This is a genomic window from Pseudonocardia humida (assembly GCF_023898865.1).
GTDB lineage: Bacteria > Actinomycetota > Actinomycetes > Mycobacteriales > Pseudonocardiaceae > Pseudonocardia > Pseudonocardia humida.
This window is the reverse complement of record NZ_JAGSOV010000019.1, coordinates 1-54048: the sequence shown is the minus strand read 5'-3', so window position 1 is coordinate 54048 and position 54048 is coordinate 1. Positions and strand designations below refer to the sequence as shown.

60 protein-coding genes and 1 riboswitch (1 of these 61 only partly in view) are annotated in these 54048 nt (G+C 75.7%); of the genes, 31 read left to right on the top strand and 29 right to left on the bottom strand.

What is annotated here, in order from left to right; translation table 11 throughout:
- A protein-coding gene (locus KDL28_RS08795) for an O-methyltransferase (protein WP_252436886.1) crosses the window boundary here: on the top strand, positions 1-206 show its 3' portion. The gene continues 385 nt to the left of window position 1, outside the view; only the last 206 of its 591 coding nucleotides appear in the window; the start codon falls outside the window, past its left edge; it ends in the stop codon at positions 204-206.
- Here KDL28_RS08795 and KDL28_RS08790 read toward each other — a convergent pair.
- The 4 genes from KDL28_RS08790 to KDL28_RS41390 form a co-directional block, all read right to left on the bottom strand.
- Entirely contained in the window at positions 199-522 is a 324-nt protein-coding gene (locus KDL28_RS08790) for a DUF3140 domain-containing protein (protein ID WP_252436885.1), read from the bottom strand. The two genes, KDL28_RS08795 and KDL28_RS08790, sit on opposite strands and share 8 nt — an antisense overlap.
- A 49-nt stretch (positions 523-571) precedes the next feature.
- The gene (locus tag KDL28_RS08785; protein ID WP_252436884.1) at positions 572-1633 is read right to left on the bottom strand and encodes a TIGR03617 family F420-dependent LLM class oxidoreductase; all 1062 of its coding nucleotides are present in this window, start codon (positions 1631-1633) and stop codon (positions 572-574) included.
- Positions 1634-1705: 72 nt separating this feature from the next.
- Entirely contained in the window at positions 1706-1924 is a 219-nt protein-coding gene (locus tag KDL28_RS41395) for a RidA family protein (protein ID WP_308215963.1), read from the bottom strand.
- 14 nt (positions 1925-1938) lie between these two features.
- On the bottom strand, positions 1939-2127 hold the full coding sequence (locus KDL28_RS41390) for a hypothetical protein (protein WP_308215962.1): 189 nt from the start codon (positions 2125-2127) through the stop codon (positions 1939-1941).
- Between the two features lie 70 nt (positions 2128-2197).
- Here KDL28_RS41390 and KDL28_RS08775 point away from each other — a divergent pair, with 70 nt between their 5' ends.
- On the top strand, positions 2198-2815 hold the full coding sequence (locus tag KDL28_RS08775) for a TetR/AcrR family transcriptional regulator (RefSeq protein ID WP_252436883.1): 618 nt from the start codon (positions 2198-2200) through the stop codon (positions 2813-2815).
- Positions 2816-2942: 127 nt separating this feature from the next.
- A complete protein-coding gene (locus tag KDL28_RS08770) occupies positions 2943-3701 on the top strand; it encodes an SDR family NAD(P)-dependent oxidoreductase (RefSeq protein WP_252436880.1) in 759 nt (252 codons plus the stop codon).
- A 91-nt stretch (positions 3702-3792) separates the two neighbouring features.
- On the opposite strand, the gene KDL28_RS08765 is transcribed toward KDL28_RS08770, so the two are convergent.
- A complete protein-coding gene (locus KDL28_RS08765) occupies positions 3793-4614 on the bottom strand; it encodes an MBL fold metallo-hydrolase (protein WP_252436879.1) in 822 nt (273 codons plus the stop codon).
- Between the two features lie 49 nt (positions 4615-4663).
- Positions 4664-4921 carry a DUF7218 family protein gene (locus tag KDL28_RS08760; protein ID WP_252436878.1) on the bottom strand — a complete coding sequence of 86 codons (258 nt, stop codon included), beginning with the start codon at positions 4919-4921 and terminating at the stop codon, positions 4664-4666.
- Between the two features lie 104 nt (positions 4922-5025).
- Here KDL28_RS08760 and KDL28_RS08755 point away from each other — a divergent pair, with 104 nt between their 5' ends.
- Both KDL28_RS08755 and KDL28_RS08750 read left to right on the top strand, forming a co-directional pair.
- On the top strand, positions 5026-5553 hold the full coding sequence (locus tag KDL28_RS08755; protein ID WP_252436876.1) for a hypothetical protein: 528 nt from the start codon (positions 5026-5028) through the stop codon (positions 5551-5553).
- A complete protein-coding gene (locus tag KDL28_RS08750; protein ID WP_252436870.1) occupies positions 5553-6035 on the top strand; it encodes a DUF421 domain-containing protein in 483 nt (160 codons plus the stop codon). Before KDL28_RS08755 ends, KDL28_RS08750 begins: the two co-directional genes overlap by 1 nt.
- Before the next feature lie 4 nt (positions 6036-6039).
- Here the strand turns inward: KDL28_RS08750 and KDL28_RS08745 are convergent, their stop codons facing one another.
- Complete coding sequence (locus KDL28_RS08745; RefSeq protein ID WP_252436868.1) at positions 6040-6627, bottom strand: CGNR zinc finger domain-containing protein; 588 nt, start codon at positions 6625-6627, stop codon at positions 6040-6042.
- Between the two features lie 69 nt (positions 6628-6696).
- Here KDL28_RS08745 and KDL28_RS08740 point away from each other — a divergent pair, with 69 nt between their 5' ends.
- Positions 6697-7443: a class I SAM-dependent methyltransferase gene (locus tag KDL28_RS08740; RefSeq protein WP_252436867.1), complete on the top strand. Its 747-nt coding sequence runs from the start codon at positions 6697-6699 to the stop codon at positions 7441-7443.
- A gap of 368 nt (positions 7444-7811) precedes the next feature.
- On the opposite strand, the gene KDL28_RS08735 is transcribed toward KDL28_RS08740, so the two are convergent.
- Positions 7812-8228 (bottom strand): VOC family protein, encoded by a 417-nt coding sequence (locus KDL28_RS08735; RefSeq protein WP_252436865.1) that lies wholly within the window; start codon positions 8226-8228, stop codon positions 7812-7814.
- Positions 8225-8743, bottom strand: a complete 519-nt coding sequence (locus tag KDL28_RS08730) for a pyridoxamine 5'-phosphate oxidase family protein (RefSeq protein ID WP_252436864.1) — start codon at positions 8741-8743, stop codon at positions 8225-8227. Before KDL28_RS08730 ends, KDL28_RS08735 begins: the two co-directional genes overlap by 4 nt.
- Positions 8744-8924: 181 nt before the next feature.
- On the opposite strand from KDL28_RS08730, the gene KDL28_RS08725 reads away from it, so the two are divergent.
- The 7 genes from KDL28_RS08725 (at position 8925) to KDL28_RS08695 (ending at position 17136) form a co-directional block, all read left to right on the top strand.
- On the top strand, positions 8925-10262 hold the full coding sequence (locus KDL28_RS08725; protein WP_252436862.1) for a purine-cytosine permease family protein: 1338 nt from the start codon (positions 8925-8927) through the stop codon (positions 10260-10262).
- A 5-nt stretch (positions 10263-10267) separates the two neighbouring features.
- Positions 10268-11836, top strand: coding sequence for a hydantoinase/oxoprolinase N-terminal domain-containing protein (locus tag KDL28_RS08720; protein WP_252436861.1), 1569 nt, complete (start codon positions 10268-10270; stop codon positions 11834-11836).
- Positions 11833-12918, top strand: coding sequence for an S-methyl thiohydantoin desulfurase family protein (locus KDL28_RS08715; RefSeq protein WP_252436860.1), 1086 nt, complete (start codon positions 11833-11835; stop codon positions 12916-12918). The genes KDL28_RS08720 and KDL28_RS08715 overlap by 4 nt, the downstream gene beginning before the upstream one ends.
- The gene (locus KDL28_RS08710; RefSeq protein ID WP_252436859.1) at positions 12915-14051 is read left to right on the top strand and encodes an S-methyl thiohydantoin desulfurase family protein; all 1137 of its coding nucleotides are present in this window, start codon (positions 12915-12917) and stop codon (positions 14049-14051) included. Before KDL28_RS08715 ends, KDL28_RS08710 begins: the two co-directional genes overlap by 4 nt.
- Before the next feature lie 18 nt (positions 14052-14069).
- Positions 14070-15110 carry a DUF917 domain-containing protein gene (locus KDL28_RS08705; protein ID WP_252436858.1) on the top strand — a complete coding sequence of 347 codons (1041 nt, stop codon included), beginning with the start codon at positions 14070-14072 and terminating at the stop codon, positions 15108-15110.
- Entirely contained in the window at positions 15107-16570 is a 1464-nt protein-coding gene (locus KDL28_RS08700; RefSeq protein WP_252436857.1) for a PucR family transcriptional regulator, read from the top strand. Before KDL28_RS08705 ends, KDL28_RS08700 begins: the two co-directional genes overlap by 4 nt.
- 152 nt (positions 16571-16722) lie before the next feature.
- A complete protein-coding gene (locus tag KDL28_RS08695) occupies positions 16723-17136 on the top strand; it encodes a DUF805 domain-containing protein (RefSeq protein WP_252436856.1) in 414 nt (137 codons plus the stop codon).
- A 39-nt stretch (positions 17137-17175) separates the two neighbouring features.
- Here the strand turns inward: KDL28_RS08695 and KDL28_RS08690 are convergent, their stop codons facing one another.
- Together KDL28_RS08690 and KDL28_RS08685 are read right to left on the bottom strand one after the other, a co-directional pair.
- Positions 17176-17490 carry a hypothetical protein gene (locus KDL28_RS08690; RefSeq protein ID WP_252436855.1) on the bottom strand — a complete coding sequence of 105 codons (315 nt, stop codon included), beginning with the start codon at positions 17488-17490 and terminating at the stop codon, positions 17176-17178.
- Between the two features lie 131 nt (positions 17491-17621).
- Positions 17622-19286 (bottom strand): glycoside hydrolase family 13 protein, encoded by a 1665-nt coding sequence (locus KDL28_RS08685; RefSeq protein WP_252436956.1) that lies wholly within the window; start codon positions 19284-19286, stop codon positions 17622-17624.
- A 162-nt stretch (positions 19287-19448) separates the two neighbouring features.
- Here KDL28_RS08685 and KDL28_RS08680 point away from each other — a divergent pair, with 162 nt between their 5' ends.
- The 4 genes from KDL28_RS08680 to KDL28_RS08665 are packed head-to-tail and all read left to right on the top strand — an operon-like array spanning position 19449 to position 25496.
- On the top strand, positions 19449-20279 hold the full coding sequence (locus KDL28_RS08680; RefSeq protein ID WP_252436854.1) for a DUF427 domain-containing protein: 831 nt from the start codon (positions 19449-19451) through the stop codon (positions 20277-20279).
- A gap of 13 nt (positions 20280-20292) precedes the next feature.
- Complete coding sequence (locus tag KDL28_RS08675; RefSeq protein ID WP_252436853.1) at positions 20293-23205, top strand: ATP-binding protein; 2913 nt, start codon at positions 20293-20295, stop codon at positions 23203-23205.
- Between the two features lie 39 nt (positions 23206-23244).
- Positions 23245-24117 carry an NmrA family NAD(P)-binding protein gene (locus KDL28_RS08670; protein ID WP_252436852.1) on the top strand — a complete coding sequence of 291 codons (873 nt, stop codon included), beginning with the start codon at positions 23245-23247 and terminating at the stop codon, positions 24115-24117.
- A complete protein-coding gene (locus KDL28_RS08665; RefSeq protein ID WP_252436851.1) occupies positions 24117-25496 on the top strand; it encodes an FAD-binding oxidoreductase in 1380 nt (459 codons plus the stop codon). Before KDL28_RS08670 ends, KDL28_RS08665 begins: the two co-directional genes overlap by 1 nt.
- A gap of 28 nt (positions 25497-25524) precedes the next feature.
- On the opposite strand, the gene KDL28_RS08660 is transcribed toward KDL28_RS08665, so the two are convergent.
- From KDL28_RS08660 to KDL28_RS08645, 4 genes are all read right to left on the bottom strand, one after another.
- On the bottom strand, positions 25525-25731 hold the full coding sequence (locus KDL28_RS08660) for a hypothetical protein (protein ID WP_252436850.1): 207 nt from the start codon (positions 25729-25731) through the stop codon (positions 25525-25527).
- On the bottom strand, positions 25728-26201 hold the full coding sequence (locus tag KDL28_RS08655; RefSeq protein ID WP_252436849.1) for a protein kinase family protein: 474 nt from the start codon (positions 26199-26201) through the stop codon (positions 25728-25730). The genes KDL28_RS08660 and KDL28_RS08655 overlap by 4 nt, the downstream gene beginning before the upstream one ends.
- 195 nt (positions 26202-26396) lie before the next feature.
- Positions 26397-26732: a YnfA family protein gene (locus tag KDL28_RS08650; RefSeq protein WP_252436848.1), complete on the bottom strand. Its 336-nt coding sequence runs from the start codon at positions 26730-26732 to the stop codon at positions 26397-26399.
- An 18-nt stretch (positions 26733-26750) separates the two neighbouring features.
- On the bottom strand, positions 26751-27344 hold the full coding sequence (locus KDL28_RS08645) for a TetR/AcrR family transcriptional regulator (protein WP_252436847.1): 594 nt from the start codon (positions 27342-27344) through the stop codon (positions 26751-26753).
- Positions 27345-27419: 75 nt separating this feature from the next.
- Between KDL28_RS08645 and KDL28_RS08640 the strand changes: the two genes are divergently transcribed.
- Together KDL28_RS08640 and KDL28_RS08635 are read left to right on the top strand one after the other, a co-directional pair.
- On the top strand, positions 27420-28487 hold the full coding sequence (locus tag KDL28_RS08640; RefSeq protein WP_252436846.1) for a saccharopine dehydrogenase NADP-binding domain-containing protein: 1068 nt from the start codon (positions 27420-27422) through the stop codon (positions 28485-28487).
- A gap of 5 nt (positions 28488-28492) precedes the next feature.
- Positions 28493-29377 (top strand): NmrA family NAD(P)-binding protein, encoded by an 885-nt coding sequence (locus KDL28_RS08635; RefSeq protein WP_252436845.1) that lies wholly within the window; start codon positions 28493-28495, stop codon positions 29375-29377.
- Here KDL28_RS08635 and KDL28_RS08630 read toward each other — a convergent pair.
- From KDL28_RS08630 to KDL28_RS08615, 4 genes are all read right to left on the bottom strand, one after another.
- The gene (locus tag KDL28_RS08630; protein ID WP_252436844.1) at positions 29362-29988 is read right to left on the bottom strand and encodes a maleylpyruvate isomerase family mycothiol-dependent enzyme; all 627 of its coding nucleotides are present in this window, start codon (positions 29986-29988) and stop codon (positions 29362-29364) included. The two genes, KDL28_RS08635 and KDL28_RS08630, sit on opposite strands and share 16 nt — an antisense overlap.
- Before the next feature lie 93 nt (positions 29989-30081).
- Positions 30082-30801, bottom strand: a complete 720-nt coding sequence (locus tag KDL28_RS08625) for an RluA family pseudouridine synthase (protein WP_372496924.1) — start codon at positions 30799-30801, stop codon at positions 30082-30084.
- Positions 30802-30875: 74 nt separating this feature from the next.
- Positions 30876-31208, bottom strand: coding sequence for a MerR family transcriptional regulator (locus KDL28_RS08620; RefSeq protein ID WP_252436954.1), 333 nt, complete (start codon positions 31206-31208; stop codon positions 30876-30878).
- A gap of 153 nt (positions 31209-31361) precedes the next feature.
- Positions 31362-31802 (bottom strand): Hsp20/alpha crystallin family protein, encoded by a 441-nt coding sequence (locus tag KDL28_RS08615; RefSeq protein WP_252436843.1) that lies wholly within the window; start codon positions 31800-31802, stop codon positions 31362-31364.
- Between the two features lie 286 nt (positions 31803-32088).
- On the opposite strand from KDL28_RS08615, the gene KDL28_RS08610 reads away from it, so the two are divergent.
- On the top strand, positions 32089-32574 hold the full coding sequence (locus KDL28_RS08610; RefSeq protein WP_252436842.1) for a hemerythrin domain-containing protein: 486 nt from the start codon (positions 32089-32091) through the stop codon (positions 32572-32574).
- 166 nt (positions 32575-32740) lie between these two features.
- Here KDL28_RS08610 and KDL28_RS08605 read toward each other — a convergent pair whose 3' ends face one another.
- From KDL28_RS08605 to KDL28_RS08595, 3 genes are all read right to left on the bottom strand, one after another.
- On the bottom strand, positions 32741-33964 hold the full coding sequence (locus tag KDL28_RS08605; protein WP_252436841.1) for an excalibur calcium-binding domain-containing protein: 1224 nt from the start codon (positions 33962-33964) through the stop codon (positions 32741-32743).
- A 91-nt stretch (positions 33965-34055) separates the two neighbouring features.
- Positions 34056-34838, bottom strand: a complete 783-nt coding sequence (locus KDL28_RS08600; RefSeq protein ID WP_252436840.1) for an SDR family NAD(P)-dependent oxidoreductase — start codon at positions 34836-34838, stop codon at positions 34056-34058.
- Between the two features lie 43 nt (positions 34839-34881).
- Entirely contained in the window at positions 34882-35679 is a 798-nt protein-coding gene (locus tag KDL28_RS08595) for an SGNH/GDSL hydrolase family protein (RefSeq protein ID WP_252436839.1), read from the bottom strand.
- A gap of 189 nt (positions 35680-35868) precedes the next feature.
- Here KDL28_RS08595 and KDL28_RS08590 point away from each other — a divergent pair, with 189 nt between their 5' ends.
- From KDL28_RS08590 to KDL28_RS08565, 6 genes are all read left to right on the top strand, one after another.
- Complete coding sequence (locus tag KDL28_RS08590; RefSeq protein ID WP_252436838.1) at positions 35869-36552, top strand: DUF3159 domain-containing protein; 684 nt, start codon at positions 35869-35871, stop codon at positions 36550-36552.
- Between the two features lie 396 nt (positions 36553-36948).
- Positions 36949-37839 (top strand): hypothetical protein, encoded by an 891-nt coding sequence (locus tag KDL28_RS08585; RefSeq protein ID WP_252436837.1) that lies wholly within the window; start codon positions 36949-36951, stop codon positions 37837-37839.
- A 124-nt stretch (positions 37840-37963) separates the two neighbouring features.
- Entirely contained in the window at positions 37964-38662 is a 699-nt protein-coding gene (gene thiE / locus KDL28_RS08580; protein ID WP_252436836.1) for a thiamine phosphate synthase, read from the top strand.
- Positions 38663-38671: 9 nt separating this feature from the next.
- Positions 38672-38780: riboswitch (TPP riboswitch) on the top strand.
- Positions 38775-39908, top strand: coding sequence for a glycine oxidase ThiO (thiO, locus tag KDL28_RS08575; RefSeq protein WP_252436953.1), 1134 nt, complete (start codon positions 38775-38777; stop codon positions 39906-39908). (Overlaps the previous riboswitch by 6 nt.)
- A gap of 20 nt (positions 39909-39928) precedes the next feature.
- Complete coding sequence (gene thiS, locus KDL28_RS08570) at positions 39929-40129, top strand: sulfur carrier protein ThiS (RefSeq protein ID WP_252436835.1); 201 nt, start codon at positions 39929-39931, stop codon at positions 40127-40129.
- Positions 40130-40131: 2 nt separating this feature from the next.
- Positions 40132-40896: a thiazole synthase gene (locus tag KDL28_RS08565; protein WP_252436834.1), complete on the top strand. Its 765-nt coding sequence runs from the start codon at positions 40132-40134 to the stop codon at positions 40894-40896.
- A 78-nt stretch (positions 40897-40974) separates the two neighbouring features.
- On the opposite strand, the gene KDL28_RS08560 is transcribed toward KDL28_RS08565, so the two are convergent.
- From KDL28_RS08560 to KDL28_RS08550, 3 genes are all read right to left on the bottom strand, one after another.
- Positions 40975-42522 carry an MDR family MFS transporter gene (locus tag KDL28_RS08560; RefSeq protein WP_252436833.1) on the bottom strand — a complete coding sequence of 516 codons (1548 nt, stop codon included), beginning with the start codon at positions 42520-42522 and terminating at the stop codon, positions 40975-40977.
- Positions 42519-43061 carry a MarR family winged helix-turn-helix transcriptional regulator gene (locus tag KDL28_RS08555; protein ID WP_252436832.1) on the bottom strand — a complete coding sequence of 181 codons (543 nt, stop codon included), beginning with the start codon at positions 43059-43061 and terminating at the stop codon, positions 42519-42521. The genes KDL28_RS08560 and KDL28_RS08555 overlap by 4 nt, the downstream gene beginning before the upstream one ends.
- A 76-nt stretch (positions 43062-43137) precedes the next feature.
- Complete coding sequence (locus KDL28_RS08550) at positions 43138-43680, bottom strand: gamma carbonic anhydrase family protein (protein WP_252436831.1); 543 nt, start codon at positions 43678-43680, stop codon at positions 43138-43140.
- Between the two features lie 113 nt (positions 43681-43793).
- Here KDL28_RS08550 and KDL28_RS08545 point away from each other — a divergent pair, with 113 nt between their 5' ends.
- A complete protein-coding gene (locus KDL28_RS08545; protein WP_252436830.1) occupies positions 43794-44681 on the top strand; it encodes a Gmad2 immunoglobulin-like domain-containing protein in 888 nt (295 codons plus the stop codon).
- 133 nt (positions 44682-44814) lie between these two features.
- Here the strand turns inward: KDL28_RS08545 and KDL28_RS08540 are convergent, their stop codons facing one another.
- A complete protein-coding gene (locus KDL28_RS08540) occupies positions 44815-45426 on the bottom strand; it encodes a hypothetical protein (protein ID WP_252436829.1) in 612 nt (203 codons plus the stop codon).
- Between the two features lie 271 nt (positions 45427-45697).
- Here KDL28_RS08540 and KDL28_RS08535 point away from each other — a divergent pair, with 271 nt between their 5' ends.
- From KDL28_RS08535 to KDL28_RS08525, 3 genes are all read left to right on the top strand, one after another.
- Entirely contained in the window at positions 45698-46906 is a 1209-nt protein-coding gene (locus KDL28_RS08535) for a sensor histidine kinase (RefSeq protein WP_252436828.1), read from the top strand.
- Positions 46903-47571 (top strand): response regulator, encoded by a 669-nt coding sequence (locus KDL28_RS08530; RefSeq protein ID WP_252436827.1) that lies wholly within the window; start codon positions 46903-46905, stop codon positions 47569-47571. The genes KDL28_RS08535 and KDL28_RS08530 overlap by 4 nt, the downstream gene beginning before the upstream one ends.
- Positions 47572-47790: 219 nt before the next feature.
- Positions 47791-49617, top strand: a complete 1827-nt coding sequence (locus KDL28_RS08525) for an alpha/beta fold hydrolase (protein WP_252436826.1) — start codon at positions 47791-47793, stop codon at positions 49615-49617.
- Positions 49618-49670: 53 nt separating this feature from the next.
- Here the strand turns inward: KDL28_RS08525 and KDL28_RS08520 are convergent, their stop codons facing one another.
- The 3 genes from KDL28_RS08520 to KDL28_RS08510 are packed head-to-tail and all read right to left on the bottom strand — an operon-like array spanning position 49671 to position 52844.
- Positions 49671-50789 carry an XdhC family protein gene (locus tag KDL28_RS08520; RefSeq protein ID WP_252436825.1) on the bottom strand — a complete coding sequence of 373 codons (1119 nt, stop codon included), beginning with the start codon at positions 50787-50789 and terminating at the stop codon, positions 49671-49673.
- The gene (locus tag KDL28_RS08515; RefSeq protein WP_252436824.1) at positions 50782-51924 is read right to left on the bottom strand and encodes a vWA domain-containing protein; all 1143 of its coding nucleotides are present in this window, start codon (positions 51922-51924) and stop codon (positions 50782-50784) included. The genes KDL28_RS08520 and KDL28_RS08515 overlap by 8 nt, the downstream gene beginning before the upstream one ends.
- An 8-nt stretch (positions 51925-51932) precedes the next feature.
- Entirely contained in the window at positions 51933-52844 is a 912-nt protein-coding gene (locus KDL28_RS08510; protein WP_252436823.1) for an AAA family ATPase, read from the bottom strand.
- 480 nt (positions 52845-53324) lie between these two features.
- On the opposite strand from KDL28_RS08510, the gene KDL28_RS08505 reads away from it, so the two are divergent.
- Positions 53325-53933 carry a transglycosylase family protein gene (locus KDL28_RS08505; protein ID WP_308215967.1) on the top strand — a complete coding sequence of 203 codons (609 nt, stop codon included), beginning with the start codon at positions 53325-53327 and terminating at the stop codon, positions 53931-53933.
- Positions 53934-54048: the final 115 nt, after the last annotated feature.

The window sequence follows — 54048 nt, the reverse complement described above, 5'->3', positions numbered from 1 at the left end:
ACGCGGAGCGCACCGAGTACCCGGGGTGGTGGCCGCACCCGTCGCGGGTGCTGCGCCCGGGCGGGGTGCTGGTGGCCGACAACGCCACCTCGCACCCGGAGGAGATCGCGCTGCTGCGCGAGCTGGTGGAGGCCGACCCGGCGCTCGTCACGACCACGATCGGCGTCGGCAAGGGGGAGCTGCTGGCCCTGCGCTCGCTCACGTGAGCGGGTCGTGGCCCCAGTTCATCAGGGAGTGCCGCCACGTGGTGTCCTCGACGTCGCCCTTCGGGCGCTGGGCGAGGTGGCGGTGCACGTAGCCGACGACCTTGCGCATGTGGGCGCGGTCGTCGTCGGTGAGGTCGGCCTTCTTCGTGCGGAGCAGCTCGACGATGCGCCGGCCGGACGCGTGCCCGGTCGACTCGCCGCCGTCCTCGTGCTGCCCGGCCGCCTTCGACTCGTCGGTGTCGAGCCACTTCTCCAGCTCGCCCGCGGTCATGTTCACGGCGTCGTCGAACTCGGCCCGCACGTCGTCGTCAGCCATGGGCGTGAGCTACCCGCTGCCGGACGGATCAACCGGCTGCTCCGGTCGCTCAGAAGCCGCGCCGGATCGCGGCGACCTCCGCGGCCAGCCGTTCGTGGTCGGCCGGGCCGGCGACCGGGAGGCTGAACTCCACCGCCGAGCACACGCCCTCGTAGCGCCGCCAGACCCGTTCGGCGATCTCGTCGTGGGTGCCGACGACCGCGATGGTCCGCACCATGTCGTCGCTGACCAGGCGCTCCATCTCGGCCCACCGCTGCGCGCGCGACAGCGTCGACAGCTCCTCGGCGACGTCGTCCCAGCCGTGGTGGGCGAAGACCGGGCGGTAGGTGCGCGTGGAGGCGTAGAACGAGATGCGTGCGCGCACGTCGCTGACCCGCTTCTCCAACTCGCCCTCGGTGGCCGCGGTGACGATCAGCGGGCTGGCCACCACCTCGATCGCGCCCGGGTCGCGCCCGGCCGCGGCGGCCCCGCGGTCGACGGCGGGGCGCAGCACCTCCTCCAGGTAGGCGCGGGTGCAGATCGGGTGCGGCCGCACGCCGTCGGCGACCTCCCCGCCGATCCGGGCCATCCCCGGTCGGACCGCGGCCAGGTGCACGGGGATGTCGGGGTGCTCGATCGGGCCGGGGTCGAACAGCGGGTTCATCAGCGTCAGGTCGTAGTGCTCGCCGTGGTGGTCGAGCGGCACGCCCTCCTGCCAGGTGCGCCAGACCGCCCGCACCGCCTGCACGTACTCCTTGATCCAGGGGCCCGGCGCCGACCACGCCATCCCGTACCGGCGCTCGATGTGCCCCTTGACCTGCGTGCCCAGGCCGAGGGTGAACCGCCCGCCGGACAGCCGCGACATCGTCCACGCGGTCAGCGCGAGCGCCGTCGGGCTGCGGGGGAAGGCGATGACGACGGCCGTGGTGAGCCGGATCCGCTCGGTGCGGTCGGCGGCGACGGCGAGCGCGACGACCGGGTCCTCCTTGGTCTCGGTGAGGGCCAGGCCGTCGAAGCCGAGCTGCTCGACGAGCTGGGCCTGGCGGCCGAAGGAGCGCATGTCGACCGTCGTGTCGGCGGGCCGCAGCCCCGGATCGACCTTGCCCAGGGGCAGCTGCGTCTCGACCCTCACCCGATCACTCCCTCGTCGGAGCCCGCACCGTCCCGCCGAGCCTGCGCCAGGCGGGCGTGATCGGCAAGGCCGTCAGGGCAGCACGGCGACCGCGTCGACCTCGACGAGCAGGTCGGGCTCGCCCAGCCCGGCCACGCCGATCAGGGTGATCGGCCGGGTCGGGTCGAGGCCCAGCCGCTCGGCGGCGCGGCCGACGCCCGCGCCGAGCGCGGGCAGCTTGTCGGGCGACCAGTCCACGACGTACACGGTCAGCTTGGCCACGTCGGCGAAGCTGCCGCCGACGGCCTCCAACGCGGCCGCGACGTTCAGGTAGCGCCGTTCCGGGCGGCCTGCCCGCCCGGCGCGGCCAGGGCGCCGGGACCGCCGGGCGTGCCGTCGGCGGTGCGGGCGACCGGGCCGGCCAGGTAGACGGTGCGCGAGCCGGTGGCCACGGCGACCTGGCGGTAGTGCTCGGGCTGGGGAAGCGACGGCGGGTTCAGGAACTCGACGGGCACGGGGTCCTCCTCTGGAGACATATCAACGCTATGTATCGCAAGTTATAGCACTGCTATGTATCCTGGGCAAGTGCCGAAGACCGCCCCGCCCGAGGTGCGCGCCGCGCTGGTCGAGCGCGCCGCGACGATGCTGGCCCGCCGCGAACCGGTGACCCTGCGCTCGGTCGTCGCCGGGACGGGGGCCTCGACGATGGCCGTGTACACGCACTTCGGCGGCATGCCCGGGCTGTGGCGCGCCGTGCGGCAGGAGGGCTTCGAGCGGCTGGCCGCCCGGCTGGCCACCGTGGCGCCGACCGACGACCCCGTGCACGACGTCGTCGCGCTCGGCGCGGCCTACGTGGCCAACGCCGTCGCCCACCCGCACCTCTACCGGGCGATGTTCGACGAGGCCGCCGACCTCGACGACCGCTCGGTCGCCGACGGCGGTCTCGCCGCGCTCGTCGCGGCCGCGGAGCGGGCCCGCGCCGCCGGCCGGTTCGCCCCGGACTGCGACCCGGAGCAGCTGGCGCTCCGCTACTGGGCCAGCGGGCACGGGCTGACGACGCTGGTGCTGACCGGGGTGCTGCCGCGGGAGGTGCTGCTGGCCCAGTGGCCGCGGATCGCGAAGGCGCTGTTCGTCGACGCCGGCGACGACCCCGCACGGTGCGCCCGCTCGGTCGACGCGGCCTGGCCCCCGCACCTGCCCTAGCCGCCGCCACCCACCCGTCGAGAACGAACTCGTCGTCGTTTTGGACCGGTCCACACGACAACAGCGTCGTTCTCGACAGGGTGGTGGGGCAGGTTGGGGTGATCATCGGTGGCACGGGGAGGACCACATGGGGCGGCTGGACGCGAAGACCGCGATCGTCACCGGCGGGGCCAACGGCCTCGGCGAGGCCATCGCCACCCGGATGACCGAGGAGGGCGCCACCGTCGCCGTCCTCGATGTCGACGCCGACGGCGGCCGGCGGGTCGCGGCGGCCCTGCCGGGCGCGACCTTCCACGCCTGCGACGTCACCCGCGAGGCCGACGTCGAGGCCGCGATCGGCGCTGCCGTGGCCGCGCACGGCCGGCTCGACGTGCTGGTCAACAACGCCGGGATCACCGGCGCCGCCGGGCCGTCGCACGAGCTGGCGCTGGCCGACTGGGAGCGGGTGATGGCGGTGAACAGCACCGCGGTGTTCCTGTGCACCAAGCACGCCGTCCCGCACCTGCGCGCGGCGGGCGAGGGCAGCGTCGTCAACATCTCGTCGATCTTCGGCCTGGTCGGCAGCGGCGGCATCCCGGCCTACCACGCGTCGAAGGGGGCGGTGCGGGCGATGACCAAGACCGACGCCCTCGCCTACGCCCCGGACCGCATCCGGGTCAACTCGATCCACCCGGGTTACGTGTGGACCGAGATGGTCCGCGCCTCCACCGACCGCGCCGGGCTCTCCGAGCCCGACGCCCGGGCCCGGCTCGACCCGCTGCACCCCCTCGGCGGCGTCGGCCGCCCCGACGACATCGCCTGGGGCGTGGTCTACCTGGCCTCCGACGAGGCCCGCTGGGTCACCGGCGCCGAACTCGTCATCGACGGCGGCTACACGGCCCGCTGACCCGACCCTCCACCCGTCGAGAACGAAGCTGTCGTCGTTTTGGACCGGTCCAAACGACGACAACTTCGTTATCGACGGGTGGGGGCCGGGGTCAGGTGAGGTGGTCGAAGTCGCCGCGGACCCAACCGATGTACCGGTCGGCCGAGCGGCGCACGGCCGCGTGGGCGTCGGTCGGGACCTGGTTGCCGAAGTTGCTGTAGAGCCGGTCGAACTCCAGCCCCTCGACCGCCTTGGCCACCCGGTCGACGACCGCGGCGGAGAGCGGGATGCGGTTGGGGTAGCTGCGCTGGAACGACACCCACGTGCGGTCGGGGCAGGCCATGATGGTGTCGCCGGCCAGCAGCACGCCCTTGCCGCCCGCGCCGGCCGCCCAGTGCGCGACGGCGCTGCCCGGGAAGTGCCCGCCGATCTGCACCAGCGCCAGCCCGGGGGCGATCTCGGTGCGGCCCGACCAGGTGCGGATCACCGGGTCGGGGCGGGCGATCCACTCCCGGTCGGCCTCGGCGACCAGGACCGGCGGACCGCCCAGCGCGCGGCTCCACTCCACCTGCACGCCGAACATGTGCGGGTGGCTGGCCGCGATCGCGACCACCTCGCCGAACCCGCGGACCTGCTCGACGAGCCCGTCGTCGAGGTAGCCGATCGGGTCCCACAGCAGGTTGCCCGCCGGGGTGCCGACCAGCAGGGCGGTCTGGCCGATGCCGACGCTCGGCGCGGTGGTGATGCCGTGCAGGTCGGGCTCCAGCTCGGCGACGCGGGCCTCGCGGCCGGAGGCGGCCAGCTCCGCCAGCGTCGTCCAGACCTGGCCGTCGGCCGGGACCCACTGGCGCTCGTCGGCGCAGATGCGGCAGACGTCGATGCGCTCGGCATGCTCCACGGCGCACGTCGCGCAGACGGGGAAGGTTGTCTCCACACCACCACCCTTCCCCCCGCACCGGGGTCCCGGTCAAGCGGCTCGTCGGTCAGTGGTCGCGCAGGGCCTTCACGAGTTCCTTCTTGCCCATCTTCGACCGGCCCTTGATGCCGACCTCCTTCGCGCGGTCGAGCAGTTCGTCCTTCTTCATGTCGTCGTACTTCGACGACTTGCCGCCCTTCTTCGCCACCTTCTTGCGCCCCTGCGCGGCCGAGGCGTTGGCGATGCGGGCCGCCTTCTCCTTCGACGCCCCGCTCTCCTTCACCTTCTCGTAGGTCTTCTTGTCCTTGACGCTCGACTTCGCCATCTCGGCCTCCTCGATCGACTTCCCGCGGAGTTGCCCGGATCGGTCGCCGCCGAAACGCGGCGTGTCGTGGGCAGGCCCGCAACCGGTTCTGGTAGTCAGCGGGGGTGACCGATGCGGGGGACTCGGACTCGACGCTGGCCGACGTCCGGCCGGTCGAGCGCGGCCCGCGCCGCACCCGGGCGCGCAGTGCCGTGGTCGGGCTGCTGCTGGTGATCGTGCTGGCCGGTGCGCTCGGCCTGTTCGGGGTCCGCTCCACCACCACGACGGCCTCGGCGGGCGGCTACACGCTGTCGGTCACCCACGCGTGGGTCGCCCGCGCCGGCCTGGACGTGCCGTGGTCGGTCGAGCTGCGCCGCGACGGGGGGTTCGACGGCCCGGTGACGGTCGCGGTGACCGGCGAGTACTTGGACATCTACGAGGAACAGGGCCTGGACCCCGAGCCGGCCAGCCAGACCGCCGACGCCCAGGACGTCTACTGGACGTTCGACCCGCCCCCGGGGGACACGCTCGGCATCGACTTCGACGCCTACATCCAGCCGGCCAGCCAGTGGGGCGCCAGCGGGACGGTCGCGGTGGTCGAGGACGGGCGGCGGGTGGTCTCGGTGGACTTCACGACGGCGCTGGTGCCCTGATGGAGATCGTCGTCCGGGCCGTGGTCATGTTCGGCTTCCTGTGGCTGGTCACCCGGGTGGTCGGCCGCTCGACGCTGGGCGAGCTGAGCACGTTCCAGCTGATCCTCTACGTGACCATGGGCGACATGGTCCAGCAGGCGGTCACGCAGCAGGACTACTCGCTGACCTCGGGCGTGCTCACGATCAGCGTGTTCGCGCTCCTCACCATCGGCATCTCCTGGGTCAACGCGCGCTGGTCGAAGGCCCGGCCGATCACCCACGGGGTCCCCGTCGTGGTCGTCAAGGACGGCGAGCCGTTGTTCGACGTCCTGCACCGGGAGCGGCTGTCGGTGGACGACCTGCTGGCCGCGGCCCGCGAACAGGGCATCCGCCGGCTGTCCCGGATCGACCTCGCGGTGCTGGAGGCCGACGGCAAGATCTCGTTCTTCACCGCAGGCGCGGACGAGAGCAGCGGCGCCCCCTCCCGACCGCCGGTCGGCTGAGCGTCTACCCCGCCGGGGTCGTTTCCCGGCGGGCTCGGAACGCGGCGGCCTTGACCCGGTTCTGGCAGGCCGTCGAGCAGAACCGGCGGGTGCCGTTGCGCGAAGTGTCCAGGTAGGCGCGGTCGCAGCGGGGCGCCCGGCACAGGCCGAGGCGCTCGACGGCGGGTCCGCCCAGCACGATCGCCAGTCCGGTGGCCATGCCGGCCGCCCAGCCCGCGGCGGTGGCGGCGTCGGGCCGGTGGAAGTGCAGGTGCCAGCCCTCGCCGTCGTGGCGCGTCAGCGTGGGCACGGCCTCGGCGTCGCGCAGCACCTCGTTGAGCCGGGCGCAGGCGGCGTCGAGGTCGCCCGCGTCGACGTGCTGCACCACGGCCCGCATGCGGGCGGCCCAGCCGGCCAGCTCGGCCGCGACGGGGTCGGTCATCGGGCCGTCGGACGGCCGGCTCACCGGGGCGACCGCGGCCGCGACCGCCGCGGTCAGCGCCGCACCGGTGGGCGCCTCGACCGGTCGTCCGCCGCGCTCGCCCGGGGTCGCCGCGTTGACGAGCGCGACCGCCACCCGGACCACATCGCTCATGTGACTGTCGAAGTCCACTTGACCAGTTATAGCAGCTACAGCTAGCGTCACTGTCGTCGGATTAGACAGCAGTGACGGAGGTGGGTCATGCGGGCTACGGTGGCGCAGCGGTGGATCCAGCGGTGGGACGCGCAGCAGGAGCGCTACATCGCCGACCGCGAGGAGCGGTTCCGCGTCGTGGGTGACGTCGTGGGGTGGGCGCTGCGCGACTCCGGCGGCGCCGGCCTGGTCGTCGACCTCGGCTGCGGGCCCGGGTCGCTGGGTGCGCGGCTCGCCGCGACGCTGCCCGGCGTCGAGGTCGTCGGGGTCGACGCCGACCCCCTGCTGCTCGGGCTGGCCGAGGCGGGCAGCGGCGTGCGGGTGGTGCGCGCCGACCTCACCGACCCCGGCTGGCCCGACGCGCTCGGGTTCGACGGCCCGTGGGACGCCGCGGTGTCGTCCACCGCGCTGCACTGGCTCGCCCCCGACGACCTGGCCGCCCTCTACGCCGCGGTCGCCGCCCGGCTGCGCCCCGGCGGCGTCTTCGTCGACGCCGACCACCGCGCCCTCGACGGCCCGGACGCCACCGACCTGGCCCGGCACGTGCGCGCGGCCCGCGCCACCCGGGCCGGGGTGGACGACAACGAGGACTGGCGCTCGTGGTGGGACGCCGCGCTCGCCGACGCCGACCTGGCCCCGCTGCTGGAAGCCCGCTCCCGCGACGGGGCGGCGCACAGCGCGGAGAGCGACCTGACGCTCGGCCAGCAGTCGGCCCTGCTGCGCGAGGCCGGGTTCGCCACCGTCACGCCGGTGTGGCAGTGCGGCGACGACGTGGTCGTGGTCGCGGTCCGGTGACCGGAGCTCGAGCGGGTGACGGCGCCAGCGGTAGGACCGGTCGGCGTAGCGGGGGTTCGGCGACACGGGTGCTTCGTCGCCGTTCGTGACCCGTGCTGCACCATCGGTGCCACGCTCCCCGGCGAGACCGGCCAGGAAGGTGCCCGCCATGTCGAGCCCGCAGCAGCCGTACGGCCCGCCCGCGCAGTTCCCGCCGCCCTGACGCCGCCCTGCCGGGCCGGCCGGGGGAGGCCGCCCCGCCGGCGAGGTGTAGCCGACCGCGGGACCGGCGCCACCGCGCGCACCTTCTGACCGCCGCGCACACCCCCTGACATGTGCGCGGTGGCCGGACGGTGCGCGCGGTGCCCCGGGGCCCGGTGGGGCGCCGGCTAGGGACGGGACGTGATCTGCTGGACCGCCCAGCCGTTGCCGTCGGGGTCGCTGAAGAAGCAGAAGCCGACGTTGTTCAGGTCGTCGTCCTCCCGGGCCGGGCGGATGCCGTCCTTCGTGTAAACGCGCACCTCGCTGACGTCCACCCCGCGCCCGGCCAGCTCGGCGCGGGCCGCGCGCACGTCGTTGACGACCAGCTGCAGCCCCTCCTGCGCCCCCGGCGCCAGCTTCGTCATCCCCGAGCTGATCACGATCGAGCAGCCGGACCCGGGCGGCGTGAGCTGGGCGAAGCGGGTGCCGTCGCCCATGTTGGCGGTGTCGTGGTCGACGGCGAAGCCGACCTTCTCGGCGTAGAACGCCTTCGCCCGGTCGATGTCGGTCACCGGCACCTGCACGACCTCCAGCGTCCAGTTCACCGCGACCCCCCGGCGAAGCGGTAGCGGGTCTGGCTGTAGGGCGCCTTGCCGAAGGCGAAGGCGGTGCTCGGCTCGATCCGGTAGACGTGCGCGAGCCCGCCACCGCCCTCGAAGCCGCCGTCGAGCACGTCGAAGTGCCAGTCGGCGCCGTACTTCTCCTCCCACGCCGCCGCGAGCGCCTTCAGCTCGTCGGGATCGGTGACCCGCTGGACCCGCCCCTCGACGACGACGTCGAGACCGCCGCGCAGGGCCGGGGTGCCGGTGGTGAGGACGACGTCGGGGTTCGCGGCGATGTTGCGGGCCTTGCGCTCGTGGGGGCCCGCGCAGATGTGGGCGCACCCGTCGCGCCAGACGGAGATCAGTGAGGTGACGTGCGGGCGGCCGTCGGGGCGGACGGTGGACAGCCAGTAGACCTCGGCGTCGGCGAACCGCTGCTCGGTGGTCTCCCAGGGGACGGGGGTGGCGTCGGGTTCGCCGTAGCGGGGGTCGATGTCGGTGGCGACGGGTGCGGTCATGCGATTCTCCCTTCCTCGGATGGGGGTATGACCGCCGGACGGGCCGGATCTCATCGCCGCGCCATCCTGTGCGTTGTGCACTGCCCGGGCCGCCGCACCGGGCATCCTGCCTCGTGACCCCGGTCTGACCTCGGATCTAGCGTGGCCCCACTCCATCACCGCCCGAGAGCCGGAGGATGCCATGGCAGGTCAGGTGGGAGTCGACGACTACGCGCTCACCCGGGTCCCGCAGGAGGCCCGGTACTCCTGGTGGTCGGTCGCGGTGCAGCGGTTCGGCCAGGTCTCGGCGCTGAGCCAGTTCCTGCTGGGCTCGACGCTCGGGTTCGGGATGGACTTCTGGACGGCGTTCTGGGCGTTCACGCTCGGTGCGGTGATCCTGGAGCTGGTCTCCATCGGGGTCGGGATCATCGGGGCCCGGGAGGGGCTGCAGACCTCGCTGCTCGCGCGCTGGACCGGGTTCGGGCACGGCGGTAGCGCGGTGGTCGGGCTGGCCATCGGGATCAGCCTGATCGGCTGGTTCGGCATCCAGTCCGGGGTGTCGGCCCAGGGGCTGACCAGCCTGATCGGCGGGCTCCCGACCTGGCTGTGGTCGCTGTTGTTCGGGCTCGCGGTCACCTTCATCGTGCTGTGGGGCTTCGCCTCGATGAAGTGGGTCGCCTACATCACCGTGCCGGCGTTCCTGGTGCTGGTGGCCTGGTCGATCGGGAGCGAGCTGTTCAACCACGACATCGGCACCCTGATGACCGGGCCGCCGCCGGGGCCGGCGCTGACCCTGCTGGAGGGCACCACGCTGGTCGCGGGCGGGTTCATCGTGGGGGCGGTCATCACCCCGGACATGACCCGGTTCAACCGCAACTCCGCCGACGTCGTCAAGCAGACGGTCGTCGGGTTCACCCTCGGCGAGTACGTGATCGGGCTGTCGGGCGTGCTGCTGGCCCACGCCATCCGCTCCGACGACATCATCACGATCGTCACCTCCTCGGTCGGCTGGGTCGGCACGCTGGTGATCATCCTGGGTACGCTGAAGATCAACGACTGGAACCTCTACAGCTCCGGGCTGGGCCTGGTGAACTTCGTCGGCACGGTGCTGGGCAAGCGGATCAACCGGGCGATCGCCACGCTCTGCCTCGGCGTCGTCGGCAGCGTGCTGGCCGCGGCCGGCATCCTGGACAGCTTCATCGGGTTCCTCACCGTCCTCGGGGTGGCCTTCCCGCCGATCGCCGGGATCATGGTCGCCGAGTACTTCGTGGTGAAGCGCTGGCGCGGGGAGCTGGAGGCCAGCCGGGCGCAGGGCAGGCTGCCCGAGTCCGCGCCGACGTGGGTGCCGGCCACGCTGGTCATCTGGGTCGGCGCTGGGCTGATCGGCTACTTCGTCAGCTGGGGCCTGCCCAGCATCAACTCGCTCGTCGCGGCCTTCGTGCTCTACGTGGTCGCGGGCAAGCTCGGGCTGGTCCGCGGCGTGGGCACGAGCCCCACCGCCGACCTGTCCGACCCCGAACTCGTCTCCACGAAGGACTGACGCGCATGCGGATCGGGATCGACGTCGGCGGAACCAACACCGACGCAGTGCTGATGGACGGCGAACGCCTCCTGGGCGCGGTGAAGTCGGCGACCACCTCGGACGTCACCTCCGGCATCGTCACCGCGCTCGACGCGCTGCAGGCCGCGCAGCCGTTCGCGCCCGCCGAGGTCGCCGCGGTGATGATCGGGACGACGCACTTCATCAACGCGCTGGTCGAGGCCGACCGGCTGGCCCCGACGGCCGCGCTGCGGCTGGGGCTGCCGGCCACGGCGTCGCTGCCGCCGATGGTCGACTGGCCCCAACGGCTCGTCGGCGCGATCAAGGGCCGGGCCTACCTGGCGCACGGCGGGCACGAGTTCGACGGGCGCCCGATCTCCGCGCTCGACGAGGCCGAGCTGCGCCGCCACGCCGGCGACATGGCCGCCAACGGCGTCCGCTCGGTGGCGATCAGCTCGGTGTTCTCGCCGGTCAACACGGAGTTCGAGCTGCGCGCCGCGGAGATCGTGGCCGCCGAGCTCGGCGCCGACGTGCCCATCTCGCTCTCCCACGAGATCGGCCGGGTCGGGCTGCTGGAGCGGGAGAACGCGACGATCATCAACGCGGCGCTGCGCGAGCTGGCCGCGGGGATCGTCGACGGGCTGGCCGCCTCCATCGCCGGGCACGGCATCACCGCGCCGCTCTACCTCAGCCAGAACGACGGCACCCTGATGGACGTCGGGTTCGCCCGCCGCTACCCGGTCGCCACGTTCGCGTCGGGCCCGACCAACTCGATGCGCGGGGCCGCGGTGCTGTCCGGGCTCGGGACCTGCGCGGTCGTCGACATCGGCGGGACGACCACCGACGTGGGCGTGCTCAACGGCGGGTTCCCCCGGGAGGCGACCGTCGAGGTCAGCGTGGCCGGCATCCGCACCAACTTCCGCATGCCCGACGTGCTGTCGGTCGGCATCGGCGGCGGCAGCCTGGTCCGCGGGCTGGAGGACCCGACGGTCGGGCCCGACTCGGTCGGCTACCGGCTCACCGAGAAGGCGCTGGTCTTCGGCGGCGGCCTGCTCACCGCCACCGACGTGGCCGTGGCCGCGGGCCGGGCCGACATCGGCGACCGCAGCCGCACCGCCGCCCTGCCCAGGGAGCTGGTCGCCGCGGCGCTGGAGCGGATCGCCGCGGACGTGGCCGACGTCGTCGACCGGATGCGGGTCTCGGCCGACCCGCTGCCCGTCGTCGGGGTGGGTGGCGGGTCGGTGCTGCTGCCCGACGAGCTGCCCGGGATCGGGAAGGTGCACCGGCCGGAGAACTTCGCCGTCGCCAACGCCATCGGGGCGGCGATCGCCCAGGTCGGCGGCGAGGTCGACCGGGTGTTCGCGATCGAGCCGGGCCGCCGCGACGCGGTCGTCGACGAGGCCCGGCAGGAGGCCGTCGACCGGGCGGTCGTCGCCGGCGCCGACCCGTCCACGATCGAGATCGTCGACTTCGACGAGGTGCCGATCCCGTACCTGCCGGGCAACGCCACCCGCATCCGCTGCAAGGCGGTCGGCGACCTGCGCATCGACTCGCCCGTCGGGAGCGGCTCGTGACCGCGACGATCACCGGTGCGGGGCTCACCGAGGTCACCGTCGACGACCTGGTCGACCTGGCCCGCGGGGCGGCCGTGCTGGGCACCGGAGGCGGCGGCGACCCGTACGTCGGGCGGCTGCTGGCCGAGGCCGCGCTGCGCGAGCACGGCCCGGTGCGCCTGGTCGCCCCGGACGACCTGCCGACCGACGCCTGCGTGGTGCCGGTGGCGATGATGGGCGCGCCGACCGTGATGGTCGAGAAGACGCCGTCGACCGAGCTGGTCGGGCACGCGGTCACCGCGCTCGCCGAGCACCTCGGGATCACCCCCACGCACGTGGCGTGCATCGAGGCCGGCGGGGTCAACTCGACGTTCCCGCTGGTCGCCGCGGCGCAGCTGGGGCTGCCGCTGGTCGACGGCGACGGCATGGGCCGGGCCTTCCCGGAGCTGCAGATGGTGCTGGCGACGCTGGACGGCATCGCCTGCACGCCGATGTCGATCTCCGACGAGAAGGGCAACACCGGCGTCCTGCGGACCGTGGACAACAGGTGGGCCGAGTCGCTGGCCCGCTCGATGACCGTGACCATGGGCTGCTCGGCGATCATCAGCAACTACGTCATGACCGGCGCCCAGGCCAAGAGCGCCCTCGTGCACGGCACGCTCAGCCTGTGCGTGGCGATCGGGCGCGCGGTGTCGGCGGCCCGGTCCGCGCACACCGACCCGGTGGCGGCGGTCGTCGGGGCCATCGGCGGGGCGGTGCTGCACACCGGCAAGGTCGTCGACGTCATCCGGCGCACGACCACCGGCTTCGCCCGCGGCGAGGCCGTCGTGGCCGGGGCCGACGGCGACCTGGTGCTGCACTTCCAGAACGAGCACCTGATGGCCATGCGCGACGGGGCGCCGGTCGTCACCACGCCCGACCTGATCATCGTGCTGGACCAGGACACCGGCGAGCCGGTGACGACCGAGGCACTGCGCTTCGGCCACCGGGTGTGCGTGCTGGCGGCCCCGGCCGACGAGCGCTGGCACTCGCCGGAGGCGATCGAGCTGGTCGGGCCGCGGTACTTCGGCTACGACACCGACCCGGTCCGGGTGATGACGTGAGTTGGACGCTGGGCCCCGAGGACCTGCCCGACCTGGCCCGCGGTGCCGCCCTGCTGGGCACCGGGGGCGGGGGCGACCCGCACGTCGGGCGGCTGATGGTGCAGGAGGCCATGCGCGAGCACGGGCCGGTCGCCGTGCTCGACCCCGACGAGGTCGACGACGACGCGTTCGTCATCCCGACGGCGATGATGGGCGCGCCGACGGTGATGGTGGAGAAGATCCCGCGCGGCGACGAGGCGGTGACCGCGCTGCGCACGCTGGAGCGGCTGCTCGGGCGCCGCGCCACGGCGACGATGCCGATCGAGTGCGGCGGGATCAACTCGATGATCCCGCTGGTGGTGGCGGCACGCAGCGGGCTGCCCGTCGTCGACGCCGACGGGATGGGCCGGGCGTTCCCCGAGCTGCAGATGGAGACCTTCGGCGTCTACGGCGTGCCGGGCTCGCCGATGGTCGTCTCCGGGGACCACGGCGAGACCGTCACCATCGACACCGGGCCGGACAACATCCGCATGGAGTGGCTGGCCCGCGGCGCGACGATCCGCATGGGCGGCGCGGCGCTGATCGCCGAGTACGCGATGAGCGGCGCGGACGTCAAGCGCACCGCCATCCCGCGCACGCTCTCGCTCGGGCTATCGCTCGGGCGGGCCATCCGGGAGGCCCGCGAGCAGCTGCGCGACCCGGTGTCCGCGCTGGCCGAGGCGCTCTCCACGACGATCTACACCCACCTGCGGGTGCTGTTCGCGGGCAAGGTGGCCGACGTCGAGCGCCGCACGGTGGACGGGTTCGCCCGCGGCCGGGCCCGGTTCACGTCCTTCGACGGGACCTCGACGCTGCGCACGCAGTTCCAGAACGAGACGCTCATCGCCGAGGTCGACGGCGAGGTGGCGGCGATCGTGCCCGACCTGATCTGCGTGCTGGAGGCCGAGTCGGCCGAGCCGATCACCACCGAGGGCCTGCGCTACGGCCAGCGCGTCGTGGTCGTGGGCATCTCCACCCCGCCGATCATGCGCACGCCCGAGGCGCTGGCGGTCTTCGGACCGGCCTGCTTCGGGCTGGCCGAGGAGTTCCGCCCCGTGGAGGTCGTGAGCGAGTATCACGGTTCGGACCGTGGTACTCACTCACGACCGGCTTGATCTGCGACGATCCCGTGGGTGATCGACAGGGCGCTGCGCGCGGACGACGTCGACGCGCTCGTCGTCGGGCTGAGCCTGCTGGGCTCGGGCGGGGGCGGCGACGCGGGCGTCTTCGCCACGACCCTGCGCCGCGCCCTCGGCGAGGGTTCGATCGTCCTGCACCCGCCCGCGGAGCTGGGCGAGGCGTCGGTCGTCGCGGTCGGGATGCTCGGCGGCACCCGGATGCTCACCGAGAGGCTGCCCAGCGGGCAGGAGATCGTCGGCGCGGTGCGGGCGCTGGCCCGCTGGACCGGCGCCGAGCCGGAGGCGGTGATGGCGCTGGAGGCGGCCGGGGTGAACGGGGTGCTCGCCGTCGCCGCCGCCGCCGAGCTGCGCCTCCCGCTCGTCGACGCCGACCTGATGGGGCGCGCGCTGCCGCGGGCCGACCAGACCACCCGGGCCGTGGCCGGCGGCTCGCTGGCGCCGTTCGCGATGGCCGAGTCCGGCGGGCGCACGGTGCTGCTCGACCGGATCGACCCGGTGACGCTGGAGCGGGTGGCCAGGGCCTTCATCGCGCAGAGCGGCGGGTGGGCCGGGTGCGCGTTCGCCCCCACCCCGGCCTCGGTGGTCTGCGAGGACGCCTGCCTGGGTAGCCTGGCCCGCGCGCTCGACCTGGGGCGCGCGCACGCCGACGCGCCGCCCGCCCGGATCGCCGAGGCGCTCGGCGGGCGGGCGCTCGGCGCCGGGCGGGCGGTGGAGATCGCCCGGAACGCGTCGGCGACGTTCGGGCGCGCCGGCATCACCGTGCTCGACGACACCGGTCCGGTGCTGCGCCTGGAGGCCGAGAACGAGTACCTGCTGGCGCTGCTCGACGGCGAGCCCGTGGCCAGCTGCCCCGACCTGCTGTGCGTGCTCGACCGGCGCACCGGTGCGCCCATCGCCGTCGACGCGCTGCGGGTCGGCGACGACGTCACCGTCGTCGTGCTGCCGGGACCGCGGTGGTGGCGCGAGCGGCCCGAGCGGTTGGTGCACGTGGGGCCACGGGCCTTCGGCCTGGACTGCGACCCGGTGCTGATGTGACCGCCCTGCGGCTGGCCGCGCTGCTCGACCACCCCGACTGGGCCGGCGTGCAGGTGCTGGCCGGCGACCCGGACCCGGTCGAGATCCGCGACGTGCGCACCGTGCCCGACCTGCGCGCCGAACCCGTCGACGCCGAGTGCGCGCTGCTCGTGGTGGCCATCGCCGCCGACCGCGGCGACTGGCACCTCGACGCGCTGCTGCGCCGGGCGGGCGCGGCCGGGGCCGCGGCGGTGCTGCTGCCGGGCCGCGCCGAGCTGCGCCGGGCCAGCTCGCTGCTGGCCGAGCGGATCGGGGTCGCCGTGCTCGGCGCGCCCGACCCGCTGGCCGTCGGCCTGGTCGCCACGCGCCTGCTGCGGGCCCCCGACCAGGTCGTCGCCGACCTCGTCAGCCGCACCGCCGCCGCGGGCGCCGCGGCGACCGGCGGCGTCGACGGGCTGCTCGCCGAGCTGGCCCGGGTGTGGCGGCGGCCCGTCTGGCTGCTCGACGGCACCGGCCGTCGGGTCGCCGGGCCGGACCCGGGACCGGCCGGCCAGGAGACGCTCGTGCGGGCCGTCGGCGCGGACGGCCACCCGGGCTCGCGGCTGGCCGTCGCCGTGCCGCCGGGTGTCCCCGCCGAGACGGCCGCGGTGACCGCGGCCATGGCGGTGGCCGCCGAGTCGATGGGCCACCGCCTCGCCCAGCAGCGGCTGACCGTCGAGCGCGACGCCAGGCTGCGCACGTCGCTGCTGGTCGAGCTGCTGCAGACCACCGGGGACCCGGCCCCGGAGACCCGCCGCCGCGCCGTCGACGCCGGCTGGCGGCTCGACGGCTGGCACATCGGCATCCGGATCGACGTGCCCGCCGGGGTGGACGCGGTGGCCGTGCGGCCCGAGGTGCTGCGCGCCTTCGACACGGCCCACCTGTCCGCGGCCGTCGTCGAGCAGGGGTCGGGGTGGGGCGCCTGGTCGACGTTCGAGCACGAGCCCGGCTCGGACGAGCTGCACCGCCACGCCACCGCGGCGCGCCGCGCGCACTGGCTGCTGCGCAGCTCGGTGCGCAGCGCCATGGGCGTCGGGCGCGTCTACCGCGGCGTCGACGGCCTGGCCCGCACCCTCGGCGAGGCCGGCGACGCCGCCCGCCTCGCCGTCACCCGCACCGCGAGCGGGCACTTCGTGCACGTCGACCGGCTCGGCCTCGGCCGGCTGCTGCTGGCCTGGACCCGCACCGACACGTTCCTCCCGGCGGCCCGCTCGATGCTCGACCCGCTGCACGGCCAGCCCGGCGACCTGCTGCGCACCCTCACCGCCCACCTGGACGCCGAGTCGTCCCTGACCGAGACCGCGGCGGTGCTGGGGGTGCACCGCAACACCGTCACCGCCCGCGTCGCCCGCGCCCAGGAACTGCTCGGCGTCGACCTGACCGACCCCGACGAGCGGCTCGCCCTGCACCTGGCCTGCCGCAGCGTCCTGTTCCACAGCTGACGGCGGCGCAGACGATCGACGCAGCGGCGTACCGCCGAAAGCGCAGCGGAATCATCCGCACGTTGTATCTCCCCGTTCCGCGCTGCGCACCGGAAACGGCACTGCCACGATCCCGGCGATCACTCGACTGTGGACTTCAGGGGGTAGATGGAATGGGCTGGTACCTGCAGACCTTGCGGCGCTTCACCGATTTCAGCGGACGGTCGCGGCGCCGCGAGCTCTGGCCGTTCCTGGCGGTCAACGTCGTGCTCGGCGCGATCGCCTCGGCGGTGGACGCCGCGCTGGGGTTCGGCGGCTACACCACCGTCACCGCGCCGGGCTACGCCGGCTTCACCTACTCGCCCGGGATCATCGCCGTCGTCGTGGGGCTGGTCCTGCTGGTGCCGAGCCTGGCGGTCGAGGTCCGCAGGCTGCACGACACCGGGCGGTCGGCGTGGTGGCTGCTCATCGTGCTCGTGCCGCTGGCCGGGGTGGTCGTGCTGATCGTGTTCTGGGCGCTGGAGGGGCAGCGCGGCGAGAACGCCTACGGCCCGGACCCGAAGGCCGCCGAACCCGCCATGGCATGAGTCAGGGCTGGGCGGGGTCCACACGGGCGTGGACCCCGCTCACGACGGTTCGCGGCGGGTGTTGGTGCCCAGCACGCGTTCGCTGCCGACCATCCACACGGCCATCGTCAGCACCCCGGCCTCGAACGCGAGCAGGTCGCGGTCCCAGCGGCCGGGCTCGCGGTGGTTGTCCGGGGAGAGCAGGAGCAGCCCGCCCAGCAGGTTGATCCCGCCCCACAGCCCGTTGACCGCCGGTCCGGAATCGCGGCCGGCGAGCGGGGTGAGGTGGCGGTGGCGGGTGACCGCGGTGGCCAGGTGCGGTGCGCTGTTGCCGACGAGCACGCCGCCCAGGAAGGAACGGAGCCGGGAGCCCATGGCGCCACGCTACCGGCGCTCGGGTTCAGGAAGGCCACCTTCCTGAACCCCGGGGTTCAGGAAGGTGGCCTTCCTGTCCGCACAGGACCTGAAGGTGGCCTTCCTGAACCTGGGAGGACGGTGAGCGGCTCCTAGCGGGACAGCCAGACGGCGGCGTCGGAGGGCAGCGTGCCGTCGTCGGGGAGGTCGATGCTGGAGAGCAGGACCTCTCCCGCGGGCACCCGCACCGCGTTCGGGCCCATGTTCACCACGCAGGTGAAGCCCGGCTCGCGGTCGAACGCGACGACGTCGGCGTCGAAGTCGTCGCGGAAGCGCAGCGTCCCGTCGCCGAGGGCCGGGTGCTCCCGGCGCAGCCGCAGGGCGGCGCGGTACAGCTCCAGCACCGACGACGGGTCGCCCGCCTGCGCCTCGACGGTCAGCGGGCCCCAGTCGGCGGGCTGGGGCAGCCAGGTCGTCGAACCCGGGCCGAAGCCGTAGGGCGGCGTGTCGCCCGACCACGGGATGGGGACGCGGCAGCCGTCGCGGCCGCGCTCGGTGCGCCCGGAGCGCTCCCACGTCGGGTCCTGCAGGACGTCCTCCGGCAGGTCCTCCACCTCCGGCAGGCCCAGCTCCTCGCCCTGGTAGACGTACGCGCCGCCGGGCAGGGCCAGCGTCAGCAGGGCGGCCGCGCGCGCCCGGCGCAGGCCCAGCGCGTGGTCGACCCCGGTGTCGCGGGGGTCGAGGTGGCGGGTGGGGGCGGTCTGGTCGACCCGGGCGTAGCGCGACGGGTGGCGGGAGACGTCGTGGTTGGACAGCACCCACGTCGGGGGCGCGCCCACCGCGGCGTGCTCGGCGATGGTCTCGGAGATGGACTTGCGCATCTCCGGGCCCCGCCACGGGGTGACCAGGTAGTTGAAGTTGAACGCGGTGTGCAGCTCGTCGCGGCGCACGTAGCGCGAGAGCCGGTCGGGGTGGTCGACCCAGGCCTCGGCGACGAACACCCGCGGCGGGTCGTAGGAGTCGGCCAGCTCGCGCCACTCGCGGTAGACCTCGTGGACCTCGTCGCGGTCCCAGTGCGGGTGCGGGGTGTAGGGCGCGCGGACCAGCTCGCCGTCGACCTCGACCTGCGGCGGCGGGTAGACGAGGTCGCCGATGTCGGGCAGGCCCGGCTGCTTGATCAGGGAGTTGGCCACGTCGATGCGGAAGCCGTCGACGCCGCGGTCGAACCAGAACCGCAGGGTCTGCAGGAAGTCGGCGCGGACGTCGGGGTGCTCCCAGTTGACGTCGGGCTGCTTGGTGTCGAACAGGTGCAGGTACCACTCGCCGGGGGTGCCGTCCGGGTCGGTGGCGCGGGTCCACGCCGGGCCGCCGAACATCGAGCGCCAGTCGTTGGGGGGCAGCTCGCCGTCGTCGCCGCGGCCGGGCCGGAACAGGTAGCGCTCCCGCGCCGGCGACCCCGGGCCGGCCGCGAGCGCCTCCTGGAACCACTCGTGCTCGTCGGAGGTGTGGTTGGGCACGATGTCGAGCAGCACCCGCAGCCCGTGCCCGTGCGCCTCGGCGATCAGCGCCTCGGCCTCGGCCAGCGTGCCGAAACGGGGCTCGACGTCGCGGTAGTCGCTGACGTCGTAGCCGGCGTCGGCCATCGGCGACGGGTACCACGGGTTGATCCACACGGCGTCGACGCCGAGGCCGGCGATGTGCGGCAGGCGGGCGCGGATGCCGGCGACGTCACCGAGCCCGTCGCCGTCGCCGTCGGCGAAGCTGCGGATGTAGACCTGGTAGACCACGGCGCTGCGCCACCACGTGGTGTTCTCCATCGGGTTCTGCACTGTCTGGGTCTGCACTGCGGACCTTCACCTTCCTGCCGGTTTGCGGGCACGGTAACCGTCCGGTGCGACGACGGCAGGGCTGCCGGGAATTCCCCGTCGCGCGCGGGGAGGAGCTGACGGGCGCCGCGGCTCGGAGGATGCTGGTGCGCCATGAGCACCCGCGCACGGGACCTGCTGACCGCCGGCTACGGCGAACTGCGGCACGAGCCGCTGGGCCGCCGCCTGCGGGCGAGGTGGAACGGCACCACCGTCGTCGACACCACGCGCGGGGTGCTGCTGTGGGAGCCGCGGCGGATCCTGCCGGTCTACGCCGTGCCGGCCGCCGACGTCCGCGCCGATCTGCGGCCCGGCGGGCCGGCGCTGCCCGTCCCCGACGACGTCGGCGTGCGCATGCCCGCGCTGTCCGAGCTGCGCCTGCTGCCCGGTGTCCCGTTCGCCGTGCACACGGCGGAGGGGCGTCCGCTCGACGTCGAGCTGGACGGGACGGTGCTGCACCAGGCCGCCTACCAGCTCGACGATCCCCAGCTGGCGGGCTACGTGGCGGTCGAGTTCGGCGCCTTCGACTGGCTGGAGGAGGACGAGCCGGTCGCGGTGCACCCGAAGGACCCCTTCCACCGCATCGAGGTGCTGGCCGGGTCGCGGCCGGTCCGGGTGGAGCTGGACGGGCACGTGCTGGCCGAGTCGGCGCACCCGACGCTGCTGTTCGAGACCCTGCTGCCGGTGCGCTACTACCTGCCCGTGGCGGACGTGCGGGTGGAGCTGGTGCCGAGCGCCACCCGCACCGGCTGCCCCTACAAGGGCGAGGCGGTCTACTTCTCCCCGGTCGTGGACGGCCGCGAGCGGGCCGACCTGGCGTGGAGCTACCCCGATCCGCTGCCGGAGAGCTCCCGGGTCCGCGACCTGGTCTGCTTCTACACCGAGCGCCTCGACGTCGTGCTCGACGGCGAGCGCCAGGACCGCCCGGTGACGCCGTGGTCGTGACCGGGCAGCGGGGGTGAGCGCCAGGGCCCGGCTGCTCGGCGGGTTCGGGCTGGAGCTGGGCGGCCGGGTTCTCGCTCTCGACTCGGCGCGCGCCGAGTCGCTGCTGGCCCACCTGCTGCTGCGCCCCGGGCTGCAGCAGCGCGGGCGGCTGGCCGCGCTGCTGTGGCCGGAGTCGAGCGAGGCCCAGGCCCGCACCAACCTGCGCCACCTGCTGCACACCCTCCGCAAGCGCGCACCCGGGCTGGCCGGTCGGTTGGACATCACCGCGCAGGCCGTCGGCTGGCGACCCGACCCGGCCGACCGCGTCGACGTCGTGGAGTTCGAGGAGCTGCTCGCGACCACCGGCCCCGACCGCGGCCCGGCGCTGGCCGCGGCCGTCGCGCTGCACCGCGGCGACCTGCTGGAGTCCCACGACGACGAGTGGCTGCGCGACGAGCGCGACCGGCTGCGCCGCCGGTGGCTCGACGCGCTGGCCGAGCTGGGCGCGCTGGCCGAGGAGGCGGGCGACCTGGACTCCGCCGTCGGGCACGCCGAGCGGCTGCTGCGCGCCGATCCGGTGCGCGAGCCCGCCTACCGGCTGCTCATGCGCTGCCACGCGGCCCGCGGGGAGCGCGGACGGGCGCTGCGCGCGTACCACGCCTGCGTGTCCGCGCTCGACCGCGAGCTGGGCGTGGCCGTGTCCACGGCGACCAGGGCCGCCTACGAGGCCCTGCTGCCGCCGGAGCCGGGCGCACCGCCGCCGCAGCCCGGGAGGCCGCCGCTGGTCGGGCGGTTCACCGAGCGGGTGACGGCCGTGCGGGCCTGGCGGTCGGCCGCGGCGGGGCGGGCGCGGCTGGTGCTGGTCGGGGGCGAGCCGGGCGCGGGCAAGACCCGGCTGGCCGAGGAGTTCCGCGACTGGTGCGCGCGGCGCGGCGCGGTCGGCGCCGAGGCCCGCTGCCACCCGGGCGAGGGGGCGCCGGCGTACGTGCCGGTCGTCGACTGGCTGCGCTCGGACGCCCTGCGCGCCCCGCTGCGCGGGCTCCCGGTGGCCCGGCTCGCCGAGCTGGCCCGGCTGCTGCCCGAGATCCGCGACGAGCGCCCCGACGTCCCGGCGCCCGAGCCGCTGCCCGAGGCCGAGCAGCAGCGCAGGCTGTTCGAGGCCGTGGCCGACGCGGTGCGCGCCGTCGCCCGCCCGCTCCTGCTGCTGGTCGACGACCTGCACCACGGCGACCGGCAGACCTGCCGGCTGGTGCACTACCTGCTGCGGACCCGGGCCGACGCCCGGCTGCTGGTGCTGGCCACGGCGCGGCGGGAGGAGTGCCCGCCCGACCACCCGCTGGTCGAGCTGGTCGCCGCGGCCACTGCGGGCGACCGCCTCGTGGAGATCGAGCTGGGGCCGCTCGCCCTGCCCGAGACGGCCGCGCTGGCGCGGCGGCTGTCCGGTGCCGACATGTCCGAGCCGGACCTGCGCCGGCTGCACCTGGCGACCGGCGGCAACCCGCTGTTCGTGGTGGAGGCGGTGCGGGCCGGGCGGGCCGCCGGCCCACCGCCCCGGCTGCGGGCGCTCATCACGGCCCGGCTGGCCGGGCTGCGCGATCCGGCCGCCGGGCTGGTCGGGGCGGCGGCGGTGCTGGGCCGCGAGTTCGACGCCGACCTGCTGGCCCGTGTCGCGGGCGTCGAGGAGGACGTGCTCGTCCGCGGCCTGGACGAGCTGTGGCGGCGGCGCATCGTGCGCGAGCGCGGCGAGGGCTACGACTTCGTCCACGGGTACCTCCGCGAGGTCGCCGACCTGCGGATCGCCCCGGCCCGGCGCCGGCAGCTGCACCGGCGGGCCGCGGACGCGCTGCAGGCCGCCGGGGCCCCGGCGGCGCGGGTCGCCGAGCACCGCGACCGGGGCGGCCCGCCCGGCGCGGCCGTCGAGGCGCACCGGCGGGCGGCCGCCGACGCGGTGCTGCTGCACGCGAACGCCGACGCCGTGCGCCACCTGCAGCGGGCGCTGGAGCTGCTGGGCGGGCTGCCGCCCGGTCCGGACCGCGACACCACCGAGCTGGCCGTGCGCACCGCGCTGCTCGCCCCGCTGGTCCTGGTCGGCGGGTACTCCTCGGCGGCGCTGGCCGCGACCCACGAGCGGCACCTGGAGCTGCTGGCGAGCACCGGTGCGCCGCCCGCGCCGGTGCTGCTGCGCTCGCTGGCGCTGCGCGCGATGGCCCGCTCGGACTTCGCCGAGGCCGCCCGGCACGCCGAGCGGCTGCGCGCCGCCGCCGAGCCCGACGACGTCGAGGTGTCCGAGGCCGGCTACGTGCTCGGGGTCGCCGCGTTCTGGCAGGCCGACTTCCCGGCGGCGCGCCGCTGGTTCGAGCTGGCCGTGGCCCGCTACCGGCCGGAGGACCGGCGCGCGCACCTGGTCCGGTTCGGCCAGGACCCGAAGGTGCTCGCACTGGCCCGGCTGGCGTGCACGCTGTGGTTCCTCGGCGACCCCGCCGCCGCCCGCGCCACCCGCGCCGCCGCCCTGGACTGGGCCGGGCGGGCCGGGCACCCGCCCAACCGCACCGGCGCGCTGACCTTCGCCGCACTGCTCGCGCTCGACCTCGACGAGCCCGCCGAGCTGCGCAGGCACGCCGCCGCGCTGGCCGCGACCACCGCGCAGGCCCCGCCGCAGATGCGGCTGGTCGCCGACGCGCTGGCCGGCCACGTCCGGGTGCTGGACGGCGAGCCCACCGCCGGGCTCGCCGCCATCCACCGGGCCCGCGCGGAGGTGGCGGGGGAGCAGGCCGCACCGGGCCTGCGCGCGATCCTGGCCCGCGTCCTGCTGGCCGCGCAGCTCGCCGCGGGCGATCCCGCCGCGGTCCGGTCGACGGCCGAAGAGCTGCGGGCGATGGGCGGCATCGGCGCGGTCTGGGGCCGGGTGCGCGAACCGGGCCGCAGCCCGCTCCCCGCGCACGACTGAGGAACGGTCGTGGAACGCCCCGGTCCGCACGCTGCCCCCATGAACCGGAACACCGTCCTCGTCACCGGCGCGACCGGCACCGTCGGCCGCCACCTCGTCGCCGAGCTGCGCAGGCGCGGCACCGACGTCCGCGCGCTCGTCCGCGACCCGCAGCGGGCCGCCGGGATCATCGGGCCCGACGTCGAGCTCGCCGTGGGCGACTTCGCCGACCCGGCGTCCCTGCGCGCCGCCCTGCCCGGCGTCCACCGCGTCCACCTGGCCTGCGCCAACCACCCCGACCAGGTCGCGTGGGAGACCGCGATGATCGACGCCGCGGCGGCGGCGGGCGTCGGGCGGATCGTGAAGCTCTCCGCGCTCGACGCCCGGATCGGCTCGCCGGTCGCCTTCGCCGACGCGCACGGCCGCGTCGAGCGGCACCTGCTGGCAGCCGGCGTACCGCACGTGCTGCTCAAGCCCACCTTCGCCATGACCAACCTGCTCGCCGCCGCCGACAGCGTCCGGCAGGCCGGGGCGATCCTCCTGCCCGGCTCCGGCGCCAAGATCGCCATGATCGACCCGCGGGACGTGGCCGCCGTGGCCGCCGTCGCGCTCACCACCGACGGCCACGACGGGCGCGCCTACGAGCTGACCGGCCCGGCCGCGGTGACCTTCGACGAGGTCGCCGCCCAGCTGTCGACCCTGCTGGACCGGCCGGTCGGCTTCGTCCCGGTGCCCGACGACGCCGCGCTCGGGCAGCTCGTCGGCGCCGGGGCGCCGCAGTGGTACGCGGCGGGCGTCGTGGCCCAGTTCGGGCTGCTGCGCGCCGGCACCCAGGCCGACGTCCGCGACGTCGTGCGCGTGCTCACCGGCCGCGAGCCCCGCTCGCTCGCGCAGTTCCTCGGCGAGCACGCCGCCGCGTTCGGGGACCGGTGATGACCCAGCTCGACACCCGCCCGCGCGGCGCGCTCCTGCGCCCCGGCGACGACGGCTACGACGCCGGGCGCGCGGCGTGGAACCGCAACGCGCGCCAGGCGCCCGCCGCGGTCGTCATGGCGCGGGATCCGGCCGACGTGGTCGCCGCGGTGCGGCTGGCCCGGGCGGAGGGCCGCGGCGTCGGGGTGATGGCCACCGGGCACGGCACGTCGGTGCCCTGCGACGGCGGCGTGCTGGTCAACACCTCGCGGATGACCGGCGTCCGGGTCGACCCGCGCACGCGGATCGCGCGCGTCGCGGCCGGGACGAGGTGGGCCGACCTCGCCCCGGTGGCCGCGGCCCACGGGCTGGTCGGGCTGCCCGGCTCCAGCTCCCGGGTCGGCATCGTCGGCTACACGAGCGGGGGCGGCTTCGGCTGGTTGGGCCGGCGGTACGGGTTGGCGTCCGGGTGGGTCACCGCGGCCGACGTGGTCACCGCCGACGGCGACCTGGTCCGCGTCGACGCCCGCCGGCACCCCGAGCTGCTGTGGGGGCTGCGCGGCGGCGGGGGCGCGCTCGGGATCGTCACGACGCTGGAGTTCGCCCTGCACCCGGTCGTGCGGGTGCACGGGGGGAACCTCTTCTACCCCGTCGAGCGCGCCCGCGAGGTGCTGGCCGCCTACGCCGCCTGGGCCGCCCCGCACCCCGACGAGATGGCCTCGGCGGTGGCGTTCCGCCGGTTCCCGCCGCTCCCGGCGGTGCCCGCGCCGCTGCGGGGGCGGCTGGTGATGGCCGTGCGCGGCTGCTGGTGCGGCTCCGACCTCGCGGCGGGGGAGCGGCTCGTCGACGAGCTGCGCACGGCCCTCGGCCCGCCGGTGCTCGACACGTTCGGCGTGCTGCCGGCCGCGCACCTCGACCCGATCAGCTCCGACCCGGTCGACCCGCTCGCCGCGGTCGGGCACTGCGAGCTGGTCCGGGCCCTGACCCCGGAGGCGATCGACGCGCTCGTCGAGCTGGGCGCGGACTCACCGCTGGTGATGCTGGAGCTGCGCCGGCTGGGTGGTGCCCTCCTCGGGCCCTCCGCCCAGCTCAGCCCGATGGGGCGCACCGAGGCGCGGTACAGCCTGAACGCGATCGGGATGACCCCGACGCCGGAGTCCGGCGCGGCGGTCCGCTCGTTCCTGGCCCGGCTGGCGGCGGCGGTGCGCCCGCACGCGACCGGCGGCACCTACCTCAACTTCCTCGACGCCGACGGGGCCACGCCCACGCGCGTGCGGGCCGCCTACACACCGGCCGATTGGCAGCGCCTGGTCGAGCTGCGGCGCCGGTGGGACCCGGACGACGTGTTCCGGTTCAGCCGCCACGGGCGGCAGCGGGCGAGCGTGGGGACCGCCCGGTGACGCCGTGGTGGGACCGGCGTGGCGGGCCTCAGATGCGGTAGCCCCGCTCCGCGACGTCGAGCCAGTGGTCGACCTCGGCGGGTCCGTGGTGGCGGATGGCCCAGTCGACGAGCCGGATGCCCATGTGCGCCCAGCACAGCCGCAGCAGGTCGGCCGGCGTGCCGGCGCGCAGGTGCCGGTCGAGCTCGGCGGCCGGCCACGGAGCGCGCCGCTGCAGGTCGAAGCGCAGGGTCACCAGGTCCAGGCGGTGGTCCCCGCGCCCGACGCCGTCCCAGTCCACGACCCCGGTGACCCGGCCCCCTCGACCAGGACGTTGCCGGTGTGGAAGTCGAGGTGGACCAGGTCGTCGCCGGGCAGCGAGTCGGCACCGAGCGACCCGGCCCAGTCCAGCAGGTCGGCCGCCCTCGCGGAGTGGGCCGCGACGGGTTCGTGGAGGCAGAAGCCGGGGCCGCTGCGGCGCAGGTGCAGCGGCAGCGGTGGGTGGCCCGACCCGGCGAGCAACCCGACGCACCGCTGGTTCAGCGCGAGCAGTTGGTCGACGAGAGCCCGGTCGACGACGGTCGGCGGGGCGTCGGGGAGGCGCTCCTGGACTACGACGTGGACGCCGTCGACCTCGGCGACCAGCTGGTACCGCGGGGCGGGCAGTCCGGCGCCGCGGGCCGGCTCGACCAGGCGGCTCGCGGTGGGGGAACCGCTGGTCAGCACCGCCCGGCGGCCGTCGGGCCAGCGGACGTAACCCGCGCCGACCTGCCCGGCCGCGCACGGTCCCTCGTAGTGCAGGCCGAGACGCGCGGCGAGGCGCGCGACCGGCAGCCGGTGGACCCGCTCCCAGGGGGATCCGCCGCCCCGTCCTGCCCGGTCATCGGCACGGGCGGCCCGCGGCGGTCCTCGTCCCCCACGTCAGGCGGTCCGTGGGGCGTACATGATCACGGCCACGCCGAGCAGGCAGATCGCCGCGCCCAGCAGGTCGTAGCGGTCGGGGCGGAAGCCGTCCACGACCACGCCCCAGGCCAGCGACCCGGCCACGAACACGCCGCCGTAGGCGGCGAGGATGCGGCCGAACTCGGCGTCGGGCTGCAGGGTCGCCACGAACCCGTAGGCGCCCAGCGCGACCACCCCGGCCCCGATCCACAGCAGCCCGCGCTGCTCGCGCACCCCCTGCCAGACCAGCCAGGCCCCGCCGATCTCGGCCAGCGCGGCCAGCCCGAACAGCAGCACCGACCTGAGCACCGTCACGGGCGCAGCGTAGGTCGCTCAGGGCCGGGCCATGGCGCCGACCAGGCGCTCTGCCTCGGCCAGCAGCGCGTGCAGCGCGGCGTCCGGGTCGTCGGCGCGGGCCAGCAGCATGCCGGCCTCGCAGAGCGCGCCGAAGGCCAGGTGGGCGCGGGCCGTCACGTCGACGCCGGGCTCCCCGGCGAGCGCGGCGGCCACCCGCATGCCGTCGGCGAGCACCCGCAGGGCCCGCTCGGACTGGATCGCCCGGACCTCCTGCCAGCCGAGCACGGCGGGCCCGTCGAGCAGCACGATCTGCCGGAACGCCGGCTCGAGGCACAGCTCGAGGAACGTGCGGCAGCCGCGGCGCAGTGCGGCGAACGGGTCGGGCTCCTGGGCCGTGGTGCGCAGCAGCTCCGCGGTCACCCGGTCCTGCTCCCCGACGAACACGGCCCGGAACAGGGCGCCCTTGGTGGCGAAGTGGTGGTACGCGGCGCCCTTGGTGACGCCGCCGGCGGCGGCGACGGCGTCGATCGAGGTGGCGGCGAAGCCGTCACGACCGAACAGCTCCCGGGCCGCCGCGAGCAGCTGCCCGGTGGTGGCCTCGGTGCGGGCGGCCTGGGTGCGTGGGCTCACCGCGCGGCCTTGACAATACATACTCCGAGTATGCAAGAGTGGGCACATCCGTACCCCGAGTATGGAAGTGGGCTCATGACTCCGCCGATCATCGCCGTGTACGGCGCCACCGGACACACCGGGCGCCTGGTCGCCCAGGAGCTGCTGGCGCGGGACCAGCGCATCGTACTTGCAGGTCGCAGCGCCGACGGGCTGCGCGAACTGGCCGCCGAGCTGGACGCGGGCGACCGCGTCGGCACGCGAGTCGCCCCGGTCGACGACCCCGCCGCCCTGCGCGAGCTGGCCGCAGGCTGCGCGGTGCTCGTGCACTGCGCCGGGCCGTACTCGGCCACCGGCCGACCGGTCGCCGAAGCCGCCGTCGCGGCCGGTTGCCACTACGTCGACCACGCCCTCGAACAGCACCACGTCCGCCACCTGTTCGACGAGCTGCAGGGCCCGGCCCGCGCGGCGGGCAGCGCCCTCGTCCCGGGAGCGAGCTTCTACGGCGGCTACGGCGACCTGCTGGCCGCCGTCGTCGCCGCCGACCTGCCCGGGGTCGAGCGCCTGGTCGTCGGCTACGCGGTGACCGGGTGGCGGATGACGCGCGGCGCTCGGCACACCGCCGACCAGGTCATCGCCGACCTGCGCCGGGTCACCTACACCGACGGCGCCCTCGACGAGCGCTACGTCGAGCCGCGCAACGCGGTCTTCCCGTTCCCGCCGCCGCTGGGCCCGCAGACGATGGTCGCCCCGGTGCCGTACCACGAGACGATCACCGTCCCGCGGCACGTGCCCGTGCGGACCGTCGAGGCCCAGATGACCGCGCACACGTTCGCCCCGGAGACCTTCGCCGGCCAGGACGTCGACGACGCCACCCGCGCGGGCTCGGAGTACACCGTCGCCGTCCAGGCGATCACCGCCGACGGCGGCCGCACCGGTCAGGTCAGCGGCCGCGACCTCTGGTGGGGCGCGGCGCTGGTCTCGGTGGAGGCCGCGCTCGCGCTCGTCGAGGCCCCGGGGCCGGTGCCCGGCGGCGTGTTCGCCCCGGGCGAGGCCCTGCGGGCCGGTGCGCTGCTGGCCCGGCTGGAGAAGCGCGGCGCGTTCACCGCGTCCCCCGGGCTGCTGCCGGCGCCCGACGACCGGCCCCTGCTGCGGATCCGGTGAGCGGCGTGGAACCGGTCCTGGTCACCGGGGCGGCGGGCGGGCGCCAGGGCTCCACCGGCCGGCACGTCGTCGACCTGCTGCTGGCCCGCGGGCTCGGGGTCCGGGCGCTCGTGCGCGTCGACGACGAGCGCGCCGCCGCGCTGCGCGCCCTCGGCGCCGAGGTGGTGGTCGGCGACCTGCGCGAGATCGCCGACCTCGGCCCGGCGCTGCGCGGCGTGCGCCGCGCCTTCCTGACCTACCCCGTCACCCACGGCCTGGTCGACGCCACCGGCGCGTTCGCCGTCGCGGCGCGGGAGGCCGGGCTGGAACGGGTGGTCGACGTGTCGCAGCTGGCCGCCGACCCGGGGGCGGGCACGCCGCACATGCGCCAGCACTGGGTGGCCGAGCAGGTGCTCGACCGGTTCGAGGTGGGCGCGGTGCACCTGCGGGCCGGGGTGTTCTTCGAGAACCTCGCGGTGGTAGCGGCCGCCGCCGGCTACCGCGAGCTCGCGCTGCCGCTGGGCCCGCCCGACACGGTGTTGCCGCTGGTCGCCGCCGAGGACGTGGCGCGGGTGGCCGCGGGGCTGCTGGTCGACCCGGACCCGGTCGAACCGGTGTACCGGCTGACCGGGCAGGTGCTGTCCGTGCGGGGGGTCGTCGAGGCCTTCGGTGCCGCGCTCGGGCACGAGGTCGACTACGTCGACGTCGCGCCCGAGGCGTGGCGGGCCGCCGCCGACGACCTCTACCGCGACGACCGCGCGGTGGAGCACCTGACGGCGCTGTGGGCGATGTTCCGGATGTTCGGCTCGGTGCACGAGCTGTACCGGGTGAGCGAGGAGATCGAGCGGATCGGTGGTCGGCCGCCGCGGCGGCTGGCCGACCACCTGCGCGGGCGTCAGGCGCGGGTGTAGCGGTCGGCGCGGGCGCCGGTCAGCCTGCCGGGAGGCAGCCGGCGCCCGCAGACCACCAGAAGCAGGTCGGCCGCGGTGCCGTGCACGGGCTCGCCCTCGCCGAAGGTCCACTCCCGGTCGGTGGCCCGCAGCTGCACCCCGGACAGGTCGATGCCGAAGAACCCGATGTTCTTGGGCTTCAGCCCGCCCAGCACGATCGACAGCCGCTCCGGCGGCACGGTCCGGTCCAGCCCGAGCGCGACGGTGATGTCCAGCCCGTGGATGACGTCGTGGGACAGGGCGCCCGCCGGGCCGCCGCCGGGCGGGGTCCACGGGTGCTCGACGTTGTCCCGCAGGCACGCCAGCAGCTCCGACGGTCCCATCACCGCCGCGTCGGCGCGGGCGCGGCGGTCGGCGGCGCGGTTGATGCTGCCGCGCGCGGCCAGCAGGTCGAGCAGGAAGCGGCCGAACGACAGCCGGTACGCCGACGTCGTGTGGGCGACGACCTCGCGCACCCGCCAGCCCTCGCACAGGGTCGGCGCGTCCCACTGCCCGGGCGTCAGCGCCGTGAGCACCTCCACCTGGTCCCGCCTCTCGGCGATCACCGCCGCGCGCACGTCGTCGTCGGACATGTCCACCTCCCGCTCGCCGGGTCCGTCCCGGCGCACTGATGACCTCCACGCGTCGCCGAACTCATCGCTCTCGACGGGAGCTCCGGGGGTGGGTCAGCCGCGGCGGGCGAGCCAGAGCGCCGCGGCGGTCTCGACGGCGGTCTCGACGGCCGTGGCGCCGGCCGGCCCGCCGTCCAGCGGGGCCAGGAACCCGGCGTCCGGTTCGGCCGCCAGGGCCAGGTCGGTGGCCGGCAGGTGCAGCCGCCACGAGTGCAGGTGGGTGCGGGTGGCCGGGGCGGCGCCCGGCGCGCGGAACAGCGGATCGCCGACGATGGGGCTGCCGGTCCAGGCCAGGTGCACCCGGATCTGGTGGCGGCGCCCGGTCCGCGGCAGGGCCAGCACCAGCGTGCGCCCGCCGGTGCTCAGCAGGCGGTGCACGTCGGTGCGGGAGGGGTAGGTCGACTTGCCGGTGAGCACGTCGCCCGGGTCGACGGTCCACGTGGCGGCGGCCTCGTCGAAGCGCAGCCGCTCGCGCGGGGCGGCGATCCGCACCCGGTTCTTGCGGCCCACGCCCAGCGGGAGGTCGATCGTCCAGCGCTCGGGCAGCCCGTCGCCCTCGACGACGGCCAGGTAGCCCTTCGCCGCGGTGCGGTCGGCGAACTGCCTGGTCAGCGGGCCGTGCGCGGCGAGGGTCCGGGCGAGCAGCACGACGCCGGAGGTCACCTTGTCGATGCGGTGGACCGGGAAGAGGCGCTCGCCCGCCCGCTCCGCCAGCTCGACGACGTCGGTGTCGTGCCGCTCGCCGGTGACCGAGATGCCGGCCGGCTTGTCCAGGGCCAGGATGTCGTCGTCCTCGGCCAGTACGCGGGTGGCCCGCAGCTCGGGCCAGGTCCACCCGGTGTCCGGGGTCAGGGCTGGTCCTCCTGGCTCGCCGCGGCGTCGGCCTGCCGACGCTCCAGCTCGGCGATCCGCGCGTGCGCGGCGGCCAGGTCGTCCTCCAGCTCGAGGATGCGGATGGCGCCGTCGAGGTTCATGCCGTTGTCGACGAGGCCGCGCAGCCGGGCCGCCCGCTGCAGCTGCCGGCGCGAGTAGCGGCGGTGCCCACCGGAGGAGCGCTCGGGGCTGACCACGCCGGCGGCGTCCAGGCTGCGCAGGAAGGCGGGCTGCACCTCCAGCAGCTCGGCGGCCTGGCCCATGGCGACCGCCGGGTAGTCCTCGTCGTCGAGCCGGGACAGGCTCACGGTCGTCACCCCGCCCTCTGCTGCTCGGGCCGCTGGACATAATCCACAGCAGTAGATTCACATATCTTGCGGCAGGAATCCACCGATCGCGGTGCGCGAACGGGCCGGGCGCCCCCGGCAGGTCGAGGGGTGCCCGGCCCGTTCACCGCCGGATCAGGCGTTGATCTCCTTGGGGTCGGAGTCGCGGTTGGTGATGGAGATCGAGCGCGGCTTGGCCCGCTCGGCCACCGGGATCCGCAGGGTCAGCACGCCGGCCGAGTAGTCGGCGGCGATGTGGTCGGTGTCCAGCGTGTCGCCGAGGAACAGCTGGCGGGAGAACACGCCCAGGCTGCGCTCGGAGACCTGCATCTCGACGTCGTCATCGCGGCGCGTGGGCCGGCGCTCGGCGCGCACGGTCAGCACGTTGCGCTCCACGGACAGCTCGATGGCCGCCGGGTCGACGCCCGGCAGGTCGAACTCGACGACGAAGTCGTCGCCGTGGCGGTACGCGTCCATCGGCATGGCGCTGGGCCGGGACCACGTGCCCTGCCCCGATCCCAGGACCTGCTGGGCGAGCCGGTCGAACTCCCGGAACGGGTCGGTGCGCATCAGCATCGCGAGCCACTCCTTTCATCCTCGACATCAGGCGGCGATGCGGGAAGCGCCGGTGGAGCACATCTCCTGTTCGGCGCCCCTGATATCTGCAACGATAGCTAGAGATTTGTTGGAACGCAAGCTGACGATGGCTTACATCACCCGATGGATGTAATGCGGCGTCGATCCGCCGGGGACGGCCGGGGTCGCCTCCGGTCGCCGCCCTGTGATCAGGTGGCCGCAGCGTCGCGTGCACCCGGTGAGCAGACCGCCGTGGGCATGGAGGCGCGGGACCGAAGGCTCCGAGATGACCACCCCCTCCGACCCGATCGACCGGCTCAGGGCGTTCGGCAACCAGCTGACCGACACCCACCTCCGGCTCCGCGACGAGCTGGACGACCTGCGGGCCGCGCTGGCCGCCGGCGCCCCGGCCGCCCCGACGCGCGATCTGGGGGCGCACTGCCTGGCCTTCTGCGCCCACCTGCACGAGCACCACACCGACGAGGACACCACCGTCTTCCCCGCGCTGGCCCGCCGCGACCCGGCGTTGCGCCCGGTGCTGGAGCAGCTGGAGTGGGACCACCGCGTCGTCGCGCAGATCCTGACCCGGATCACCGAGCTGGTCGGCGGGGTGCCGCCCGACCCGGCCCCGCCCGCGCTGCGCGGGGTCCTCGGCGAGCTGGACGGGCTGACCGCGCTGCTGGAGTCGCACTTCCGGTTCGAGGAGAAGCGGCTGGTCGACGCGCTCAACGCGATGGGCGACCCGGCCCACCGCCCGGACGCCGGCCGCTGATGATCTCGATCAGGTGGCCGTCCGGGTCGAGCGCACCATGCCGCCGTCCGGGCCTGCCGGGTCGACCGGCACGTCGCCGAGCAGGGGCGCGGCGTCGGGTGGGGGTGTCCTCCATGCCCGGCAGGCAACGGAGTGAGTGCTCACCCCGGCAGCGGGATCGCGGGGTTCAGCGCCGCTCGCACGCCCGGCCGTCGCCGTCGAGGTCGAGGCGGCGGCTGTAACCGGGCTCGCCGCGGCGGATCGACGTCTTGCCGTCCGCCCACGCGGCGAGGCAGACCCGGAAGGAGCCGCCACCGCCACCGCCACCTCCGCCGCCGCCCCGATCGGGGCGGCCGTCGGGCTCGTCGTCGTCGGACCCGCCGTCCGACCCGCCGTCGGAGCGCCCGCCGTCCGACCCGCCGTCGGAGCGCCCGCCGTCCGACTCACCGTCGTCGGAGTCGTCGGACCCCTCGTCGGCGTCGGAACCGGAGTGGTCGCCGTCCTCGGTGTCGCCGTTGTCGGAGCGGTCCTCGTCGGCACCCTCGTCGGACTCGTGGTCGGACCCGCCCTGCTCGTCGGCGGGCTCGTCCTCGTCCGCAGGCGCCCCGGCCGCGGGCGGGGACGCCGCCCCGGCCCGGTCGGGGGCCGGCCCGTCGGCGCCCACCTTGGCCCCCGGCACCACCGACACGGTGACCGGCACGGCCTCCGGCGCCGTCCGCGTGGGCACCGACACCGGGCTGGGGGCGGCGGTCACCGCGGAGCCGCCGGTGGGCTGCCCGCCGGTGAGGCCCTGTGCCGTCGCGCCGACCAGCAGCAGCCCGGTGACCCCCGCGAGCAGCATCCGGACCGGACCCGCGCCGCCACCGGCCGCTCGCGAGCTCCGGCGGCGGTGCGCCGGGCGCCCCCGCGGGTCGTGGCGGCGGCCGGGGCGGGTGGCCGCGCCGGGATCGAGGACCACGGTGTCCACGGTCGACCCGGCGGGCGCCCGGACGGTCGTGGCCGCGACGACCGCGAGCGACGCCCCGGTCTCGACGTCGTCGGCCTCCTCGCGCAGCCGCCCGGTGCGGGCGGTGGCGCCCTTCGGCGCAGCGTCGTCCTCCTCGGCGGGCGCCCTGCCGCCCTCGGGCAGGCAGGCCTCGGCCGGCGCCAGGTTGAGCACGGTGCCGGTGACCGCGGCCTCGGCGGTGCAGGTGCCGTAGACGCCCTCCTCGGCCAGCGGTGCCAGCACCCTGCGGTACGGCTCGGCGGCCGTGGGGTCGAGCTGCCCGATCGCCCGCAGCCCCGTGGGCTCCACCGCCAGCACCGTGATCCCGCCCTCGTGGGGCTCCAGGGCCACCTGGATCCGGGGCGCGGGCAGGGCCTCGGTGGTGGCGCGCTGCACGCCGTCGGAGGACAGCGGGACGAAGGGCATGCGGGTACTCCGGCGGCGCGGGGGAGCGGGGGAGCGGACGCCCGGATATCGCTGGGTCGACGGCGGTGTTACTCGAACGGGTGACGTTCGCTCAGACGGACCGCGCCTCGGGGTCCAGGCCCTGCGCGGCCCGGCCGCCGTCGACCGGGACCGTGGCCCCGGACACGAACGACGCCTCCTCCGACAGCAGCACCGCGACCACCGCCGCGACCTCCGCCGGGCGGCCCACCCTGCCCACCGGGTGCAGCCGGCGCATCTGGTCGGTGACGTCGGCGGCGGCCTCCGGCCCGAGTCGCTCGAGCATGTCGTCGTAGCGCGCGGTGGCGATCGAGCCCAGCGCCACGGTGTTGGCCCGGATCCCGCGCGGCCCGTACTCCACCGCGGTGGCCCGGGTCAGCCCCTCGACCGCGGCCTTGGCCACCGAGTAGGGCAGGGCGCCGGGCACGGCCCGCGTCGCCTGGTGCGAGGACACGTTGACGATCGCCCCGCCGGCGGCCCCGGCGAGGAGCCTGCGCACCGCCACCGCGGTGCCCACCAGCGCCGGGGCCAGGTTCGCGGTGACGAGGTCGAGGACCACGGCGGGCCCGTCGACGTGCAGGTCGGCGTCGCGGAAGACGGCGGCGTTGTTCACCCAGCCGCCCAGCGGGCCCAACTCGGCCGCCCGGTCCGCGGCGCGCTCGGCGACCTCCTCGTCCGCGGCGCTCCCGACGACCGCCGCGGCGCCCTCCCGCCCGTCCAGCCATCCGACGGCCGATGGGTCGAGCTCGACGCCGACCACGCGGTGGCCGTCGGCCAGCAGGCGCTCCACGATCGCCCGGCCGACCCCCCGCCCGCCCCCCGTGACGACGTACGACCTCGGTCGGGAAGTGCTCATGCGGACAAGGCTGCTGGGCCGGGTGGCGCGCCGGCAAGCCGGTTCAGGTGGCCGGGTGCCCGCCCGGGCTCAGCGGCAGCAGGTCGGAGTGCTTGGCCGCGAAGCCCTCGCCGGTCCGGTGGCCCTGCAGCCGCCGCCGGACGAACGGCATCACGAACTCGCGCATCCAGCGCAGGTCCTCGACCTGGCGGTGCCGCCACGGGGCGGGCTCGGCGACCGGCAGCGGGGTGCGCCAGTCGTCGGTGACCGGCTCGCCCAGCGTCTCCAGCACGCGGAGGGCGACCCGGCGGTGCCCCTCGGCGGTCAGGTGCAGCCGGTCGCGGCCCCAGGTGCGCGGGTCGGCCAGCGGGGTCATCCCCCACAGGTCCACGACGGTGGCGCCGTGCCGGTCGGCGCTGGCCCGCATGAGCTCGTTGTAGCAGGCGACCCGGCCGCGCAGGCGGCGGATGACCGGGTGCATGCGGCCGAGGTCGAAACCGGTGAACACGAACACCCGGGCGCCGGTCGCGGTGAGCCGCTGCAGCGCGGCGTCGAACCGGGCGGCGAGGTCGTCGGTGTCGCAGGAGAGCCGGATGATGTCGTTGCCGCCCGCGCAGAACGCGACCAGGTCGGGGCGCAGCCGCTCGGCCACCGGCAGTTGCTCGGCGACGATCTCGTCGAGCAGCTTGCCGCGCACGGCGAGGTTCGCGTAGCGGAAACCGGGCTCGCGCTCGCCCATGTACTCCGCGACCCGGTCCGCCCAGCCGCGCGGCCTGCCGTCGGGCCGCCAGTCGTCCAGTCCCTCGGTGAAGCTGTCCCCCAGTGCGATGAAGCTGCCGACCGGTTCGGTTCGCTCGCCCACGTCGACACCCCCCTTCCCGTCCCCGACCCGTCACCACGGCGACGGGTGCCGTACGCCTCAGGATCGCTCAGCACCCCGGGTAAGCGCCACCACCTCGGGGGTCCCGACGGGCCGAACCCCGACCGGGCCGGACGGAGATCACCTGGGCTGCCCTGTGATCCGCGACCCGGGATAGGGCACCCTTGCCTCATGTCCGGTGGAGAGCAGCGCCCGGAGCCGTCGCTGGCCGACGTCCTGGGCGGGCGCGGTGGCGCGGTGGACGCGACGGTCCCCGTCGTCGCGTTCGTGCTCGTCTTCACCCTGGGCGACGCGCTGGGCTGGCCGTCGCCGGTGGCCTGGGGCGGCGGCGCGGCGGTGCTGTCGGCCGCAGTGGTGGCGGTGGTCCGGATGGTCGGCGGCCGGCGGCCCCGGGCGGTGCTGTTCGGGTTGCTCGGTGTGGCGGTCGCCGCGCTCGTGGCCGGCTACACGGGCCGCGCGGTCGACTTCTTCCTCGTGCAGATCGCCACCAACGCGGCGAGCGCGCTGGCCTGGGCGGTGTCGATCGTGGTCCGCTGGCCGCTGCTCGGGCTGGTCGTGGGCACCGCGCTCGGCCAGCGCACCCGCTGGCGGCGCGACCCCCACCTGCTGCGCGGCTACCAGCGGGCCAGCTGGGTGTGGGTCGGGCAGTACCTCGTGCGGCTGGCCGTATTCCTGCCGCTGTACTGGGCGGACGCCGTGGTCGCGCTGGGCGTCGCGCGGACCGTGCTCACCTGGCCGCTGGTGGCCCTGTGCGTGGCGCTATCGTGGCCAGTACTCCGTTCGGCGCTACCTCCAGGCCATGGTGGTCTGCGCCATCCGGAGGCTCAAGGCGAGGCAGCCCGCCCGACGGCGTGAACGGTCTCACGAATAGTGATCGACTGGAGCGATTCAGTCGTCTCGTCGGTTGGAAACGGGTACGCCGTGGGACCGCCACGCCGACACCGGCGAACCCGCCGGTAGCCGGGCGTGACGGTCGACGACCGCCAAGCTCGACGACCGCGATTCGGAGCCATGCCCCACCACCCCGCTGCACCTCGTCCCGTCCCCGGTGACGGGCCCCGGACCCCGCCGGTCCCGGAGCCCCGTCCTGACCCCAGGGTCGGCCACCCCGGGGTCCCGCCCGCGCCCCGCCCCGCGGGCCCGCCCGCGCCCCGGTCGCCCGGCGGGTACAACCCCGGCGGTCCGTTCCCGCCGCCCCGCCCACCCGGCCCGGGGCGGCCGAACGGCAGCACCGAGGGCGAGACGGTCCGCGTGGCCACCGCCCAGGAGCCGCCCAAGGCGGACCTGTCGCTGAACAAGGTGCTCGCCGGCGCGGGCGCCGCGGCGACGTCGGCGGTGCTCGGCTCGTTCTTCGGGGCCGAGGGCACGGTCCTGGGCGCCGCCTTCGGGTCCGTGGCCAGCACGGTGGCCACGACCCTCTACCAGCGCTCGCTGGACCGCACCCGCGACACGCTGGTCGCCGTGGTCCGGGTGCGGCGCAACCCGGGCGACGCCGCCGGCCAGTCCGGCCAGTCCGGCGAGTCCGACTCGGAGATGACCGTCCGGCTGCCCCCGGTCGACGCCGACGGCTCCGTCCAGCCCGACCTGGGCCCGCAGCCCCCGCGGCGGCGCTGGCTGCTCTGGGCCGGCCTGACGGCGCTGGTGTTCGCGCTGGCGATGGCGGTCATCACCGGCATCGAGCTGGTCAAGGGCTCCACCATCACCGGCAACGAGTCGGGCACCTCGATCAGCCGGGCCGCCGACCCGCGTCCGGCCGCGCCCGTCGAGGACGAGGAGGAGCCCGCCCCGACCGAGACCGACGCCACCGCGACCCCGGAGCCCACCGCCGACCCGGAGAGCTCGACCACCGCCACCCCCGACCCGGACGCCCCCGGCGGCGCGGAGGGCGACTCGGACACCCGGCAGGACGACGAGCAGGCCCCCGAGGACGACCCCGGCGGCTCGGTCGACATCCGGCCGACGGAGCGGGACACCCCCGGCGAGACCCCGGCGACCCCCGAGAGCGGCGCGGACACCGACTCGGGCGCCGGCTCCGGTGGCGCGGCTCCGGGCATCGGCAACCGCTTCGGCTCCTCGCTGGGCGACCGCTTCGGCGACGACGTCGAAGAGACCACCGTCGCCCCGCCCACCTCGCGCCGCTGACGCCCCTCGGGCCGTCGTCGCAGAGGCGGCGTGTTCTTCGCAGGTGCTGCGGCGCCTGCGAAGAACACGCAGGCCCTGCGCCGACGGGTGAGACTTGCCGGGCGACCCGCTAGCGTCGGTGCACGTGCCCGACCTCGACGGCGCCGCCCGGCGCTCCCTCCTCGCCGACGCCCGCCTCTACCTCTGCACCGACGCCCGCCGTTCCCTCGGCGACCTGGCCGAGTTCGCCGACGCCGCGCTGAGCGGCGGTGTGGACGTGCTCCAGCTGCGCGAGAAGGGCCCCGACGGCCCGCTGGAGGCCCGCGAGGAGCTCGCCGCGCTGGAGGTGCTGGCGGAGGCCTGCGCCCGGCACGGCGCCCTCCTGGCCGTCAACGACCGCGCCGACGTCGCCCTGGCCGCCGGCGCCGACGTCCTGCACCTGGGGCAGGACGACCTGCCCGTCGGGTGGGCGCGCCGCGTCGTCGGCGAGGAGGTCGTGCTCGGGCGGTCGTCGCACAGCCCCACCGAGACCGCCACGGCGGCGACCGAGCCGGGCGTCGACTACTTCTGCGTCGGCCCGTGCTGGCCGACCCCGACCAAGCCGGGCCGCCCGGCGCCGGGCCTGGACCTGGTCCGGGAGGTGGCCGGGCGGGCGCCGCGGCGGCCGTGGTTCGCGATCGGCGGCATCGACGAGCAGCGCCTGGACGACGTGCTGGCCGCCGGGGCGACGCGGATCGTGGTGGTGCGCGCGATCACCGAGGCGGACGACCCCGCCGCCGCGGCGGCTCGGTTGCGCGGACGACTGGTCCGCCGCCACGACGCCGCGGGCGCGTTCCCGGCGTAGGGTGGGTCGCAGGTGACGCACGGGAGCCCGGGATCCGGGCTGAGAGGGGATCGCGACGATCCCGACCGTCGAACCTGATCCGGGTCATGCCGGCGCAGGGAGCGCAGTGATGATGACGTACACGCGGTTGACCGTCGTCGGGGCGGGTGTGATCGGGCTGAGCTGCGCCTGGCGCGCCGCCGCCGCAGGCCTCGACGTCACCGTCCTCGACCCGGCGCCCGCCTCGGGCGCCTCCCGGGTCGCCGGCGGCATGCTGGCCCCGGTCACCGAGGCGTGGCCGGGCGAGGAGGGCCTGCTCGGGCTCGGGGTCGAGTCGGTGCGGCGGTGGCCGGGGTTCGCCGGGCGGCTCGCCGACGCCGCGGGCCGCCCGGCCGGGCTGCGCACCGAGGGCACCGTCGTCGTGGCGACGGGCGGCGGCGACCGCGCCGAGCTGGACGCCCTGGCCGGATACCTGGCCGGGCTCGGCCGGGAGGTGCAGCGCCTCGGCGGGCGCGAGCTGCGCAGGCTCGAACCGGCGCTCGGGCCCGAGGTGCGCGGTGGGCTGAGCGTGCCCGGCGACCTCGCCGTGGACAACCGGGTCCTGCTGGCCGCGCTGCGGGCCGCCGTCGAGCGGGCCGGGGCGGCGGTGCGCGAGGTCGAGGTCCACGAGGTCCTCGACGACGGCGACCGCGTCACCGGCGTGCGCACCGCCGCGGGCGACCTGCCCGCCGAGTGCGTGCTGGTCTGCGCGGGAGCCCACTCCGCGGCCCTGCACCCCGCCCTGCACGGGCTCGTCCGCCCGGTGAAGGGCGAGATCCTGCGGCTGGCCGCGCGGGTGGGGGCGTTCCCGCCGCCGTCGCGCACGGTGCGCGCACTCGTCGACGGCAGGCCCGTCTACGCCGTCCCCCGCGACGACGGCGGCCTGGTGATCGGGGCGACCCAGACCGAGACCGGCTTCGACACCGAGGTCACCGTGGGCGGGGTGCGCGACCTGCTGCGCGACGCCGAGCGCGTGCTGCCCGGCATCGCCGAGTACGCGCTGGTCGAGGCGGCGGCGGGGCTGCGCCCGGGCAGCCGCGACAACCTCCCGCTGCTCGGCGCCCTCGGCCCGGAGGGCCTGCTGGTCGCCACCGGCCACCACCGCAACGGCATCCTGCTCGCCCCGCTGACCGCCGACGCCGTGCTCGGGCTGCTGCGGGGCGAACCCGAACCGGCGGTGGCGGCGGCCGACCCCGCCCGGTTCGCGGCGGCGGGGCACGGGCGCTGAGCGCCGGAAGGAGCCAGGAGATGCAGGTGTGGATCAACGGTGCGGCCCACGAGCTGCCGGCCGGGGCGCGGGTCGCCGCGGTGCTCGACGTGCTCGGCCTGCCCGGGCGCGGGGTGGCCGTCGCCGTCGACGGCGAGCTGGTGCGCCGGGCCGACTGGCCGGCGACCCCGCTCGTCGATGGCGCGCGGGTGGAGGTCCTGACCGCGGTGCAGGGAGGATGAGCATGGACGGCACGACGCTGGTCGTCGGCGATCGGAAGATCGCCTCACGACTGATCATGGGGACCGGGGGGGCCGCCAACCTGGAGGTGCTGGAGCGGGCGCTGGTGGCGTCCGGCACGGCGCTCACGACGGTGGCGATGCGGCGGGTCGACGCGGCCACCGGCACCGGCGTGCTCGACCTGCTGCGCAGGCTCGACATCGAGGTGCTGCCCAACACCGCGGGCTGCCGCACGGCGGCCGAGGCCGTGCTCACCGCCCGGCTGGCCCGCGAGGCGCTGGAGACCGAGCTGGTCAAGCTGGAGGTCGTGGCCGACGAGCGCACGCTGCTGCCCGACCCGGTCGAGCTGCTCGACGCCGCGGAGCAGCTCGTCGACGACGGCTTCACCGTGCTGCCCTACACCAACGACGACCCGGTGCTGGCCCGGCGGCTGGAGCAGGTCGGCTGCGCCGCGGTGATGCCGCTGGGTTCGCCGATCGGCACCGGGCTGGGCATCCGCAACCCGCACAACATCGAGATGATCGTGGCCGAGGCCGGGGTGCCGGTCGTGCTCGACGCCGGGATCGGCACCGCGTCGGAGGCCGCGCTGGCGATGGAGCTGGGCTGCGACGCCGTCCTGCTGGCCACGGCGGTCACCCGGGCCGCCGACCCGGAGCGCATGGCCACGGCGATGCGGCTGGCCGTCGAGGCGGGCCACGCCGCCCGCCACGCCGGCCGCATCCCCCGCCGCTACTGGGCCCGCGCCTCGTCCCCCGACCCCGACGACTGACCCCGGCCGTAGTTCAGGAAAGCCACGATGCCGCCCTGTGCGGGCAGCATCGTGGCTTTTCCTGGACCGGGTGGGACCTCAGCGGGTGCGGGCGGGGGCCAGGTCGGGGGACTCCGCCGGGGCGGGCGCCTTCTCGATGGTGGTCCGCAGCGGGACCTCCCGGATCAGGATCACCGACACCAGGGTGACCAGCGAGGCCGCCGCGCAGATCAGGAAGACGAAGGAGATGCCGTCGCCGTAGGCCGCGCGGATCAGCCCGGCCTGCGCGGGCGGGGCCGTGCCCAGCGCCTGCAGCGCGCCGGTGGAGCCGCCCAGCAGCTGGGAGACCCGGTCGTCGAGCACCACCCCGAGCAGGGTGACGCCGACCGTGCCACCCATCGACCGCAGGAACGCGACGAGCGAGCTGGCGGCGCCGACGTTCGACACGTCGACGGTGTTCTGCACGGCGAGCACCAGGTTCTGCATGGTCATGCCCATGCCGGTGCCCAGCAGCACCAGGAAGATCGAGACCTCCCATACCGGGGTGGCGTGGTCGATCGTGGCCAGCAGCGTCAGCCCGGTGGTGATCAGCGCGGCGCCCGCCAGCAGGTAGGGCTTCCAGCGCCCGAACCGGCTGATCAGCTGGCCGGAGACGGTCGAGGAGACCACCAGGCCGCCGATCAGGGGCAGGGTGAGCAGGCCGGCGGCCATCGGCGAGTAGGCCCGCCCGATCTGGAAGTACTGGCCGAGGAACACCGAGCCACCGAACATCACCACACCGGCGATCATGCTGGCCAGCACGGACAGCACGACCGTCCGCTCGCGGAACAGCCACATCGGCACGACCGGCTCGGGCACCTTGGTCTCGACGATGACGGCGGCGACCAGTGCGGCCACGCCCATCGCGACGAGCGCCAAGGACGTCGGGGAGCTCCACGGGAACTGCTCGCCGGCCAGCGAGACCCAGACCAGCAGGGTGGACACGCCGCCGACGATCAGCGCGGCGCCCCAGTAGTCGAGCTTGACCTCGCGGCGCACGGTGGGCAGGCGCAGGGTCTTCTGCACGACGACCAGCGAGATCAGCGCGACGGGCACGCCGACGAAGAACGTCGCCTGCCAGCCGAGGCCGGGGGTGTCGACGAGCAGGCCGCCGATCAGCGGGCCGGAGACCGTGGCCGCGGCCAGCACGGAGCCCATGTAGCCGGAGTACCGGCCGCGCTCGCGCGGCGGGATGATCGCCGCGATGACGACCTGGGCCAGCGCCTGCAGCCCGCCGGCGCCGACGCCCTGCAGGAACCGCCAGCCGATCATCTCGCCCATCGACCCGGCGAAACCGGCCCCGATCGAGGCCACGATGAAGATCACGGTGGCCGCCTGGACCAGCGGCTTCTTCGGGAAGAGGTCGGCGAGCTTGCCCCAGATCGGGGTGGACGCGGTGGTGGCCAGCAGCGTGGCGGTGACGATCCAGGTGTAGCCGGTCTGCGAGCCCCCCAGGTCGCTGACGATCGCCGGCAGCGCGTTGGAGACGATCGTGTTGGACAGGATCGCGACGAACATCCCCGTCAGCAGACCGCTGAGCGTGGTGACGATCTGCCGGTGGCTCAGGGCGGGGGCCGCCTGAGCCGGGGCGGTGGACGGGGTGGTCATGCGGTCGTGCCTCTCGTGCTGGTCAGGGCGGGGCGGCCGGGTCGGGCCGGCGGGGCGGGGGAGCCGGCGGGCTCCGCGGCGCGGTGGGCGATCTCCTCGGCGACGGCGGTGACGAGCCGGGCCGCGGCCAGGACGTCGGTCTCGGGCAGGCGGGCCAGCGCGCCGTGGAGCCAGTCGCGGCGCAGCTCGGCCACCTCGGCGAGCAGGTCCTGCCCGGAGGGGGTGAGCCGCACGAGGCTGGCCCGCCGGTCGGCCGGGTCGGGTCGCCGGCACACCAGGCCCTTGGCCTGCAGCTCGCTGATCTGGCGGCTGACCACGGACTGGTCGACGCCGCGCAGGGCGGCGATCTCGCTGAGCCGCCGCTCGTCCTCGCCGAGCAGGCGGACGAGTTCGAGGACGGCCATCGTGGAGGGCGCCCCGATCTCGGCGGCCCGCTGCGTGAGTGCGCGCCAGCTGCGCAGGAGCGCCTGGACGGCGTCGGCGAGCTCGTCGGCCGCGCGGTCGGGGGCGTACCCGTCCGGCCCGCCGTTAGTTCGCATAGGACAACGATAAGACCAATGGTTGCACCATGCAACCGAGTGGACCCACGTCACATCCGCCCCGGGGCGGTGGCCGCTACGCCCTGGTGTCGGAGGGCACGACCGGGACGACCGACTCGCGGTGCCTGCGGGCTAGCTCCCGGTAGATGTCGGGGTTGGAGTCCACCCAGCCCTTCGCCGACGCGCTCAGCGGGCCCTTCACCCGGGCCACCGTGTCCAGCACGAGCTGCCCGTCGGGCACAACGGTGTTCGGCGGGATCGTGGCTCCCGCCCCGATCAGGCAGCGGGCGCCGATCCGCGCGCCGTCCTGCACGGTGGCGCCGTTGCCGACCAGCGCCTCGGTGCCGATGACCGCGCCGTGCACGACGCAGAGGTGCCCGATCGTCGCGCCCACGCCCACCTCGGTGACCGGTTCGGTGCCGCCGTGCAGCACGCAGCCGTCCTGCACGTTCGCGCCCTCCCGGATGACGATCGGCCCGAAGTCGGCGCGGAGCACGGCGTTGTACCAGATCGAGGCGTTGGCCTCCACGCGCACGTCGCCGACCAGCGTGGCGGTCGGCGCCACGAAAGCATCGGGGTGGACGGTCGGGGCGATCCCCTCGAAAGCGAACAACGGCATGGTCGGCAGCCTGTCACGCGGACGCCGGCACTGCTGCTGGTGCGCCGCGCCGCACGTCGCCCGCTCGGGTGACGTGCGCCACGCGGCGGCGCCGGGTCGGGCAGCCTGTAGCGATGGGGGTGGGACGGGGGCACCGCACGCACGCGCGACCGGCGGCCGCGGCCGTCGGGATGGCCGGACTGGTCGGCGCGGTGCTGGCCGGCTGCACCGCCGCCCCGACCGACCCGGTGCCCGTCCCGACCATCTCCGCCGGCCCGAGGCCGGCCTCCGCGCTGCCCACCGGCGAGCCAAGCGCCGCCCGAGCCCTGCCGGTCTACTACATCGCCGACACCGCGGCCGGCCCCCGGCTGTACCGGGAGTTCCACCAGGTCAGCACGGTCGACCCGGCGACGGACGCGGTCGGTGAGATGCTCGGCGAGCCGGCCGGCCTCGACGCCGACTACCGCACGCACTGGCCCCCCACCGCCGCCCTGCGCGGCCCGGTCACCACCGGCGGCGGGGTGATCACCGTCGACCTCACCGGCGTCGGCCCGGCCCCGGTCGATGCCGCCCCCGCCCCGCTGGTGGTCCAGCAGCTGGTCTTCACGGTGCAGGCGGCGCTGCAGTCCGTCGACCCGGTCCGCATCCTGGTCGACGGCGAGCCCGTCGACGACCTGTGGGGCGTCCCCACCGCCGACCCCGTCCGCCGGGGCGACACCCTGGGGCTGCGCTCGCTGGTCCAGATCGACGAGCCCGCCGACGGGTCCACGGTCGGGCCGGAGGTGACGGTGGCCGGGGAGGCGGCGGTGTTCGAGGCCACCGTGCTGTGGGAGGTCCTGCGCGACGGGCGGGTCGTGCAGTCGGGCTACACGACGACGAGCGAGGGCCAGAAGTTCTCGCCCTTCCGGTTCACGGTGCAGCTCGGGCCGGGGGAGTACGTGGTCCGCGTCAGCGAGGACGACCCGTCGGACGGTGAAGGGCGCCCGCCACTCACCGACGACAAGACCATCACCGTCGGCTGACCCGGCGGTCCGCCCGGCGCGCTCGTCGCAGCGCTGACGACGTCGTCGCAGCCCGCCGGACACCTGCGAGCACCACCCCGGGGCTGCGACGACGCCCGAACTCCGCGGAGCGGGCGGCGGGCGGGGCGCTCGGCTAGTCGGGCGCGTGCCGCGGCGCCCGCAGGCCGAGGGCCCGCAGCTCCAGCGCGGCCAGCGCGTGCACGACCTCGCGGTCGTCGCGCCGCCACGCGGCGGCCGGGTCGGGGCTGACCCGCAGCAGCCGCCGCACCGGCCGGTTGGTGATCGCGCGCAGGGCCAGCAGGTCGGAGTCGACACCGCGCACCCCGGCGGCCGACCCGGCCGACCGGGCGTAGCGCAGCCGCAGCGGCAGCCACGTCAGCAGGACCGGCAGCACCCCCAGCACGACGATCCCGACGGCGGTGCCGAACGCGATCGTGCCGACCGTGCCCGCCATGTCGCGCCCGGCCGTGGCGATCGAGTCGCCCGCCCCCGTCCCGGCGCCCAGCGCCCGGGCCAGGTCCTCCCCGACGAGGGGCAGCTCGCCCGCGGTGCGGGCGGCGTCGTCGAAGGCGCCGCGGATGCCGTCGCCCGCGCCGGTCAGGGTGTTCGCGGGGGTCTGCAGCTGCAGGACCACGTCGCGGGCCGTGCCGGCGACGTCCACGCACAGCCACACCCACGCCACCACGAGGACGTCGGCGAGGAGCTGGAGCAGGAACCGGGCCGGGCGCTCCGCGTAGAACCGCATGGCGCGGTGTCTACCGCAGACCCACCCCGGCCGCCGAGCCGTGCCCCGGGGGCGGCGGGGCCACGGTCGCGGCCCGTGGTTCAGGAAGGTGGCCTTCCGGTACCTCCGGTTCAGGAAGGTGGCCTTCCCGGCCTGTGAGGACCTGAAGGTGGCCTTCCTGAACCCCGGGGTTCGTGAGGGTGGCCTTCCTGAACCCGGCGGGCCGAGGGAGGCCTCGCGAACCCGGGGGATCGGCTGGGTCCGACGGGCGGGGACGCGGTTGACTGGGGTGGTGCGTCGGGGGACGGGCGAGCGGCTGCGCGGGGTGCTGGGCGCCGGGCTGCCCGCCGACCCGGTCACCGGCCGGCCGGTGCTGCCGTGGTGGCCCTTCCTCGCCGCGGCCGGACTGGCCGTGGCGCTGTCGATCGGGGTCGTCGCGTCCGGCGGCCTGGGCGCGGTGAGCCTGCCGCCCGCCCTGGCCGGCGCGGTCGCGGCGCTGCTGGCCCGGTGGCGCCCGGTGGTCGCGGGCCTCCTCGCGACCGCCGCGGCGCTCGCCGCTGTCGTCCTCGCCGCGACGGCGGGTGCGGCCGACGTCGCGCCGCCGTGGTTCGTCGACGTCGTCCCACCGCACCTGGTCGTGGCCTGGGCGGTCGGGGTGGCCGTGCCGGCCGGGGCGGCGGCCGGGGTGCTGGGCGGGCTGCTGCTGGTCGGGCTCGTGCACGCGCTGCTGGCCTCGCCGCCGGGGCTGCCGGCCGGGCTCTGGCCGCTGCTCGCGTGGGTGGCGCTGGTCGGGCTCGCGGCCACGGTCGGCGCGCGCCGTCGCGATCGTCACCTCCGCACCGTGCGGCTGATCGCCGAGGCCGGTGAGCGCCGGCTGCGCGAGGAGCACGACCGCATCGCCCGCGAGCTGCACGACACGGTGTCCCACCACCTGTCCGAGCTCGCGCTGCGGGCGGCGAGCGCGTCGCGGCGGCTCCCCGGCGTCGGCGACGAGTCGGCGGCCGAGTTCGGCGAGCTGGGCGCGCTGGCGCGGTCGGCGCTCGGCGAGATGCGCCGGCTGCTCGGAGTGCTGCGCGGCGACGCGGCGCCCGAGCGCGCGCCGCAGCCGGGGCTCGGGGAGGTGGCCGAGCTGGCGGGGTCGGCCCGCCGCGCCGGGCTGGACGTGGACCTGGAGCTCGCCGAGGCGCCGGGGCTGGCCGCGGGGACGGCGCTGTCGGCGTACCGGATCGTGCAGGAGGCGCTGAGCAACGCCGCGCGGCACGCCCCGGGTGCCCGCACCACCGTGCGGATCGGTCGGCGCGGGGACGTGCTGCGGGTGGAGGTCGAGAACGGGCCGGCGGCGGCGCCCGCCGCACCCTCGCCGGGCGCCGGGCTGGGCCTGGTCGGCATGCGGGAGCGGGTGCGGATCCTCGGTGGGCGGCTGGACGCCGGGCCGCGGCCCGGGGGCGGGTTCGCGGTGCGCGCCGAACTGCCGGCGGGCACCGGTGAGGGGGTGGCATGAGCGCTCCGATCGGTGTGCTGGTCGTCGACGACCAGGCGATGGTGCGGGCGGGGCTCGCCGCCCTGCTGGACGCCGAGCCGGACATCGCGGTGCTCGCCCAGGCCGCCGACGGCGCCGAGGCCGTCGCGCTGGCCCGCGCCCACCGCCCGGACGTGGTGCTGATGGACGTGCGCATGCCCGGCGTCGACGGCCTGGTCGCGGCCCGCGCGCTGCTCACCGGCCACGGCCACCGCCCCCGTGTCGTCATGCTGACCACGTTCGACCTCGACGACTACGTCTACGAGGCGGTGCGCGCCGGGGTCAGCGGGTTCGTGCTCAAGGACGCACCGCCGGACAAGCTGGCCGAGGCGGTGCGGGTGGCGGCGGCCGGCGACGCGCTGCTCGCCCCGTCGATCACCCGGCGGATGATGGCCCGGTTCGGGGAGCGCAGGCCCGTCGGCGCCCGGGAGGCCGGGCTGCTGGCCGCGCTCACCGCCCGCGAGCGCGACGTGCTGCGGCTGATCGCGCGCGGCCGGTCGAACGCCGAGGTGGCGGCCGAGCTGGTGATCGCGCAGGAGACGGTGAAGTCGCACGTCGGGCGGCTGTTCGCCAAGCTCGGGGTGCGAGACAGGGCGCAGGCGGTGGTGTTCGCGTACGAGAGCGGGCTCGTCGAGCCGGGCTCCTGAGTCGCTCGCGCACCGGCCCGGCGCACCCCCGATCACGTGTCAGGAAAGCCACGTTCAGGACCGGATCCGTCCTGAACGTGGCTTTCCTGACGTCGGGCTGACGTCGGGCCGCCAGGGGGACGACACCAGCCGGAGAGCCGGGCTGCCCCCGGGGAGCCAGGCCCGGTGCGCTCCGCGGGGTGAGGCGTCCGGACCCGCCGCGTTCCTAGCGTCCGGCCCGTGAAGAGACCGCTGATCGCCGCCGCGGTGACGGCCGCGGCGTTCGCGGGGTGCGCCGTCGCCCCGCCCGCCCAACCCGCCGCCGGTCCGGCTCCGCCCCCGCACCCGTGCGCCACCGCGACCGAGGTGTGCACCGGCACCGTCGAGGTTCCCCTGAACTGGGACGACCCCGGGTCCGAGCGGATCGGGGTGGCGTTCCAGCGGATCCCCCGCCGCGAGACCGCGGAGCCCGCGGCCGGGACGATCCTGGTCCACATGGGCGGGCCGCCCTCCCCGTCGATCGGGCCGGCGGAGCGGGTGCAGCGGACCATCCTCGAACCGCTCGGCCCCGTGCACGACCACCACGACCTGGTGGTCGCCGACCTTCGCGGGCTCGGCGCCTCCACCCCGCTGGCGTGCACCGGCGTCGACACCGACCGGCCGGGGACGGTGGCCGGCTGCGGGGAGCAGCTCGGACCGCGGGCCGGGTGGTTCGCGCTGGACCAGGCCGTGCGCGACTACGACGCCGTCCGCGCGGCACTGGGCGTGCACCGGCTGACCCTGTTCGGCAACTCGTGGGGCTCGGAGCTGGCCCAGGCCTACGCCTCGCGGTTCCCGGAGCGGGTGGCCGCCGTGTTCCTCAACGGCGCGGTCCCGGCGAGCGAGCGGGGCTACCTCTTCGCCGGTGGCCCGCACGAGTTCCTGCGCACGGTGATCGGGTCGGTCGACCGCGCGTGCGAGACCGCGCCGGCGTGCGCCGCGCTACCGGGTTCGACCGGCGAGCGCCTGGGGTGGGTGGCCGCCGCCCTGCGCGCGGAGGGCGGCGACGCGAGCCGGCTCGTCACGCTGCTGGACTGGGCCGCGTTCGACCCGCGCGTCGGGCGGGACCTCGACGCCGCGCTGCAGGCCCACCTGGACGGTGACCCGGCCCCGCTGCGCCGACTGACCACCGCCGTCGTCCCGCCTCCTCCGGACCGACCCGAGCTCCCACCCGACCGCGCCGCGACGCTGCTGCTCTACGGCTGCAGCGGCGCCGACCTGCCGTTCGACCGGACCGCTCCGCTGCCGCAGCGCCTGGCCCAGCTCGACGCCTTCTACGCCGAGCGGCAGCCGTACGCGCCGTTCACGCGGGAGGAGGCGGAGGCGGGGTCCGCGCTGGCCGACACCGGGGACCTGTGCGTGCACTGGCCGTGGCTGCGCGAGAGCGCACCGGTCGACGCGACCGCCCGCCCGGACGCGCCGGTGCTGCAGCTGGCCGGCGGCAGCGACCCGACCACGGTGGACGCCGAGGTGCTCGGCGACCGGTTCCCGCGGCACACCCTGCTGCGGGTCCCCGGCGGCGCCCACCAGACCTGGGACGACGAGCACCCGGTCGACGGCTGGTGCGCCCGCGACGCCATGCGCGCGTTCCTGCTCGACCCACCGGCGCCGGTCGTGGGCGGTTGCGATCGCACCACGTTCCGGCCGGCCGGTTCGTTCCCGCGCGCCGCGGCCGACCTACCGGGCCCGGCTGCCGTCGGCTTCGCCACCGCGGTGGACGCGACCGTCCCGCGGCACCCATCCGACGTGCTCGCGGCGGAGTTCACCCGGCCCGGGGTGCGCGGCGGGACGGCCACCGGCACCGCCGACGGCGTGGTGACCCTGCAGGGCTACCGGTTCGTGGAGGACGCCGCCGTCGACGGCACGGTGATGATCGACGCCGGCCACGCGGCGACCGCCCGGCTCACGGTGGCCACCCCGGACGGCCCCCACCGGGTCGAGCTGACCTGGCCGCTCCTCGACCCGGACGCCACCGCCACCGGCACCCTGGACGGCGTCCCCGTGGCTCTCCCGCCGCCCACGCGCTGAACGGCCCCCGCCCCCCTGCCCACTCGGGCGGCGCGGCGCGGGACCGCCGCGGGTCAGCCGCTGATGTGGATGGGGCCCTCGCGACGCCCGAGCGGCTCCCCGCCCCCGCCCCAGTGCTTCGCGATCATCTCCGCGGCGATCGAGACGGCCGTCTCCTCCGGCGTCCGCGCCCCGAGGTCGAGCCCGATGGGGCTGGACATCCGGGCGATCTCCTCCTCGGTGATCCCGCGCTCGCGCAGCCGCTCCAGCCGGTCCTCGTGGGTGCGGCGGGAGCCCATGGCGCCGATGTAGGCCACCTCCGGCAGCCGCAGCGCCACCTCCAGCAGGGGCACGTCGAACTTCGGGTCGTGCGTCAGCACGCACAGGGCGGTGCGCGCGTCGATGCGCCCGGCCTCGGCCTCGGCGGCCAGGTAACGGTGCGGCCACTCGACGACGACCTCGTTGGCGCCGGGGAAGCGGGACGCGGTGGCGAACACCGGGCGGGCGTCGCAGACCGTGACCCGGAAGCCGAGGAAGTTGCCGATCTTGGCCACGGCGGCGGCGAAGTCGATGGCACCGAACACGATCATGCGGGGCGGCGGGGCGAACGACTCGACGAACACCGACAGCCCCTCGCCGCGGCGCTGACCGTCGACGCCGTAGGTGAGCATCGCGTTGCGGCCGGCGTCGAGCAGGCCGCGGGCGTCGTCGCGGAGGGCGTCGTCGAGGCGGGCCGAACCGGTGCCGCCGTCGGTGCCGTCGGGCCACACGACGAGCCGCTTGCCCAGCCGGTCGGCGGGCCCCGACACGACCGTGGCCACCGCCACCGGCCGCTCGGCCCGCACCGCCTCGGCGACGGCGCCGAGCTGCGCGTAGGACTGCGGGGTGACCTTCTCCACGAAGATGTCGATGATGCCGCCGCAGGTCAGCCCGACGGCGAACGCGTCGTCGTCGGAGACGCCGTAGCGCTGCAGGATCGGGCGCCCGTCGGCGAGGACCTGCTCGCCGAGCTCGTACACCGCACCCTCGACGCATCCCCCGGACACGCTGCCGACCGCCTCGCCTGCCGGCCCGACCAGCATCGACGCGCCGGGCTGGCGGGGGGCGGAGCTGTAGGTGCCGACGACGGTGGCCAGGGCTGCGGTCTCGCCCTTCGCCCACCACTCGTCGAGCTTCGCCAGCACATCACGCATGCCTGATCACCTCGAGCAGCTTCTCCAGTGTGGCCAGGGAGTGCCCGGCCAGTAGATGGTCCAAGTACGGCAGGACCGCGACTATTCCGCCCTGCACGGGGGCGTACCCGTCCTTGCCCGCGTGCGGGTTCACCCAGACGAGCTCGTGGGCCAGCCGGCTGAGCCTGCTCATCTGGGTGGCCAGCAGGTCGGTGTCGCCGCGCTCCCAGCCGTCGGAGAACACGACGACGACGGCCCGCCGGGCGGCGCCGCGCTGCCCCCAACGGTCGACGAAGGCCCGCAGCACCTCGCCCAGCCGGGTGCCGCCCGACCAGTCGGGGATGGCCTTCCCGGCGGCGGCCAGCGCGCGCTCGGCGTCGCGCATGCGCAGCTCCCGGGTGACCCGGGTGAGCCGGGTGCCCAGCGTGAACGCCTCCACCGATCCCGGTGCGCGCCGCACCACGACGTGGGCGAAGCGCAGCAGCGCGTCGGCGTAGGGCTCCATGGAGCCGGACACGTCGACCAGCAGCACGATCCGCCGCGGCCGGGCGGAGCGGTCGCGGCGGTGCAGCTCGCGCAGCTCGCCCTGGTTGCGCAGCGCGGCGCGCAGGGTGCGGCCCGGGTCGGGGGCGCCGCGGCGGTGCGGGCGCCGCCGCCGGGAGGGCCGGTCGGGCAGCTGGGGCCGCAGCAGGGCCAGCAGCCTGCGCAGGTGCTCGCGCTCGGCCGGGGTGAGTTCGGCCACGTCGCGGTTGCGCAGCAACTCCGTGCCACTCGACCTGGCCTGCAGGTGAGGGTGGTCGCCGGTGTCGTCGGCGTCGGCGGAGTCGGGACCGCTGGTGAGCGAGGCGAGCTTGGGCGGGGGCGGGGGGCGCTGGTCGACGATCCGGGTGCGGCTGCCCTCCCGCTGGTCGAACCACGCGGCGAAGGCCTGGTCGTAGCGGGGCAGGTCGTCGGGGTCGGAGCAGAGGGTGAGCCGACCGGCCCAGTAGGTCTGCAGCTCGCTGGTGACGTCGAGGTTGTCGAGCGCGCCGAGGAACGCCGCGACCCGGTCGGTGGTGATCGCCAGCCCGGCGCCGCGCAGCACGGCGGTGAACCCGACGAGGGCCTGCAGCGGGTCGCCGTCGGCCGCGGGTGCCGCGGTGGTGGGGAGGGGCATCGGAGGGATCAGGAGGCCAGCAGGGTGTCGAGCTGGGCGCGGACGCGGTCGGCGTCCTCGCGGTACTTGAGCACGGCGCCCAGGGTGGCCGCGGCGCTGTCCACGTCGAGCTGGCGGGCGCCGACGAGCTGCAGCGCGCGGGCCCAGTCCAGGGTCTCGGCCACGCCCGGCGGCTTGAGCAGGTCGGCGGTGCGCAGGCGGCGCACGGCCCCGGCGACCTGGGCGGCCAGCCGCTCGGGGACGCCGGGCAGCCGGGCGTGCAGGATCTCGATCTCGCGCTGCAGGTCGGGGTGGTCGAGCCAGAGGTAGAGGCAGCGGCGCTTGAGGGCGTCGTGCACCTCGCGGGTGCGGTTGGAGGTGAGCACGACCAGCGGCGGCGTGCTGGCCCGGATCTCACCGACCTCCGGGATGCTCACCGCGTGCTCGGTGAGCACCTCCAGCAGGAAGGCCTCGAACTCGTCGTCGGCGCGGTCGATCTCGTCGATGAGCAGCACGCTCGGCGTGGTCTGCAGCGCCCGCAGGATCGGCCGGGCGAGCAGGAACCGCGGGTCGTAGAGGGAGTGCTCGACGGAGTCGACGTCCAGCTTCTCGCCGGTGGCGCCGGCGGCGGCCTCCAGCGCGCGCAGGTGCAGCAGCTGGCGGGGGAAGTCCCAGTCGTAGAGGGCCTGCGAGGCGTCGATGCCGTCGTGGCACTGCAGGCGGATGAGCTCGGCGCCCAGCACCTGGGCCAGGGCCTGGGCCAGCGCCGTCTTCCCGGTCCCCGGTTCGCCCTCGCAGAACAGCGGCCGGTTCATCCGCAGGGCGAGGAAGGCGGCGGTGGCCAGTCCGTCGTCGGCGAGGTAACCGGTGGTGCGCAGCGCGCCGGCCAGCTCGGTCGGCGAGGCCGGGCCCGACGGGTCGGCGGCAGGGCGATCATTCACGACTCCAGCATGACGGAACACCGGGTCGCCAGCCACCGCTCGCCGAACGTCACGTGACCGAACGTGATCGCGCTCGCACGGCGCGTCGAGCACTGAGTGTGACGCAAACCGAGATGCTTCCGAGATGGAGGTATTGCAAACACCGTGATGTCGGCGTGATCCACGCGATTTGACCTGGGGATCTGCGCCAATCGCCACACCAATGGTGTCGTTACAGTGAGCAGCGTCACGGCAACCAAATTTGGCCATAGCCCGTACCGGCCTCGTAGCGTCGGCGGCCGTCTCCCCGACCAGGGCGACGAAGAATGCATCCGGAGCCGTCGCATCAATGCCCCGTCCGCGGCTCCGGTCCGTCGAGCACAGACGGGACGGGGCCGAGAACATTTTCATCCCGGAAACGTCGATCCCCAACGGCGAAGACCGGATCAATGAATCGCATCGTCCGGCCCGTGCGGCCTGACGAGGGCGGATGTCTCGGTGATGCGTCAGGAGAAACACGCGATGACCCACCGTCCGACCACGACCACGCGTCGAAGTCTCGTCCGCCTCGCTGTTGTCGGAGCTGTCGCAGCAGGTACCACGGCTGCCCTCGCGGGTACCGCGACCGCGGCCCCCGCCTCTGCCTGGGACAAGCTCGCGCAATGCGAGAGCGGCGGAAACTGGAGCATCAACACCGGTAACGGCTACTACGGCGGGCTGCAGTTCAGCCCGCGGACCTGGCGCGCCTTCGGCGGCACCGGGATGCCCCACCAGGCCAGCAAGGCCGAGCAGATCGCCGTCGCCGAGCGCACCCTGGCCGCCCAGGGTTGGGGCGCCTGGCCGTCGTGCTCGAAGAAGATGGGTCTGCGCGGACTCCCCGCCGAGCCGACCAAGGTCCGCGCCTCCGCCCCGGCCCCGGCTGCTCCCGCCCCGGCCGCCCCGGTCGCCAAGAACGGCGCCGACTACACGGTCGCCGCGGGCGACACCCTCAGCAAGATCGCTTCTCGGGAGAACGTGCCCGGTGGCTGGCAGGCCATCTACCAGCGCAACGCCGACGTGCTGAGCAACCCGAACGTGCTCCGCGTCGGCCAGCAGCTCGACCTGCGCTGACGCCGCTGGGCGACCCGCGCACCCCTCCGCGCGGTCGCCCGGGTCGCGGGGGGGGGGGGGGGCGCGGCGCCCCCCCCCCCCCCCCCCCCCCAGCCCGGTCGAACCACCCCCGGGC

Coding starts and splice junctions, on each gene's coding strand:
- KDL28_RS08790 (WP_252436885.1), bottom strand. CDS start 522: ATGGCTGACGACGACGTGCGGGCCGAGTTCGACGACGCCGTGAACATG.
- KDL28_RS08770 (WP_252436880.1), top strand. CDS start 2,943: ATGGGGCGGCTGGACGCGAAGACCGCGATCGTCACCGGCGGGGCCAAC.
- KDL28_RS08760 (WP_252436878.1), bottom strand. CDS start 4,921: ATGGCGAAGTCGAGCGTCAAGGACAAGAAGACCTACGAGAAGGTGAAG.
- KDL28_RS08750 (WP_252436870.1), top strand. CDS start 5,553: ATGGAGATCGTCGTCCGGGCCGTGGTCATGTTCGGCTTCCTGTGGCTG.
- KDL28_RS08740 (WP_252436867.1), top strand. CDS start 6,697: ATGCGGGCTACGGTGGCGCAGCGGTGGATCCAGCGGTGGGACGCGCAG.
- KDL28_RS08730 (WP_252436864.1), bottom strand. CDS start 8,743: ATGACCGCACCCGTCGCCACCGACATCGACCCCCGCTACGGCGAACCC.
- KDL28_RS08725 (WP_252436862.1), top strand. CDS start 8,925: ATGGCAGGTCAGGTGGGAGTCGACGACTACGCGCTCACCCGGGTCCCG.
- KDL28_RS08720 (WP_252436861.1), top strand. CDS start 10,268: ATGCGGATCGGGATCGACGTCGGCGGAACCAACACCGACGCAGTGCTG.
- KDL28_RS08695 (WP_252436856.1), top strand. CDS start 16,723: ATGGGCTGGTACCTGCAGACCTTGCGGCGCTTCACCGATTTCAGCGGA.
- KDL28_RS08690 (WP_252436855.1), bottom strand. CDS start 17,490: ATGGGCTCCCGGCTCCGTTCCTTCCTGGGCGGCGTGCTCGTCGGCAAC.
- KDL28_RS08685 (WP_252436956.1), bottom strand. CDS start 19,286: ATGGAGAACACCACGTGGTGGCGCAGCGCCGTGGTCTACCAGGTCTAC.
- KDL28_RS08680 (WP_252436854.1), top strand. CDS start 19,449: ATGAGCACCCGCGCACGGGACCTGCTGACCGCCGGCTACGGCGAACTG.
- KDL28_RS08670 (WP_252436852.1), top strand. CDS start 23,245: ATGAACCGGAACACCGTCCTCGTCACCGGCGCGACCGGCACCGTCGGC.
- KDL28_RS08665 (WP_252436851.1), top strand. CDS start 24,117: ATGACCCAGCTCGACACCCGCCCGCGCGGCGCGCTCCTGCGCCCCGGC.
- KDL28_RS08640 (WP_252436846.1), top strand. CDS start 27,420: ATGACTCCGCCGATCATCGCCGTGTACGGCGCCACCGGACACACCGGG.
- KDL28_RS08630 (WP_252436844.1), bottom strand. CDS start 29,988: ATGTCCGACGACGACGTGCGCGCGGCGGTGATCGCCGAGAGGCGGGAC.
- KDL28_RS08615 (WP_252436843.1), bottom strand. CDS start 31,802: ATGCTGATGCGCACCGACCCGTTCCGGGAGTTCGACCGGCTCGCCCAG.
- KDL28_RS08610 (WP_252436842.1), top strand. CDS start 32,089: ATGACCACCCCCTCCGACCCGATCGACCGGCTCAGGGCGTTCGGCAAC.
- KDL28_RS08605 (WP_252436841.1), bottom strand. CDS start 33,964: ATGCCCTTCGTCCCGCTGTCCTCCGACGGCGTGCAGCGCGCCACCACC.
- KDL28_RS08600 (WP_252436840.1), bottom strand. CDS start 34,838: ATGAGCACTTCCCGACCGAGGTCGTACGTCGTCACGGGGGGCGGGCGG.
- KDL28_RS08590 (WP_252436838.1), top strand. CDS start 35,869: ATGTCCGGTGGAGAGCAGCGCCCGGAGCCGTCGCTGGCCGACGTCCTG.
- thiO (WP_252436953.1), top strand. CDS start 38,775: ATGACGTACACGCGGTTGACCGTCGTCGGGGCGGGTGTGATCGGGCTG.
- thiS (WP_252436835.1), top strand. CDS start 39,929: ATGCAGGTGTGGATCAACGGTGCGGCCCACGAGCTGCCGGCCGGGGCG.
- KDL28_RS08565 (WP_252436834.1), top strand. CDS start 40,132: ATGGACGGCACGACGCTGGTCGTCGGCGATCGGAAGATCGCCTCACGA.
- KDL28_RS08560 (WP_252436833.1), bottom strand. CDS start 42,522: ATGACCACCCCGTCCACCGCCCCGGCTCAGGCGGCCCCCGCCCTGAGC.
- KDL28_RS08555 (WP_252436832.1), bottom strand. CDS start 43,061: ATGCGAACTAACGGCGGGCCGGACGGGTACGCCCCCGACCGCGCGGCC.
- KDL28_RS08550 (WP_252436831.1), bottom strand. CDS start 43,680: ATGCCGTTGTTCGCTTTCGAGGGGATCGCCCCGACCGTCCACCCCGAT.
- KDL28_RS08545 (WP_252436830.1), top strand. CDS start 43,794: ATGGGGGTGGGACGGGGGCACCGCACGCACGCGCGACCGGCGGCCGCG.
- KDL28_RS08540 (WP_252436829.1), bottom strand. CDS start 45,426: ATGCGGTTCTACGCGGAGCGCCCGGCCCGGTTCCTGCTCCAGCTCCTC.
- KDL28_RS08530 (WP_252436827.1), top strand. CDS start 46,903: ATGAGCGCTCCGATCGGTGTGCTGGTCGTCGACGACCAGGCGATGGTG.
- KDL28_RS08520 (WP_252436825.1), bottom strand. CDS start 50,789: ATGCGTGATGTGCTGGCGAAGCTCGACGAGTGGTGGGCGAAGGGCGAG.
- KDL28_RS08515 (WP_252436824.1), bottom strand. CDS start 51,924: ATGCCCCTCCCCACCACCGCGGCACCCGCGGCCGACGGCGACCCGCTG.
- KDL28_RS08505 (WP_308215967.1), top strand. CDS start 53,325: ATGCGTCAGGAGAAACACGCGATGACCCACCGTCCGACCACGACCACG.